Consider the following 54,001-nt stretch of genomic DNA (forward strand, 5'->3'; position numbering starts at 1 on the left):
CCCGCGACCGCCGTCGAAGCGGTACCGGAGTCGCGGTCGGCGGACCGGTGAGGGGCGTGCGCCTCGGGTGCCATCGCGCGGGTTTCAACAGCCTGCCGCGCAGCGGCGCGCGGCGTGACGCGACGGCCCGTGCCGACCCGTGCCACCGCGCGGACACCCGCTGCCGCACGAACCCTGACCACCCGCACCGCCACCTCGGCGGTCACCGTCTGTGCGCTCATGCCGTCCCGCCCATCGGCCGCGACAGAGCCAGCAGGTCGGTGTGGTGGACGATCACGCTCAACTCGCCCGCGTCGCAGGCCTCCAGGCGGTCGCTCAGATAGTCGTCGGCGCGTTCACGCAGTTCGGGGCGTTCCTCGACCGCCGCGCCGACCCACCCGCGCAGCCACTGGGCGGTGAGGTCGGCTTCGTCGGGGCCCAGGCGCCAGGGGCTGGGGTGCAAATGAACCGTCGCGCCGCGGTCGGAGAAGGCCTCGCAGGCGGCGGTGACCGCGTCCGGACCGAGCAGGCCGGAGCGTCGCTGGTGGGCGTTGAACGCCTCGGCGATCTCCGCGTCCAGCGGGTGGGAGGGGGTGAGTTCGACGCGTCCGGCGACGGAGAGCGTGAGCAGGGCCGGGCAGCCCGCGCCGGTGCAGGCGGCGGCGAGGGTGTCGATCTCCTCGCGGGTGAGGACGTCGAGAAGTGCGGACGCGGTGACCAGTGAGGCGCCGGCCAGGGCGTCCGGGGTGAGCCGGGCGACGTCGCCGCGGCGCGACTCCACGGTGACGCGGCTGCCGTCGGCGGCGGAGCGCGGGGAGGCCACGGCGGCGAAGTGCAGGAGGTAGGGGTCGCGGTCGTGCAGGATCCAGTGCTGGGCGCCGTCCAGACGGGGGGCCAGCCAGCGCCCCATCGAGCCGGTGCCGCAGCCCAGGTCGTGCACGACCAGCCCACCGGCCCGCCCCGGCAGATTCGCCAGCCGGATCCGCAACGGATCGAGCAACTCCCCGGCCCGCGCCAGCGCGTCCGCCCCTTCCCGCAACTGAAGCCACTCGGGCGCATACCGCGGCGGCTCGTCGGGCCCGTCCTCCCGCAACCGCACGGTGGGCCGCTCGCCCGGGCGGGAGGCCGTACCGGCGGGACCGGCGCCGGGGATCACCTGGTCCGGCGCCTGGACGACGGCAGCCGCCGACACCGGTTCCGCGGACCGGGCGGCACTGCTCGCCCCGGACTCCATGGAGGGGGCGCCCTGCCTGGCCCCGGCCTCCGCCGCGTGGGCGCCCTGCCTCGCCGCGGCCTCCGCCGATCGTGCCATGTGCCTCACCCCGGGTTCCGCCGTGGCCGAGGCATCCCGCGGACCCGGCTGGGCCGGAATCCCCCCGCCGCGCTGGGTCGTCGCTGTCTTCCTCATGCCGCCCTCCTGGGTTCGTTCGGCAGTCGGCCCAGTACCGCGGCCAGGCTGCGGGCCGTGGTGGCCCAGCCGTCGAGGGCGGCGCGTCGTCCTCGGGCGGCCGCCTTGAGACGGCGTCGTACATCGGCCTCGCCGAACCAGCCGCGCAGTTCGACGGCGAGAGCCAGGGGGTCCTCCGGTGGGACGAGGATGCCGGGCACGCCGCCGTCGGGGGCGCGGCCGACGGCCTCCGGCAGGCCGCCGACGTCCGTCGCCAGCACCGGGATGCCGCGCGCCAGCGCCTCCGTCACCGCCATGCCGTAGGTCTCGGCGTAGGAGGTGAGGACCATCAGGTCGGCGGACGCATAGCTCGCGTCGAGTTCGGCGCCGGCCTGCGGTCCCGCCAGCACGAGCCGGTCCTCCAGGCCGTACCGGGCGATCAGGGACCGCAGTCCGGCCACGTACTCCGGGTCGGAGCCGAGCCCGCCCACGCATACGCAGCTCCACGGCAGGTCGGCCACCGCGGCCAGCGCCTCCACCAGCCGGTGCTGCCCCTTGCGCGGTGTCACCGCGGCGACGCACAGCAGCCGGGAGACGCCGTCCGTGCCGGAGGCGAGGGGGGCGATGTCGGCGCCGGGGGCGGCGACATGGACCCGCTCGGGGGCGAGCCCGTGGTGGGAGACGAGGCGGCGGACCGCCCAGTCGGACGTGGCGATCACCGCCGGGACCGCCCGCAGCACCGTACGTTCCTTGGCGTCCAGCTCCGCGGCCACATCGGGCGCGAGGCCCCGCTCGTCGCCGAGCGGAAGGTGGACGAGGACGGCGAGGCTCAGGCGTTCGGCCTCCGGGACGATGATCTCGGGGACGCCGCACGCGACCAGACCGTCGAGGAGGACGACCGTGTCATCGGGCAACTGCCGCAGGGTGCGGGCGAGTTCCTCGCGCGCCGCCACCCCGGGCCGGGGCCAGCTGCCGTCCACGGTGTGCTTCTCGACCTGCCAGCCGAAGCCCGGCAGGTCCAGACAGACCCGCCGGTCATAGGCGTTGCCGCCGCTCGGCTGGGCCGGGTCGTCGACGCCGCCCGGCATGACGAAGTGCACCGAACGCAGGGACATGGGGATGATCTCCGCGTTCTTCAGGGCGGAGTGCTGCACGGGAACGTATTCGAGCCGCATGGGCTCCAGGGCCCTGCCGGTGGAGGGCTCCATGGTCGTGTCGGTCACAGGGCACGCTCGTAACTCGCCCAGGCGACATGCGACTCGTGCAGCGTGACGGTGAGGCCCGCGAGACCGCGGGCGCCCTCGCCGAGGGCGCCCTTCTCGATCCGCTCGGCGAGCCGGTCGGCGATGACCTTGGCCAGGAACTCCGTGGAGGTGTTGACCCCCGCGAAGTCCGGCTCGTTGTCGAGATTTCTGTAGTTCAGCTCGCTGACTACGGCGCCGAGCTCCTGGGTCGCCAGTCCGATGTCGACGACGATGTTGTCGTCGTCCAGCTGCTCGCGCCGGAAGGTGGCGTCCACGAGGAACGTCGCTCCGTGCAGGCGCTGCGCGGGTCCGAAGACCTCGCCGCGAAAGCTGTGGGCGATCATGATGTGATCGCGGACGGTGATGCTGAACAACGGACGACCCTCCAGGTGCGGCGCGTCTGGTCCCCGGCTGATCGCCGCCGGGGATGCCGTGTAGTACGGCTCTCTGCCATGCCATGTTCAGCGACCTGTTCCCCTTTTTGGGAGGTCAGGCGCGCTTGCCGTCCCGCTTTGAACGATTCGTCAGGTCGGGTCGCTGTATCGGACCCGGTGGCACAGGGCCGGGATCTCGCCCGAGGCCAGCCGTGGCAGCACATCCGGGAGTTCCTCGAAAGCGCTCTCCCCGGTGACGAGGGCGTCGAGCGCCGGGTCCGCGAGCAGGTCCAGGGCGAGGGCGAGCCGGTCGGCGTAGGTGCGGCTGGAACGGCGGGCCGGGGAGACGGTGCCTACCTGGCTGCTGCGGATGACCAGGCGCCGGGAGTGGAAGGCCTCGCCGAGCGGGAGGCTGACCTGCCGGTCGCCGTACCAGCTCAGTTCGAGGACCGTGCCCTCGGCGGTGAGGAGTTCCAGGGAGCGGGCGAGGCCCTGTTCCGTGGCGCTGGCGTGGACGACCAGGTCGCAGTCGCCGAGGGCGTCCGCGGGGGCGGCGAAGCCGACGCCGAGTGCTTCTGCCACCTTGGCCCGCCCCGGGTCGGCGTCGACCAGTTGGACGCGTACGCCGGGGAAGCGCGCCAGCAACGCGGCCACCGAGCAGCCGACCATGCCGCCGCCGACCACGGCGATCCGGTCACCGACCAGGGGCGCCGCGTCCCACAGTGCGTTGACGGCGGTCTCCACCGTCCCGGCGAGCACCGCGCGCGAGGCGGGCACCGACTCCGGAATCACGGTGACGGCGGCGGCCGGAACGACGTACCTCGTCTGATGCGGGTAGAGGCAGAAGACCGTACGGCCGACCAGTGCCGCCGGCCCCTCCTCCACTACGCCGACGTTGAGGTAGCCGTACTTCACCGGGCCGGGGAACTCGCCCTCCTGGAACGGCGCCCGCATCGCCGCGTACTGGCTCTCGGGCACACCGCCACGGAAGACGAGTGTCTCCGTGCCACGGCTCACCCCGGAGAAGAGCGTGCGTACCAGTACTTCGTCTGCGCCGCATTCCGGCAGGTCCACCTCACGTATCTCACCGCGCCCAGGCGAGTTGAGCCAGAACGCGCGTGCGGTGCGGTTCATCGGAATCCTCCTGAACGATCGGGAAGCTGCTCACGTACGGAGAGGTGCACAGGCCGCGCACAACGTAGCGGCGATGATCGACTCTGTCACACGGCCGGAGGATGTTCGGTGGCCCTGAACCACACTTACGACGCGAGGTTCGTCCAGCAGGAGACCGCTGTGGGAGCGGGTGTGCAGATCCTTGTGCTGACCCTGCTCGGCACGGCGATCGGTATGGGGCCCGCGGGCTGGCTGACCGGACTCGCCTTCGCCATCGCCACCTGGGCCGTACTCTCCCGGGCCCTGCACCGCTCCCGGTTGCAGTCGTTCGGACCCGCCAACCGGGTCACCCTCGGCCGCTCCATCCTCGTCGGCGGTGTCACGGCCCTGGTCGCGGACTCCTTCCAGAGCCCGCCGCCCATCACGCTCCTCGTCGGACTGACCGCGGTGGCCCTGATCCTCGACGGAGTCGACGGCAAGGTCGCCCGCCGCACCGGCACCTCGACGGCGCTCGGCGCCCGCTTCGACATGGAGGTCGACGCGTTTCTGATCCTGGTGCTCAGCGTGTACGTGTCGATGTTCCTGGGCCCGTGGGTGCTGCTGATCGGCGCCATGCGCTACGCCTTTGTCGCCGCGGCCCGCGTCTGGCCGTGGCTCAACGCCCCGCTGCCGCCGAGCACGGCCCGCAAGACGGTGGCCGCGCTCCAGGGTGTGTTCCTGCTGGCGGGCGCCTCGAAGCTGCTGCCGTACCCGGCGACGTTCGGCATCGTCGCGCTGGCGCTGGGGCTGCTGGTGTGGTCGTTCGGGCGGGATGTGCTGTGGCTGTGGCGGACGGCGCGGACCGAGGAGGCACCGCGCCAGGAGGCCGCCCTGGAGGTTCGGGAACCCGAGTTCGCAGGCCGGTGACCGGTCAGCCGCGGCGCGGCAGCAGTCCGATCGCCGCGACCGGTACGGCGGCCAGCACCAGCCAGGGCACGGCCGGATGCAGCCCGGTGTCCAGCAGGGAGCCGGTGGCCGAGCTGCCGACCAGCACGATCAGACCGGACACCGACGACAGCGCCCCGGTGTAGAGACCGAGCCGCCCCTCCTCCGCGAGGTCGGGCACCCAGGCCCGGGCGACGGGCGCGACGAGCATCTGGCCGAAGGTGAGCAGCACCACGAAGCCCGCCGCGGGCAGCAGTCCCGCGACGCCGGTCCAGCCGGCGGGCCGGGCGGCGGCCACGACCGCGAACCCGGCGGCGATCAGCAGCAGTCCGGCCGCCATCGACCGGCGCATCTCCAGCCGCTCCCCCACCCAGCGGGTGACCGGCAGCTGGGCCGTCACCACCAGCAACGACGACAGCGCGAACAGCCAGGCCAGCGGCGCATGCGAACCGGCCGCGCGCTCCACCTCCGCGGGCAGGGCCAGATAGAGCTGGTTGTAGGCGAGCAGATAGGCGCCGTATCCACAGCACAGCGCGAGGAAGCGGCGGTTGCGGACCAGCAGCTTCATACCGCCCCGGACTTCGACCCGGGTTCGTCCCGGGATGTGCTGCGGCAGCAGCCACGCGTGCCCGGCGAGGACGAGGACAAAGATTCCGGCTCCGGCCAGGCAGACCGTACGGAAGTCCACCGACAGCAGCAGCCCGCCCAGCAGCGGCCCGACGAACGCACCCGCCTGCCCGGCCACGGTGAACAGCGCCAGCACGCGGGTACGCGGGCCGCCACCCGACTCCTCCCACACCACCGCCTGCCGGGCGACCTCGGATTCCACGGCCGGCGAGAACAGCGCGGCGGCGAACCCGATGAGCAGTACGGCGCCGATGACGGACCAGGTCTCGTGCGCGTACCCGAGCCACGCGAACCCGGCGATCCGCAGCGCACAGCCCGCCAGCACCACGGGCCGGATGCCGTACCGGTCGGCGAGCGCCCCGCCCACCACGAACAGCCCCTGCTGGCTGAAGGTCCTCAAGCCCAGGACGAAGCCGACCAGCCAGCCCGCCAGGCCGATCGCCTGCCCCAGGTGCTCGGCGAGGAAGGGCAGGACGGCGTAGAAGCCGATGTTGAAGGCGAGTTGGGTGAGGATCAGCAGATGCAGCAGCGGCGACAGGCGGGTGCGCGGGCCGAGCGTCCGGGTGGTCATCGTCCGGGTGGTCATGGGGTTTCCGTTCCGGAAGCAGCCAACTCCCTTTGTTTCAACGGCTGTTCGATCACTTTGATACGGGCCGCGGTCACCGCGAGCGCGCCGAGCAGGGCGAGTACGGCGGCGGGGGCGAGGACCGCCCAGGGGGCGCGTTCGGCGTAGGGCTGGTTCTCGGCGAGCAGCAGGCCCCATTCCGGGGACGGCGGCTGGGCGCCGAGGCCGAGGAAGGCGAGCGAGGCGAGGGCCAGGGCGGTGCCGGGCAGGCGCAGCAGGGCGTGCCGGGTGACGGGTGGAAGGACGGCGGGGAGCAGGTCGCGGCGGAGCACGTACCAGCGGTCGGCGCCGAGGGCGCGGGTGGCGGTGATGTGGAGGCCGGCGCGTTCCTGCCGCAGCAGCGCGGAGGTGTGGGCGGCCAGCGGCGCCCAGGCGACGGCGCTCACGGCGAGCGCGGGCGTGAGCGTGCCGCTGTCCGCGACGGCGGTGACGAGGAGTGCGAGGAAGACCGGCGGCACGGCGTTGACGGTGTCGACGAGCGGCCCGGACAGCCGGGGCACCAGTCCGAGGAGTACGCCGGTCAGCAGCGCGGCGGCGCCGATCGCGAGGGCGAGCAGCAGGGTGTCGAGGGCGCCGTGGCCGACCCGGGCGAGTACGTCCCGGCCGAGCGCGTCGGTGCCGAACGGGTGGACCGGCGAGGGCGCTTGGAGACGTTGCCCGGTGTCGAGGGCGAGCGGGTCGCGGGGCAGGCCGAGCGCCACGACGCCGACGAGCAGACCACCGTAGAAGACGGGCAGGATGCCGCGGGTGGGCGGGGCCGGCCGATGCAGGGAGGTCAGGGCGCTGTCGCGCAGGGCGGGGCCGATCAGTCGGCGGGTGAGGAGGCGCGCGGCGCCCCCGGCCACGGCTGCGAGCAGGACGAGGGCGAGCGTGCCGGCCTGGAGGACGGGGAGGTCCTGGGCGAGGGCGGCCTGGAGGGTGGTGCGGCCGAGGCCGGGGATGTCGAAGATCTGCTCCACCGCGACGGAGCCGCCGGTCATACCGACGACGAACAGGCCGGTGTTCGGCAGTAGTCCGGGCAGACAGCGGCGCAGCGCGTGCCGGGCGATCCGCCCTCGGGGTATTCCGCGGGCGTCGGCGGCCTGCGCCCAGGGCTCGGCGAACGCGCCGGGCAGCAGGTCGTCGAGGAGCCGCCCCAGCACGGCCCCGGCGGGCAGACCGAGGGCGAGCCCGGGCAGCACCGTGTACTGAGGGCCGTACCAGCCGAGTGCGGGCAGCCAGCCCAGCTGGACTCCGACGACCGTCGCGAGCACGGACGCGGTGAGGAACTCGGGCAGCGCGGCGAGGACGGCGGAGCCGCTTCCACCCGTGGGCCGCCGAAGCCGACCGCGCCACAGGGTGCGTGCGCAGTTCACCCCGGCGGTGAGGACGGCGACGGCGAGCGACACCGCCATCAGCAGCAGGGACACACCCAGCGCCTGGAGCACATCGGGCATGACCTCGTTGCCCGACAGCCACGACCGCCCCGCGTCCCCGCGCCACAGCCCGCCCAGCCACTGGCCGAGCAGGTGCAACGGGCCCGCTTCCAGGCCGAGTTGGGCGCGGATGTCGGCCAGCACCTCGGGCGTGGGGTCACGGTCGGCCGACCGGGCCTTGAGCACGGTGAGCGCCGGATCGGTCCGCGCCAGCCACGGCAGCAGACCGATCGCGCACACCAGGGCGAGGGCGAGTCCGGCCCGCCACAGAAGCGTGGCCGCGTGCTGCCGCATCCGTCAGCGCCGGGTGCCGGTGCCGACGAGGGTGCGCTCGTACGGGTCGAGGAGCGCACCGCTGACCGAGGTGCCGACGCCGGTGATGATCTGCTGGTGGACCAGCGGAACGACCGCGTCGGTGACGAGGATCGCCGCCTCGGCCGCCATCGCCGCGTCCTGCCGCTCGTCGGTGTCCGCGACGCCCTCGGCCTTCGCCACCGCCGCGTCGACGCGCTTTTCGCACAGCTGGGCCAGGTTGTAGCCGCCGTCGCAGGTGTAGTCGCCGGCGAGTACGGCCACCGGGTCGCCGGTGTCGACGAGCGTGTTGCGGGCGAGCACGACGGCGTCGAACTTCCCGTCCATCGCGTCGCTCTCCAGCCGCGAGTACTCGCGCACCTCCAGCTCGACCTTGAACCCGGCCTTCTCCAGCTGCTGCTTCAACACCTGGGCGGCTTCCGGGAGTTCGGGCCGGTTGTCGTACGTGGCGATGGTGACCTTCGCCCCGCCCGGTGCCGCGGCCTTCGCGCGCCCGGTGGGCCGGATCCGCTTGCCCTCGGCCCAGGTCACGGCAGGTCCGTAGATGCCGGCGCCGGCGTCGGCGTATCCCTCGTAGACGCCGTCGGCGAGCGCGGAGGTGCCGATGGCCGCGCGGGCGGCGGCACGCAGCTTCGGATCCTTGAAGGGGCCGGACGCGGTGTTGAGCTGCAGGCTGGTGGTGCGGGTCGTCGCCGTGGCCTTGCGGGTGACCTCGTCGAGCGTCGCCGCCTGGGCGACCGGGATCGCCTCCGCGAGGTCGGCCTCGCCGGTGCGCAGGGCGCTGGTGCGGGCGGTGCCGTCGGGGATGAACTTCACGTCGACGCCGGAGGCCTGGGCTCGGCCGTTCCAGTAGTCGTCGAAGCGGTCGAGGGTGGCGGCGGTGCTGCCGGTCACCTTGGTGAGCGCGAAGGGTCCGGTGGCGGTGCCCACCGGGTCGACGCGGTCCTCGCCGTCGTAGGCCTTCGGCGAGAGCACGGCCAGGCTGGGACTGGACAGACGCAGCGGCAGTACGGGGTCGGGGTCCTCGGTGGTGATGCGGACGCCGGTGCTGCCCTCGGCCTTCGCGGTGAGCGTGACGCCGGAGAGCGCGGCGGGCTCGGGCTTGGCCTCGGTGGCGTGGGTGAGGGCTTCGGTGACGGCGGACGGGGTGACGTCGGTGCCGTCCTGGAAGGTGGCCTCGCGCAGGGTGAACAGCCAGGTGCGGTCGTTCTCCTGCTTCCAGGAGGCGGCGAGCGCGGGGGCCGCGGAGCCGTTGGCTTCCAGGGCGGTCAGGCTCTCGGTGACACCGAGTCGGCTGAGGATCGTGGCGTCGGCGCCGTACGGCGAGAGGTTCTCCGCGGGCGGGAAGGCGAGGGCGACCCGCAGCCGCGAACCGGACTTCGCGTCGTCGGTGGAGTCGCCGTTGGAGGCGAAGCAGCCGGTGAGGACCGGGACGAGCAGCAGGGCGGCGAGGACACGGCGCACGCGGGTCACCGCCCCATCGGTATCTCGAAGTGCACGATGCCCTGACCGCAGCCGGCGTCCTCACGCTCGTCGTGCACGATCTTCCCCAGCGACCGCCAGAAGCCCTCCGCGCCCGCCACCGCAGGATCCGTGTGCAGATAGACGGCCCGGTACCCACCGTCCGCCACCGCGAACGCCATCAGCTCCCCGACAAGCCGCCGGGCGAGCCCACGCCTGCGGTGCTCGGGGCGGACGTACACCCGACGGACCTGCGCCGTCTCACCGGACGGAAAGCGCTGGGCGACATGGAGCGGGTTGGGCGGGTGAGCCGGGCCCCGTGAATCGAGTGCGGCGGTGGCGACGACCTCGCCCCCGCCGTCGACCCCCACCAGCAGCGTGTGGCGGGCCGGGGCCAGATAGGCGCCGGCCGGGTCGATGATGTCGGCGTGCCAGCGGGGCACGTATCCGCTACCGAAGTCTCGGTACACGGTGTCGAGCATCACGGCTCGCGCACCGTCCAGGTCGTCGGGGCCTGCCGCCCTGATGCAGTAGGCACGCACTTGCACATCATATGCAGTAAGCGCGGATGGTGATCACCGGGCCCCCAGATGATCGATGATCACCGGGCCGATGCGAGAAACTCCGCGACGGCCGCCGCCAACCACTCGCCGTCATCGAGCCACGGAAAGTGCCCGGCCCTCGGCTGTACGACCATCCGTGCATCCGGGAACAGCGCGGCGACCTCCGCCATCACCCGGGGCGGAGCAGCCATGTCGACCTCACCCGCGAGCACGAGGACGGGCGCCCCGACCTCGGCGAGGGCCTTGCGGGTGGCATCCGGCGTGAACGCGCCCTCGGCACCGAACGCGGCCATCACCTCACCGTTGTCCTCCGCGTCCGAGGCGGCCTGGTGAGCGCGGGCGGTCTCGTCCCAGCGGCCGTAGGAGAACGGCGCGATCGCCTGCCAGCTCGCGGCGGTGGGCCTGCCCCCGACGATCTCCTCCAGCGCCGCGTACGCCTCCGGGAACCACGATTCGCCCCTGCGCAGCTCCGCGATCTCCCGTCGGTCCTCACCGGTGATCGGGACACCGACGGCCCGCACGCTCGGCGTGATCAGCACGAGTCTGCTGATCCGCTCGGGATGGCGGGCGGCGTACTGCACCGCGAGGTTGGCACCTCCGCAGTGGGCCAGCAGGTCGACGCGGTCGAGGCCGAGGTGGCCACGGAGTGCCTCGACATCGTCGACCATGCGATCGCAGCGGCAGCCGGCCAGGCCCGACGGGGTCGCCGAGTCGCCGGTGCCGCGAAGGTCCAGCCTGATCAGCTGCCGGTACGCGGAGAGGCCACCCAGATCACCGAGGTAGGCGGACGCGGCCGGGCCGCCGGGCAGGCAGAGCACGGGAGGACCGGCCTCTCCGGACAGGTGGAAGGCGAGCGTGGTTCCGTCGGGTGCGGAGAAGGTCGGCATGTGCGCGAGCCTGTCAGCGGGGTCGGGGCACGGCAAACGAATTGCACCGGGGCCGAGGGAAGCATGGACTCATGTAGCACCACGTACTACACGCAGACGACCGCGCGCGAGTTCGACCAGAACGCGGTGTCCGAGGTCGAGCCGCATCTCTCGACCGCGCTGGCGACCATGCGGCGGTATCCGCAGGGCCGGGTTCCGCACTGGCCCACAGCCGTCGTGTCCTTCACTCAGTGCCCTTCAGTCTCCGCCCGGTCAGGCCGCGCGCCGGACCCCGCCCCGATGCGCCCGGATGATCTCCGCGTACCGGTGACCCGAGCCCTTGATCGTCCGCGCCTGTGTCCGGTAGTCCACATGCACCAGGCCGAACCGCTTGTCGTAGCCGTACGCCCACTCGAAGTTGTCCAGCAGTGACCAGGCGAAGTAGCCCGCCAGCGGGGCGCCTTGGCGGGCGGCGGAGGCGCAGGCGGTGAGGTGGCGGATCAGGTAGTCCTGGCGCTCGGGGTCGTCGACGGTTCCGTCCGCGCGTACGACGTCCGGGTAGGCGGAGCCGTTCTCGGTGACGTACAGCTTGCGGGCGCCGTACTCGTGGGTGAGGCGGAGCAGCAGCGCCTCGATGCCGCTCGCGTCGATCTCCCAGTCCATGCCGGTGCGCGGGACGCCGACACGGCGGACGGAACGGGCGTGCGGGGCCGGGCCGGTGGGGTCGTCGGCCACGGTCGCCGGGAAGTAGTAGTTCAGGCCGAGCCAGTCGAGCGGGGCGGCGATGGTCGCCAAGTCCCCTTCCCTTTCCGGGAATTCGACGCCGTAGACCTCACGCATGTCCGCCGGGAAGCCGCGGCCGTGAACCGGGTCCAGCCACCAGCGGTTGGTGTGGCCGTCCATGCGGCGGGCGGCTTTCAGATCTTCCGGACGGTCCGTGGCGGCGTGCACGGTGGAGAGGTTGTTGACGATACCGACCTGGGCGTCCGGAGCAGCCGCGCGGATGGCCTGCGCGGCCAGACCGTGGCCCAGCAGCAAGTGGTACGAGGCGCGGACGGCCGCCGTCAGGTCGGTCACGCCCGGGGCCATCTTGCCTTCCAGGTGGCCGATCCAGGCCGAGCACAGTGGCTCGTTGAGCGTGGCCCAGTGGGTGACGCGGTCACCGAGGCGTTCGGCGACGATCGAGGCGTACGCGGCGAAGTGCTCGGCGGTCGCGCGTTCGGGCCAGCCGCCGCGGTCCTGGAGGACCTGCGGGAGGTCCCAGTGGTAAAGGGTGACGGACGGGGTGATGCCCGCCTGAAGCAGTCCGTCGATCAACTCGTCGTAGAAGGCGAGGCCCTTGGGGTTCACCGGGCCGTCGCCGCCCGGGACGACGCGCGGCCAGGCGATCGACAAGCGGTAGGCGTTCGTGCCGAGTCGGCGCATCAGCGCGATGTCCTCGCGAAAGCGGTGGTAGTGGTCGCAGGCGACGTCGCCGTGGTCGTTGCCGGCGATCTTGCCGGGGGTGTGCGAGAAGGTGTCCCAGATCGACGGCGAACGGCCGTCCTCCGCCACGGCCCCCTCGATCTGGTACGCCGAGGTGGCCGTGCCCCACAGGAAGTCGTGCGGGAGTGCGGCGAGGTCGATGGTCACGGAAGTCCCTTCGGGATCGGGAGAGTTGGTCACTTGACGGCTCCGGCCGTCAGCCCGGCGACGAGGTAGCGCTGGAGGAGGAGGAAACCGGCGACCACGGGGACGCTCACCACGAGCGAGGCGGCCATGATCTGGTTCCAGTACACGTTGTTGAGGGTGGAATAGCCCTGGAGGCCGACGGCGAGCGTGCGGGTGGTGTCGTTGGTCATCACCGACGCGAACAGCACCTCACCCCAGGCGGTCATGAAGGCATAGACGGCGACCGCGACGATCCCGGGGATCGCGCCCGGCACGACGACCCGGAACAGCGCGCCCAGCGGTCCGCAACCGTCCACCAGCGCCGCCTCGTCCAGGTCGCGCGGCACCGAGTCGAAATACCCGATCAGCATCCAGATCGAGAACGGGAGGGAGAAGGTGAGATACGTCAGGATCAGGCCGCCGCGCGAGCCGAACAGGGCGATACCGGTGGCGTTGCCGATATTGACGTAGATCAGGAACAGCGGCAGCAGGAAGAGGATGCCCGGGAACATCTGCGTCGACAGCACGGTCACCGTGAAGACCCGCTTGCCACGGAAGCTGTAGCGGCTGACGGCGTATGCGGAGAACACCGCGATGACCACCGAGCAGACGGTCGCCGCGCCCGCCACGAGCACCGAGTTCAGGAAGTACCGCGCAAGCGGGATCGTCGACCAGATGTCGATGTACGGGCGGATGGTCAGCCCGCTCGGCAGCCAGCGGAACTTCCCCTGCACGTCCGGCAACGGCTTCAGCGAGCTGGAGACCATGACGAACACCGGCACCAGCACGAACCCGGTGAGCAGCGTGAGAAAGATCCGCCGCGACCAGAGGAAGGAGCGGGGCGGAGCCATCGGGGATCTAGGCATCGGCCGTCTTCCTTCCTCGGGAGGTCCGGGAGGTCAGCGCCAGATAGACGCCCGTCACGATGAGCAGGAAGAGCAGCAGCAGGACCGACATGGCGGATCCGGTGCCGAAGTTCCAGGTGACGAAGCTGGCTTGGTAGATGTGCACCGAGATGAGGTCCGCGGCCTCGGGAGCGGTCTTGCCGAACAGGACGTACGGCGTGTTGAAGTCGTTGAACGTCCACAGGAACAGCACCAGGACAAGGACCTGGTTGACGGGGCGGAGTGACGGCAGCGTGATGCGGCGGATCTGCTGCCACATGCCCGCGCCGTCGAGCGCGGCGGCCTCGTACAGCTCCTTCGGGATGTTCTGCAGTCCGGCCATGACGATGAGGAAGGCGAACGGCCAGCCCTTCCACACCGACACCGTCAGCAGCGCGAAGAAGCTGTTGTCGCCGATGAGCCAGAAGGACGGCTTGTCGGTGAGGCCGAGCTGGTCGTGCAGGACGTGGTTCACCAGGCCGTTGTCGTGCTGGAACATGAACACCCAGGTGATGACGGCCGCGTAGACCGGCAGGGCGTACGGCACCAGGAACAGCGCCCGCAGCAGGCCCCGGCCCCGGAAGGTGTCCTGCATGCAGACCGCGGCGGCCGTGCCGATCAGCCAGCACAGGCCCACCGACAGCAGGGTGAAACCGAGGGTGACCAGGAAGGAGTGGAGCAGCGCCTCGCCGACGGGCGCGTCGAAGTCCACCGACATCTCGTAGTTGTCGAGGCCGGACCAGGGCGCGGTGCCCCAGTCGCGGATGTAGAACTGCGTCAGCTCCTTGAAGCTCATCACGATGCCGATCACCATCGGCACCAGGTGGACGAGGAGTTCGAGGAGCAGGGCGGGCAGGAGCAGCAGGTACGGCAGTCCGATACGGCGGAGCCGCCCGGTGCGGCGGCGGGGGCCGTCCGCCGCACCGGGGGAACTGTGCCGCACGGGCGCCTCGGCGGTCACGGTCACGAGGCGCCCGGCATCTGCTGCTGGGCCTTCTCCAGCGCGGCCTTCACCGACTCCGCGGTCACCGTCCGTCCGGCGGCCGCGTCGGCGAACAGCTCCTTGATCGCCGTACCGACCGCCGTCTCGAACTGTGACTCGTCGGCGACCTGCGGCAGCGCTACCGCGCTCTTGGCGAGGGTGTCCTTGAGGACGGCGTTGGCCGCGGTGTTGAACGCGGCGTCCGCCTGGGCGGATTTGACCGGCGGGATCGAGCTGTACGCCGTGTTGAGGATCTTCTGCTCGGCGTCGCTGGTCATGAACTTCACGAACTCGGTGGCGCCGTCGAGGTTGTCGGTGTTCTTGAAGACGGCCAGATTGATGCCCGCGACCATCGAGTTGACGTGGGTGCCGTTGCCGGGGGTGCCGGACTGCACGGGCACGGGGGCGATGCCGTAGTCGTCCTCGCTCATGCCCTGCGACGTCAGGTTCGCGGACGCCGACTGCCACAGCAGCATCGCTGTCTTGCCCTTGGCGAAGTCGCTGACGGACTGGTTCTGCGCGTACTCGGCGTTGCCCGGCGCGATGACCTTGTCCTTGGCCATCAGGTCGACGTACTGCTTGACCGCGGTGACCGCTCCGTCGGAGGCGAAGTCGGGCTTGCCGTCCGCGGTGAAGAAGTCGGCGCCGTGCTGCTTGGCGAAGACGAAGGCGTGGTGGATGTTCTCCGCCGGGTTCGAACCCTCGGTGCCCAGGCCCCACTTGCCGTCCTTCGACAGCTTCTTGCCGTCGGCCACCAGCTCGTCCCAGGTGGTCGGAGGCTTGGCGATGCCGGCGTCGGCGAACATCTTCTTGTTGTAGTAGAGGGCGTACGCCATCGAGTACAGCGGCACCGCGGCCGGATCCTGGCCCTCGGCTCCGGTCGAGCCGAGGGCAGAGTCGACGAAGCGGTCCTTGCCGCCGATCTTCTCGAAGTTCTGCGCATCCCACGGCAGCAGGGCGCCGGTCGCCTGCAGCGATGCCGACCAGGTGTTGCCGATGTTGAGGACGTCGGGGCCCTGCCCGGAGGTGGCGGCCGTGAGGATCCGGTTCAGCAGGTCCGACCAGGGCACGACCTCCAACTCGACCTTGATGCCCGTCTGTTTCTCGAACTTGTCGAGTTCCGGCTGGAGGACCTTCTTGTCGACCTCGACACTCGCGCCCTGGTTGGAGGCCCAGTACGTGAGCGTCTTCGGCGAGTCGTTGGACCCGCCGTTCGTCGTCGAACCGCCTCCGCAGGCCGAGACGGCCAGAGCGAGAGACAAGGTGACGGCGCCTGCGGCCGCGGCTCGGTTGCTGCGCATGGCTCCTGGTGTCCCTTCAGGGAATGCATGCCCTCATGGCTTAATTTAGGACGTGAGTTAAACCGTCGAAGGAGTGCGCGTCAAGGGGTTGAACAGCAGTGGCGTGCGCGTCCGCGAGGAATCGCGTCCTTGCGTGCCCTCGCCAGGACAAAGCGCCGGTAGAGGGCTTGAATGGGGAGCATGGGTGCTGCGCACAGGATCACCCACCACGCCGGGAGACCGCGGGCCGCGACCGCACTGGCCGTACTCCTCGTGATCGGCTGCGCCACCGGCACCGCCTCCGCGGCCGATCCCCCGCCCCAGCCGCCGCCCCAGCTCACCCAGGCCGATGTGGACGACGCCGTCGCCGCACTGGACGACAGCGTCCGCCGCGGCATGGACGAGACAGGCGTACCGGGTGCCGCGGTCGCCGTCGTGTACAAGGACCGGGTCGTCCACCTGGAGGGCTTCGGCGTACGGCAGGTCGGTCAGTCCGCGAAGGTCGGCCCGGACACGGTGTTCGAGCTGGCGTCCCTCTCGAAGCCGCTGGCCTCGACCGTGGTCGCCGGGGCCGTCGGCGACAAGACCATCGGCTGGGACGACCCCGTGGCCGGGCAGCTGCCCGGGTTCGCCCTCAAGGACCCGTGGGTCACCGAGCACGTCACCGTCGCCGACCTGTTCTCGCACCGCAGCGGACTGCCGGACCACGCCGGGGATCTCCTGGAGGATCTCGGCTACGACCGGACGTACATCCTCAAGCACCTCCGTCTGGAGCCGCTGACACCGTTCCGCGCGAGCTACGCCTACACCAACTTCGGCCTCACGGCCGCCGGTCAGGCCGTCGCCGACGCCGCCGGCACGAACTGGGAGAAGCTCTCCGAGGACACCCTCTACAAGCCGGCCGGCATGGACTCCACCAGTTCCCGCTTCAGCGACTACGAAAGCGCGGAGGACAAGGCCGTCAATCACGTCCGCAACGCCGACGGCACCTGGGAGGCGAAGCATGTGCGCGACGCCGACGCCCAGTCGCCCGCGGGCGGGGTGAGTTCCACGGCCCGCGACATGTCGGCCTGGCTGCGGCTGCAACTGGCGAACGGCAAGCTGGACGGCGAGCAGATCATCGCCGCCGACCCGCTCGAAGAGACCCATGTGCCGCACATCGTCTCCGGGCCACCACCCGCCCCGGCCGGCCGTTCGAGCTTCTACGGCCTGGGCTGGAACGTCAGTTACGACGACCAGGGCCGTCTGCGGCTCAGCCACTCCGGCGCCTTCGCCCTGGGCGCGCACACCAACGTGACCATGCTGCCCGGCGAGCAGCTCGGCATCGTCGTGCTCACCAACGGCGAGCCGAAGGGCCTCGCCGACGCCGTCGCCCTCGACTTCTTCGACACCGCCCAGCACGGCAAGCCCACCGCCGACTGGCTGGAGCTGGCCGGCCAGATCTACGAGCAGCAGGAGCAGGCGGCCCGCTCGGACACCGACTACGGCAAGCCGCCGAAGGACGCGACGGACGCCCGCGCCGACTCCGCGTACACGGGCACGTACCGCAACGACTACTACGGACCGCTCACCGTCACCGCCGCCGACGGTGAACTGACCATGCGGCTCGGCCCGAAGCCGATGACGTTCCGCCTGACCCACTACGACGGCGACGTCTTCAGCTTCGAGACCGTCGGCGAGAACGCGACCGGCCCGTCCGGTGTCACCTTCAGCGGCGACACGGACGGCAAGGCGAACCGGGTGACCATCGAGGCCTTCGACAAGACGGGGCTGGGGACGTTCACCCGCGACTAGGCGCTCCGCTGGAAGTCCGGTGCGGCGCCTGCCGGTGCGTCGTGGCTGGTCGCGCAGTTCCCCGCGCCCCTTTGGGGCGCTGCAGAACCGCACCGGACTTCGCCGGACCCGCTTGGACGTGCTGTCCCGGCCCAGTGATCACCCCAAGCGGAACCCCCGGCGTGTAGACACAGCAGGAACTCGCGTGCGGGCTGTGGGAGACGGACGACACGGCGGCGAAACTGCTGGCGCTGCTGCTCTGCCGCCCGAAGGCCTTCGAGCGGGACGAGTTGGACACCATGCTGCGCGATGCGCGCACACCCAAGGTGCACGACTGGCTCGTGAACTACGTGGTGAAGAAGAACCCGCACTCCGAAGAGCTGCGGCTGGCCTGGTCCGCCGACGCCGATCCGGTCGTCGCGAGTGTCGGCTGGGCGCTGACCGTCGAACGCGTGGCGAAGAAGCACGAGGGCCTCGACCTCGCAGGACTGCTCGACGTCATCGAGGCGGAGATGAAAGACGCCCCGGAGCGCCTGCAGTGGGCGATGAACCACTGCCTGGCCCAGATCGGCATCGAGCACCCCGAACACCGCGCCCGCGCACTCGACATCGGTGAGCGCCTGGAGGTGCTCAAGGCACCACTAGACGGTGCCCGGGTGAATCACGGCCACCGTATTTCTCCGCAACTGCGCCCCCGCACTTCGCTTGCAACGCTCCGTGCCCCGGTCGAAACGCTGTCGTGAAAGGGATGCGAAAGCACAAAAGGTGCCGAGGAGTCCGCACGAGGCTGGTGATGCACGACCAAGGACCACAGCCCGCGATGGATTCCAAGGGGGAGCCATGCGACGCGCATTAGGGTTCATAGCCGCCGCGGCAGCCGCAGTACTGACGCTGCCTTTGAGCCCGCCTTCGGCGGCGGCCGAGACACCGGACACCGAGGCAACCACGCAACCCACGCCCACAGCAGCAGCCGCCCTGCCGGAGGAGCCGGACGCGAACTTCGTCGAGCAGTGCCAGAACGACCCCGAGTCGAACAGCGAACAGGGCCGGGTCTGGAACCGTGGCGTGTGGTGCCAGCACACCACCAGCTACGGCGAGATCGTCACCAACGGTTCCGTCAGCAGAGCCGACATCACCTACACCGCACTGGCCTACGCCGACCCCGCGGACCGCAAGGTGCGGGTCTTCTTCCAGGTCGACGACTTCAATACCAGCGGCGGCGTCATCAACTCGTTCACCGACATGCGCATCAGCCTCGGCTGCCAGGCCGCCTGCGACGTCACCGGCAACGACGCCGGCGACAAGAACAACTGGCTGCTCACCTGGCGCGATCTGACCGGGTTCGTGTCCTGGGACATCACCTCGCAGGACCAGGGCCTCGGAGCGGAACGGGTCGCCCGCCACCGCTGGAACTTCTCCGGGCAGCTCGTCACCACCTCGGGCCAGGCGACCATCCCGGGTGTCGGCCTGGACCACCACATCCGCTGCGACTCCGCCGGGACCGCCCCCGGTTACGGCGGCTGGACGCCCCGCGCCTGCGTCAACGACGACGTGATGCCGTACATCACCTACAGCAAGTCCGGCCCGGCGGCCGGGGTCGCCCAGCACCTGGAGACCGCGCTGAACCGGCCCGCCGAGACCTATCCCAACCAGGGCACGCCGAAGACCATCCCGGGCAGGTACACCGGCGTCTGGGGCGATCCGGGCCTGCACCGGGTGGCCGTCGGCTCACCCGAGTACGTGGCGAACCGCGCCGAGCAGCGGAAGATCAGGGACCGCAACGCCCCGTACAACGGCCCGGACGACCTGCCGCCCAAGCCGTCACCCGACGTCCAGGCCGACGAGTTCCCCTTCGCCTCCACCCGAGAGGGGCTCGGTGCCAAGGACGCCCAGGGCAACATCATCGGCAACGGCTCCGTGGCCTGGGTCAACGCGCAGCAGAACATCGCCGCCGGCAACCAGCTGAAAGACTTCTACAAGAACGACCGCATCCTGATGGGCGACCAGGACGAGTTCTACGTCAACATCGTCCCGTGACCGCCATCCGCATCCCATGACAGCCGCCCTCACCCCCTGAAGGTCACCACCGCCTCATGAGCACCGAACAGCCGGCCGACGGCACCGAAGCGGAAGTCGTCATCGACGAGGGCCGTCTGACGGTGGAGGACCTGGACGGCGGCGGCAGCGCCGTCGCCGCCCAGGCCGCCACCGGGGCCCCCTGGCTGCTGGCCGCGGACAACATCGTGATCCTGGTCAGCGCCTCGGACGCGCTCCTGCACTACCCGTCCGTCCGCGTCGAGTCGTGGGACCACCCCGCACCGAGGCCACCGGACAGCGCATGGACCGACACGGGGCAGACGTCGCTCCACCTCTCCGGCGGAACCGTGGCGATCCTGCCCTTCAGCGGCGGCGCCGTCGCCGGCGATCCGCTGGCGGTGGGCCCGCCCGGCCACTACGCCGTACGGGCCCACAGGACCGGTGGCGACACACTCGACGCCCTCCTGACCGACGATCCGGACGCCGTCCCGCACGGCATCGAACGGTTCCTGCTCCAGTTCTGGCCCCTGCGGCAGTGAGCACCGCTTAACAACCGCTGGTGCCATCAGCCGAAGTCATTTGCCCTGTGCTCCACGAACCTGGCGAGATCCGAGACCACGGAAGCGGCCGGGTGCAATGCCGTACTCACGGCGGAAAGCGGCTCCGAAAGCGAATTCCGTCGAGTAGCCGACCTGACGGGCGATCGTCGCCAGCGGCGCATTGGTTTCCCGGAGCAGTCGGGCCGCATAACGCAGACGCCACCCGGTCACGTACGTCATGGGCGGTTTTCCCACCAGCGCGGTAAATCGTTTGGTGAAGGCTGTCCGCGACATTCCCACCGTCTGGCCGAGCTGCTGTACCGTCCACGGCTTGTGCGGGCTCGTGTGGATCTCACGCAGCGCGACAGAGATGGCGGGATCGCCGATCTCCGGTCGGTCCGCGGCACGATTCCACTCCAGCCATTGGCGCAGGACGTGGGTCAGCAGAAGGTCCAGTAGCGCGGGGCGGATCACCCCGCTGCCCGGTTGAGTACCGGACACGGCCACACCCAGCAGATCGGCCAGCGACCACAGACGTGAGGCGCGTTCATAGTCCGGCGACACCACGAGGACCTCGGGTAACGCTCCGAGACAGGGGTGCACTTGCCCATGGTCGAGCCAGTACGCGCCAGAGAGGAACTCGACGTCGGCCGGACCGGGACCGTGCGGGTGCTCGCTCATGACCGCTGGGGGCAAGTCCTTGAGCAGGCACGGTTCGTGGCTGAGTCCGTGCTCGGCGCCGAACGGGGCGAGAACGACATCGCCCGTCTTGAGCGCACGTGGCCGGCCGGTGGCCGTGATCAGCCAGGCGCTGCCCCGCAGGAGGATGTGGAACCCGCTGTCCGCGAAGGCGGGGAATCGCATGCCCCAGGAGCCCGACTCCTTGACCCGGCAGGCCTCGGCACGCCCGATCCGCACGCTGTCGATCACCTCGTTGAGTGTGTCCATACCGGCGGGTGCTGTCTCAGCGCCAGTTTCGACCGCGAGGCTGGAGTTCTCTTGGATCACGAGTTTCTTGTCTTTCGTGTGCGTCGGGACCCGGTACGGCCACGGCCCGGGTCTACCTCTGCCGCCATAGCCTATGAAGGCCGGTGCGGCACGCGCTTGAACCTCAGCGTCATCCGGGCGGAACCTCAACGCCACAAGTCAGCGTCGGAACAAGGAAAGCAAGGAGTACGAGAGGGATCGGCCGGCGATGAACAGCACGGGAGCGGAAGCCGACGGGGCGCGCGGGGCGTTCGCCGTGGACTCCACCAGCCCGGGCGCCGCACCGCGGGGATTCGACGCCTTCCGGCGCGGGTGGCGAACACAGCTCGGCGATGGCTGGCCGATGCCGACCTTCAGCCCGGCCACGACCGGTGACTTCCGGGTCAGAAGCCGCGTCGCCAAGGTGCGCGACGCGGGAATCCTCGATCTCTACGGTGCGTCGGCCATCCGGACCGCGGGCGGCCGGCACAACCACAGGGATCACGTACGGATGTACGTGGTGCGGCGCGGCGCATGGACGGTGGGCAGCCCACCCGATCGCGACGAACAGACCGTATCGGCCGGGCAGTTCCTCATCCGGCGCTTCGAGCGGCCCTCATCCTTCGAGGCGCCGCCGCACACCACGGCGAAGATCCTCACTCTGCTCTCCGGTGCGCTCACACCACTGCTCGGGGACCGGGGCATCACCGGGCCGGCGGACTCGGCCGAGGTGCGCCTGCTGGTGGCCCACACGAACATGGTCCACGCCACCATCGCCGACCTCAGTCCAGCCGGTGTGCACACCGCTCACAGCACTCTGATCGAGCTGGCCAAGGCGGTGGCGTTACGCCGGTTCGACGACGTGGAACCGAGGCTGGCTCCCGCGCTCGCCCAGGCCGCGAAGGACCTCGCGGACCGCCATCTCGCCGAGCCCGAGCTGTCCGCGGCGATGCTGGCACATGAACTCAACGTCTCCGTACGCACCCTGCAGCGGGCGTTCGCCGCGGCGGGAGACTCGGTGAGCGCCTACGTCCGTCACCGGCGGCTGGAAGAAGCCCGGCTCGCGCTCACCGCGCCGTCCGACCGACCGAGCATCTCGGAGCTCGCCGCCCACTGGCACTTCGCTGACAGCAGCCACTTCACCCGCGCCTTCAAGAAGCACTACGGCCAGACACCCACCGAGTACGCCCGCTCGACCGGACGTGGGCCGGCAGGTCCCGGCCGCTGACACGAACCGACCGTGTACGCACGCGTATGGATCCGCATCACTGGAGTATGTGCAACGCGGCCGGACCGCTGGTTGAGTCGACGATGCACTCTGGACAAAACTCGGATCAAGCCCCGGATGACATCGCTCGACGACTGGCTGCAAACGCACCGGACCAGCCTCCGGCCACTATGCGCTCCGCTAAGCTCAGCCCCGTTCAAAGTTCAAGCGAACGACGACCGGCGTGTGACCGAATCGCCGGGAAGGAAATGTGAGAGCGCGTGATATCGGGAGATGGCGATCCTCAGGCGGCGACACATTCGCAACGCGGCTCAGGACGGCTGATCGCCGGTCGATATCTGCTCCACGACATCCTGGGCAGAGGCGGTATGGGCACGGTCTGGCGGGCCCACGACCAGTTGCTGGATCGCCCGGTCGCCGCCAAGGAACTCCACATCCTCACCCACGGCGACGAGGAGCACCGCATACGGGTGCGCCGCGCGATCCGGGAGGCTCGCGCGGTCGCCCGGGTGCCGCACCCGCATGTGGTGGGCATCCACGACCTGGTCGAGGCCGAGGACCGGCTGTGGATCGTCATGGAACTCGTCGAAGGACCGTCACTCGCCCACCAGATCGCCGAGACCGGACCGCTCACACCACAGCACGCAGCCGCCCTCGGTCTGCAACTGCTCGACGCGCTCACGGCCGTACACGCGGCCGGCACCCTGCATCGCGACGTGAAACCCGCCAACGTCCTGCTGCGCCGCGACGGCAACGCCGTCCTCACAGACTTCGGCATCGCGGCCCTGGACGACGGGGAGTTGCTGACGACCACCGGCGAACTGGTCGGCTCCCTCGAGTTCATGGCGCCCGAGCGGGTGATGGGATGGGAGGTCGGCCCGGCCTCCGACCTGTGGTCACTGGGCGCGACCCTCGCCACGGTCTGCGGCGAGCAGTCCCCGTTCCGCCGGCCGGCGCGGCCCGCGACACTGCACGCGGTGGCGTACGAGGAGCCCGTCCTGTCGGAGCGGCTCGGCCCGTTGCGCCCGGTCGTCGAGGCGCTGCTGCGCAAGTCCCCGGACGAGCGTCTTTCGGCGGCGGGTGCGCGTCCCGCGCTGTGGCGTGTCGCGGCGGGAGAGGCGGACGCCGGTCCACTGCCGACGCCGACCGTGCGCGTACTCCGTCCCTCGGCTCCGTTGACCGACGCGGACACCGTGACCAGTGGCCAGGAGCGCCTCGTCCCAGCCGGGGAGACAGCGCCGACGGCGCTGCACACGACGTCACTCAGACCCCAGCACCAGCAGCCGTCCCGATCGAGGAGCCCCAAGCGGCTTTTATGGGCCATGGCCGGTACGGCGGTGCTGGCGGCCGGCGTTGGCGGCGGGCTCTTCCTCACCGGGGTGCTACCGCTCAAGGAAGACCCACAGACGAAGACCACCAGCCAGGTCGTCCAGTCCACCACCGGCTGGCAGGGGGTGTCCGATGTGTCCGTCCAGCGGGGAGACCGGGTCACCGTGCGATTCGCCTCGGGAGAGTGGACGGTCGACTTCCGGAACATCCCCGTGACCGGGCCGGCCGGTTACAACGCCGAGATCGACAGGTCGCTGGACGGGGCGAAGGACTGCAAGATCAAGCCCACGGCGCCGTTCGGCACCCTGCTGGCGCGCCTCACCGGTGGGCAGGGCTCTCCCGTCCACGTCGTCGGACAGAGGCTGACCTTCCAGGCGGCCAGGAACGGCACCCTGCAACTGGCGATCAACGACGGCGAGGGCTGCCTCCAGGACAACAGGGGCGCGCTGACCGTGCGGGTGAGCGTCACGCACCAACCTTGAAACGGCGACGTCAGTCGCAGCGCAGGTGCCGTGGGGCCTGATAGGGCTCCAGGTCCTTGAGCTGGGCGTTGGTGCGCCGGGTCCGTCGGAGGCGCTCGGTCAGCGGTGTGCGGGCATCGGGAAGCATGCGCTGGGCGTGGAACAGGGTCCTGAGGAACAGGCGAACGAATCGCTCGCGGCCAGGGCTGATCCAGCCGATCCGATGCAGACGGCAGACACGCTCTCCGGCGAGGTAGCGGGTCAGATCACGACCGAAGGCACGGAACGGAGCCGGGAACCAGCGCTCGGCGAAGAAGCACATCATCGCGGTGGCAACACGGTGGCCGGACTCGGTCGGTTCGAACGGCCGGGAGTCGAATTTCCGGGCGAACTCCTCCATCGCGTTCCAGTCCTCGGGGAAGGCCTCCCCGGCCAGGGGGCCGGATTCGCGTTCCAGGAGGCGGAAGACGGCCTGCGCCCAGTGGTGCCAGGCGCGTTTCATGTGCTCGGGCATGCCGGGCAGGCCCAACGAGATCTGGAGCCGGTGGGCGAAGGTGGCCAGCAGGACCAACGCGTAGACGAAGTCGTCGACGTCGTCGAAGTTGCCGGGCAAGTGCGGGGTCCTTCTGGCGATGGCCATATGAATGCGATTCAGCCGCTCGGCGGCTCTGCGGCCCACCTCGCTGGACACGCCATCGACCATCCAGGCCAAGAGGAAGTCGTTGCCGTCCTGAAAACGCCGGTGCGGCTTCGTCTCCAGCTTGCCTGTGTGGTCCAGCGTGGCCGCCCCGACGGCTGGCTGCATCATGTGCATGGTGCCCGGATAGATCATCATCGCCAGGGCGAACTCGGGAACCCGGTGGTTGACGTAGAGCGAGATCATCCGCTCCCACTCGGTCTCCGGATCCATCCGGGCCAGTTCGCGGTCCACCCACTTGTACCCACGGCGCAACGTCAGTTCCTCCCAGGGGCACGGCCTTCGGGGCGTGGCGCTCACCCTAGGTCGATCGACGCGGCGCACCCTTGTACCGCGGCGCCATCCCGACGGAACATCGGCGCCAGTGCCGACCGCCTTCCAACTTCCGGCTCGCGCAGCACTCTTGACGCGTCCACGCCCGCCGGTATGGTCTAGTCCAAGTAGCGCGCCCCCTCCGGACGGGCGTACCCCGTCACGTCCGCACACGGGATTCGCGCTGCCGCCCTTCGCACTCCTGGTCCCCCACCCACGAGGAGCCGACCCGCCGTACCGGGTTCCCCACAACCCGGCACATCCGCGGGACGGCCTCCAGTGAAGGAGAGAACATGCACGCAAGGAAGAAGACGGCCATGCTCGTCGGCGCGGCACTCGCCCCGGTGATCGCCGTGAGCCTGCCCGCGTCGTCCGCGAGCGCACACGGCTACATCTCCAACCCGCCCAGCAGGCAGGCACAGTGTGCCGCCGGGACGGTCAGTTGCGGCGACATCAAGTACGAGCCGCAGAGCGTCGAGGGCCCGAAGGGGCTGACCAGCTGCAGCGGCGGCAACTCCCGCTTCGCCGAGCTCGACGACGACGGCAAGGGCTGGAAGGTCACTCCGGTGAGCAGCACCACCGAGTTCCAGTGGACCCTGACAGCCCGTCACTCCACCAGCACCTGGCAGTACTTCGCCGGCGGACAGAAGATCGCCGAGTTCAACGACAACGGCGCCCAACCCGGCGCGACGGTCACTCACCAGGTGAACTTCGGCGGCCTCAGCGGCCAGCAGAAGGTGCTCGCCGTCTGGAACATCGCAGACACCTCCAACGCCTTCTACGCCTGCATCGACGTCAACGTCGGCAGCTGAAGCGGCAGTTCACCCGCCCTCTCGCACCCTGATCCATGGAGTGATTCCCCATGCGTCGACGTACGCTCGGGCTGCTGACCGCGGCCGGTGCGGCAACCCTGCTCTCCTTTGCGACCCTCGCCCCACAGGCCCTGGCGCAGAAGACGACAGCAGCCGCCGATTTCGTCGTCAGTGAAAGCCAGTTCAACCAGATGTTCCCGAACCGGAACTCCTTCTACACGTACAGCGGGCTCACGGCCGCGCTGAGCGCCTACCCCGGTTTCACCACGACCGGCAGCGACACCGTGCGCAAGCAAGAGGCCGCCGCCTTCCTGGCGAACGTCAGCCATGAGACGGGCGGCCTGGTCCACATCGTGGAGCAGAACACGGACAACTACCCGCACTACTGCGACACCAGCCAGCCGTACGGCTGCCCCGCGGGCCACGACAAGTACTACGGCCGGGGTCCGATCCAGCTGAGCTGGAACTTCAACTACAAGGCGGCGGGCGACGCCCTGGGCATCGATCTGCTCAACAACCCCGACCTGGTGCAGAACGACTCCGCCGTGTCCTGGAAGACCGGGCTCTGGTACTGGAACACGCAGACCGGGCCTGGGACCATGACACCGCACAACGCCATGGTCAACAGCGCGGGATTCGGCGAGACCATCCGCAGCATCAACGGCAGCCTGGAGTGCAACGGCGGAAATCCGTCGCAGGTACAGAGCCGTATCGACAAGTACCAGCAGTTCACGCAGATCCTGGGCGTGGACCCGGGCGGCAACCTCAGCTGCTGACGCCCGCCCCCCTTGGGGAATCGCGCCCCGCCTCGCGGGCGGGGCGCGGTCCCTCAGCCCTTCACCGCACCGGCGGTGAGTCCCTGGACGATGTGGCGGCTGGCGAAGGCGAACAGCACCATCGTGGGCAGGATGGTGAGGACCGCCGCCGCGGACATCGAGCCCCAGTCGATGTTGAAGCTGGAGATGAACCCGTTCAGGGCCGTGGGGACGGTCTTGTTGCTGTCGCTGTTCATCAGCGTCACCGACAGGAACAGCTCGTTCCAGCAGTTGACGAAGTTGAAGATGAACGCGGCCACGATCCCGGGACGCATCACCGGCAGCAGCACCCGGAACAGCGCCCCGAACCGGGACAGGCCGTCGATCATGGCGGCCTCCTCCAGCGCGTCCGGGATGTTCTCGAAGAAGCCGCGGAGCATCACCGTGCAGAACGGGATGCAGACGGCGATGTAGACGAGGATGAGCCCGAGCCGGTTGTCGACCAGCTTGAGGTCGGTCATCAGCAGGTACAGCGGCCCCAGCGCGATGAAGGTCGGGATCATCTGGGTGACCAGGGCGGCCATCAACAGCGCGGACTTCGTACGGAACTCGAAGCGGGCCAGCACGTACGCCGACAGTATCGAGATCACCGTGGCCACCGCGCCCGCGACGGTCGCGACGACGAGGCTGTTGGTGAGGTAGACGCCGAAGTCGGCCTTGCCGAACAGCCCGTTGTAGTTCTCCAGCGAGAAGTGTTCGGGCCAGTAGGCGATCGGGAAGGCGAAGATGTCGCCGGGCGCCTTCAGCGACGTAATAGTGATCCAGTAGAGCGGGAAGACGGTGAAGACCAGCCACAACCCCAGGAAGGTGAACTTGGTGGCACGGCCGGCCGTGGACTCCTTGCCGATCACGGCTTCACCTCTCGCTTGTCGTTCCGCTTCTCGCGCGTGGCCAGGAGGAAGAAGACCGCGAACACCAGCAGCGTGGCGACCACGATGAGGCCGAGCGCGGAGGCCCTGCCGTAGTCGCCCTGCTGGGTGATCTTGATCATCCAGGTGGTCACGATGTGCGTCTCGTTGTTGGGTCCGCCTCCGGTCATCCCGAAGATCAGGTCGGGGAAGTTGAAGATCCAGATGACCCGCAGCAGCACGGTCAGCGCGAGCGTCACCCTGATGTACGGGATCGTGATCTGGAACAGCGTGCGCACCTTGCCGGCGCCGTCGAGCGCCGCCGCCTCGTACAGCTCCTCGGGGATGGACTGCAGCGCGGCCAGGATCATGATCGTGAAGAAGGTGACCCCGTACCAGACGTTGGCGACCACGACGGCGAACATCGCCGTCTCCGGATCGGCCAGCCAGGCGACCGGCTCGTCGATCAGTCCCGCCTTCTGCAGCAGGTCGTTGACGACGCCGAACTCGCTGTTGAACAGCCAGCGGAACAGGATTCCGATGAGGAACCCGGAGATCGCCCAGGGGAAGAAGACCAGCGCCTGGTAGAGGCCACGGAAGCGGAACTTCCTGCGCAGCCACAGGGCGAGGGCGAAGCCGATCACCAGTTGGGGCACGATCGAGCCGAACACCCAGACACCGGTGTTGCCGAGCACGGTGCCCCAGGCGGGGTCGGCGAAGACGTCGCGGAAGTTCTTCAGGCCCACCCAGGAGGTGTCGGACAGATCCGTCAGATTCCAGTGGCGGAAGGCCATCTGACTGCCGGCGATCATGGGGTAGTACGTGAAGACCGCCACGAAGATCGCGGCCGGGGCCATGAAAGCGGCGATGAGCAGGCCGCGGCGGGAGGTGAACTCCGGCTTGCGGCGACCCTGTTCCGCGCCGCGGGCGGGCGGCGCGCCCCCCTTCCCGTTCCGGGAGGAGCGCGCCGACGCCGATTTCGTCGTTTCCGTGGTACTCGTCGCTTCGGACGCGGTGGGCATGCCTACTGCTCCTGCTGCCGCTTCTCGGTCCAGTACGCGTCCCAGCCGGCCAGCAGTTCCTTGGGCGTCGTCTTGCCGAGCACCATCTTCTGCACGTCGGCATCGGCCTTCTGCTGCCACTCGGTCCACCAGGCGACGCCACGCGGCTGACTGACGTTGAGGTACTTCTCCGGGTGCTCCGTCATGGTGACGTAGCTGGACCAGGGGCCGGTCTTGTAGAACGGGTCCTCGGTCGCCGACTTGAGGATCGGCACCAGGCTGTTCTTCTTGGTGAAGGTCGTCGACGCCTCACCCTCGGAGAGGAACTCGACCAGCTTGACGGCCTCGGCCTTGTTCTTGCTGCCGTCCGCGACACCCCATCCGGCGGTGGCCAGCGGCTGGACGGTCTTGCCGCTGGGGCCCGCCACCAGCGGGGCGGTGTCCCACTGATCCTTCGCGATCGCCTTGGACTCCGAGACCGTGGCGATCACTTCGGGATCCTGGAGGAGGAAGGCCGTGGAGCCGTTGGAGAAGCCCTCGACCATCTCCGGGTAGCCCCAGGACACCGACGACTTCGGGGACGCCTGCTTGAAGAGCTTGAGATAGGTCTCCATCGCGTCGAGGGCCTCGGGCGCGGAGAAGATCGTGCTCCCGTCCTTGAGCTTGAAGCCGTCGGCGGGGTCGATCTCGTCGGCGACGTACGCCTCGATGACGGCCGTGGCGTTGCCGTTGGCGTTGGCCCCGCCGCGGAAGGCGTATCCGTACCGGCGCTTCGCCGGGTCATGAATGGCGGAGGCCTGCGTCAGCAGTTCCTCCCAGGTGGCCGGCGGCTTGCTGAAGCCGGCCTCCTTGATCAGGTCGGTGCGGTAGAAGACGCTCAGGCCGTAGAAGCCGTACGGGACGAAGTACGTCTTGCCGTCGGCGTTCTCGGAAGCCTTGACTGCGTTCTCCGTCATGGCCTGCCAGCCCTTCCAGGGCCCCAGGTCCTTCTTCATGTCGTAGAGCCAGCCGTTGTTCGACCACGGGCCCACGGTGGTGTCCCGCACCTCGAGGGTGTCCACGCCGCTGCCGGATTGGAGCATCTGCTGGATCTTCTGGTCGGCCTGCTCGGTGGGCGGGGAGATCAGATTGACCTTGATCTTGGGGTTCTGCTGTTCGAAGTCCGCTATCAGGTCCTTCAGCAGGTCCGTGCGGGCGGGGTTCGTCAGGCTCTCGACCATGTTGAGGGTGACGGTTCCGCCGCCCCCACCACCACTCATGGCGGAGCAGCCGGACAGGACCAACGCGCCGGCTGTGCCGAGGGCGAGAGCTGCCGTCCTTCTTCTCATCGTGCCGACCTCTTCCTTGGATACGGCCGCGCTGGCAGCGGCTTCGGGGACGGGGGGTGGGGGGTCGCGCCGCCTACGACGCGCCGGGCTGTTCGCGGGCCGCGCGGGCCCACTCGCCGAGGACGGGGACGCAGGCCTCGGCGAAGTACTCGTAGTCGGCTGCGGTGTTGTACACGTGGGCGGACAGCCGCAGGTAGCCGACGCCGCCGAAGCTGGTGAAGGCCGTCTCCACCCCCAGCTCCCGGGCCGCCCGGTCGCGCAGCGCGTCGGCCTCGACGCGGCTGCCGGCCAGCCCCGCGGGCAGCCGCACCAGCCGCATACCGGGAATCGGCATGCCCACGTCGACGGCGCTGGAGACGCCGGTCAGCTCGGCGAAGGCGGCCCCGACGACGCGCTCGCCGTAGCCGGCCAGGTCGTCCATGTACCGGCGGGCGGTACTCCAGCCCCAGGTGCGCTCGATGAAGTCCAGTGCCGTCGGCGCCGCCAGACAGCCGGTGACGTCGACCGTGCCCTGCTGGTCGAAGCGGTCGGGATACGGATCGGCGGCGCCCCACGAGTCGATCAGGGGGTAGAGCTGTTCGCGTAGCGCTCCGCGGGCGACCAGCGCGGCGGTGCCGCGCGGTGCGCAGCCCCACTTGTGCAGGTTGCCGACCCAGAAGTCGCACGTCACCCCGTCGAGGGGGGCGGCGATCAGGCCGGGGACGTGCGCGCCGTCCACGAGCAGCGGGATGCCGAGCCGCCGGGCCTCCGCGCCGATCCGTTCCACCGGCATCCGGCGTGCGGTCGCCGAGGTGATGTGGTCGAGGACGATGAGGTCGGTGGCCTCGCCCATCTCGGCGGCGATGGCTTCGTACGCCTGCTCCTCGTCCGCGTCCAGCGGCACCCGAGCGGTGCGGACCCGGCCGCCCCAGCGGCGGGCCAGCCGTTCGGCACCCATGGTCACGGCCCCGTAGCCGTGATCGGTGACGATGATCTCGCCACCGCGGCGGCGGGAGAGACCGGCGTACACGACGCTGACACCGGCACTCGCGTTGGGCACCAGGGCGAGGTCGTCGGGAGCGACCCGCAGGAAGGCGGCGAGCTCGACCCGGGTGGCGGCGATCCGCTGCGGCAACGCCGGGAACCACACCACCGGGGAGCGGTCCATCTCCGCACGCAGCCGGCTCTGGCGCTCCTGCGCCACGAGGGGGACCGCCCCGAACGAGCCGTGGTTCAGGTGCTTCATCGCGGGGTCCAGCGACCAGGCCCCGGCGGCGGGCCGGCCGTCGGCCAGCAGCAGCGGGCGCGGGGCTGTGGTGACCTCGGTCTCGCTCACATGACTCCACATCTGCCGGACGGGCACCCTGGCAGGACATCGGACACCCGCCAGGACACATTTGATGACTCGGCATCCTGGCAGGCGATTTTCGCGCAATCAAGGGGTCGAACAGCGAAAGTCATCAGATGACTCAGGGTCGATACGCACAAGACATCTGATGACTCACGCTCCGGCGACTCGGTACAGTTCCCGGAGGGTCCGGATGCCGCCGCCGACCCGTCAGGGTCACGGGAGGAGTCGGATGTCCGCAGTCGACAAGGCGTTCCACGGCCTACGGCACATGATCGCCACGGGGCGCCTCGGCGCGGGCGAGCGCATGCCGCCCGAAGGGGAGCTCTGCGAGGAACTCGGCGTCTCCCGGGGGTCGTTGCGCGAGGCCGTACGGATGCTCGCGGCCCTGGGAGTGCTCGAACCGCGGCACGGCTCCGGCACCTACGTCTCCCAGCTCAGGCCGGAGGACGTCATCGGCAGCCTCTCGCTGACCCTCGAACTCCTGCCGTTGACCGGCCTGTTGGAGGTGTACGAGATCCGGCGGGTACTGGAGGCCCACGTCGCGGCCCAGGCAGCGGCGCGCTGCACACCGGAGTCCGTGGAGGCGCTCTTCTCCCTCATCGAGGCCATGGAGGCCACCACCGACCCCACCAAGGCCTCCGAACTCGACCACCGCTTCCACGCCGAGATCGCCCGGATCGGCGGCAATCCCACCCTGGCGTCCCTGCTGTCCGTCTTCCGGGCCCGCTCCCGCAAGTACCAGGTCTTCACCCTCCCCGAGGGCCCGGAGCTGCGCCGCAAGAGCGACGCCGACCACCGCAACCTGGCCACCGCCATCGCCGACCGCGACCCCGTCGCCGCGGCCGGCGCCGCACAGGCCCACGTCGCACAGACGGAGCGGTGGCTGCGGGCCTTCATGCCTCCCGTCGAGGAAGTTTGATTCAGCGCTTTCGGGAACGGGGGTGAGCGTGCGGGTGCGGGATGTGGTGCGGTTCGTGGACGTACCAGTAGCGGCCGACGAGGGCGCCACCGAAGACGACGAAGCCGACACCGACGAGCCAGGACGTCACGATCAGGACGGTGCCGACCGAACCGTACGAGTCCGCGTTGCTCACGATGAGCGGGGAGAAGACCAGAGAAGAGAACAGACGCAAGCCGCCCAGGCCCACCATCGTGGCAATGGCGCCCGGCAGGAGGGCGCGCCAGGGGATCCGGCCGCCCAGCAGGAAGCGCTGCCCCCACCAGAAGAAGAGCACGCCGAGCAGCGTGCTCAGCGCGATCCGCGCCCATGACCGCAGGGTTCCCGGCCCCAGGGCGGCCCCGCTCTGCGCTTCGGCGAAGAGGTAGGCCGTCAGAACGACAAGCCACACCACGCGTCGCCATACGGTGTGCCAGCGCCCGGCCGCCAGGTCCCACACCTTTTCGTAGCCGGTCTGGACACTGCCCGCGAACGGCACGCCGAAGAGCGCGAGCAACACCACGCTCAGAACGCTGATCGTGCTCAGGACCTTGCGGGGTGCGGCGAAGAGGTCCTGCACGGCGTCGGCGGAGCGCCCGGACAGCCCCATGCCGTCGACGACCCACAGGGCGAAGCCTCGTTCCTGGATCGGGGCCGCTGCCGCGACCACGATCAGCAGCGGGGCGATCGTCACCAGTCCGAGGGCCGCGAAGCCCATGGCCCGGTGCATCAGCTCCACTTCCCTGCCTCGCCGCCATACGCGCGAACCTCTGACGTGGAAGAAGCGGCCCACGTCCCTCGACCGGTGGCCGCGGGTGCGGGTGCCGGTGTGCGGGTGATTCCCGTTCGTGTCGGGCCCGTCGTGGGCCGGGGAACCCGGAGGCTCAGGATGTGCGGGTCCGTCGGACGGTTCATGTCCGCCGCCGCTCCGCCCCTGGCCGAGCGAGCCGCGACAAGCCTGCTGGAGTGGCGACACCACCGCGTGGCGCATGCGTGGTCACCTCGTCCTGTTCCCGTGCACCGGCGTACTCGTCCCGCACCGGGCGGGCCCGTGCATCGCGAGCGGCTGCTTCCAGCGTGCTCCCCCGGCTCCGGATGTGCGACCGACTCAGCGGCTCGGCGAGCGGCTCATCTCCTCCGGGGACGTCACAACCGGTCGGCTGCATCGCTTCCGCACCGATGACCTAGCAGCGAAGGAGCGGCACGACTACTGGCAGCCCAAGCATCGTGAGCTCCTCGGCGCGATCAGCGCCGGCGTCGTGTACGCCGCCCACGGCCAGGTACCGGGTGCGGGCGAGGTCCACCGCCCCCCCCGCTCATCCGCCGCGTGGCGGCGGACACGTACGACCTCAAACTGCTTCTGTCCACCGGCCAGGGTCGCCGGGCTGACCGGCGTACGGCTGTCGGGGCAGGAGGGCTCCGGCGCCCTGGTGTCGGCGCTGCTGTCCCGCATGGCACGCGACCTGGACGCCTACGGCCCCACCGAAGCGGCCCGGATCTCCACCGCCCTGGTCGACCTCGTCGCCGCGGCCTGCCGATCCGGCGCTGGTCGGCCGGCCGGTGAGCGCGATCGCCGCTCGCTGGGGGTTCGCCGACGCGGCCCACTTCAACCGCCTCTCGACCTCCCCGTCGGCGCCATTCGACCGAAGTCGCCGTCCACTTGCCTTATGGGATGCCTCGCCCACAGATGGGCGCATTGGGCTTCAATTTCAGAATTGATGATGATATAGGCCCGTCCAACGTTCCGCGCTCGAACGGAGAGCACCTCACATGCGCATCCGCAAGCTCCTGACCGTAACCGCCATGACTGCCGCAGCAGTCCTCGGCAGCATTGGCCCAGCCACCGCCGAGGACGAAGAGAACAGCGGCAGCATCGTTCAATCCGCTTCCGGGAATGACCAGCCAGAGCATGCCGGACAGGAAATGCCGAGCTCGCTGCCTGAGCACGGCGTGAATCGAATCGGGGGCATTTCCGACCAACGCGAGATTCCGGCGGCAGAGAGCCCTGAGCAAGATGCAGGCTCAGGCCTGCTCAGCAGGCTGTTCGGCTGAGCGAATGGCGCGGTGCTCTGACCGGCCGATGCGTCGTCAGATGCCAACCACGGCCAACTGGCCGTTGTCTGTCCGTTCACGCGGTCGCTCTGGGCCCTAGCTTCGGGAACGCGGCCGACCGGCCAGAGCGCCGCGGCAACACAGCCGGCACCATTCATGTGCGTAAAGGAAGTGTCCGAGGGGGGACTTGAACCCCCACGCCCGATAAAGGGCACTAGCACCTCAAGCTAGCGCGTCTGCCATTCCGCCACCCGGACTAGGTGTCTGCCGCCTTGACGGGGGTGTTCCCCGCGGCGACACGGACAACAATACCAAGGTTTCGCAGTGCCCTTCACCTGCATATCCGCGGTGTGAGACCCGGCCGGAGGGCGAGCGCGCACCCCCTGCCGGGCCTTTCACCATGGGTGGTCGATCGGTTACGGCATGAGCTGGTACTCCGGGAAGTTCCCGGGCAGCCGCTCCCCCGTCGGCCCCCGCGTCACCGCCCGCACCAGCAGCTCGCCACCGACGAACGCGCCCCGCCAGGACGCGCCGAAGCCGCCGAAGAGCTCGTCGCGGTCGCCGCGGGAGCGGGGTTTGCCGTGGCCGACCTTGAAGGCGCGGATCTGGGGGGCGAGCCGGTCGAAGGTCGCCCGGTCGTCCGTGGACAGCGTGGCCACCAGCGCGCCGTTCGAGGCGTTCATCGCGGCCAGCAGCTCCGCCTCCGTGTCGACCAGGACGATGGTGTCGACCGGGCCGAACGGTTCCGCGTGGTGCAACGGGGAGGAGGGGGGCGGGTTGAGGAGCGTGACCGGATGGACATACGCAGCCGTGTCCTGGCCGGGCAGGAAGCGTGCGTCGGACAGCTGGCCGCGGTGCAGTGGTACGGCGCCGCGGTCGATGGCCTCGGCGACCTGGTCCTGGAGGTCCTTGGCCTTCGCCGCGTTGATCAACGGCCCGAAGTCCAGCTGCGGGTACGGGTCGTCCCGCTGCTCGACCGCGAGCGGGTGGCCGATCCGCAGCGTACGGACCGCCGGGAGGTACGCCGCCAGGAACTCGTCGAACAGCTCGCGCTGGACGACGAAGCGCGGGTACGCCGTGCAGCGCTGTTTGCCGTAGTCGAAGAGCTTGGGGACGGCGGCCGTGAGTGCGTCCCAGTCCGTGTAGTTCCAGATGCCCCAGGTGTTGAGTCCTTCCTGTTCGAGTACGTGTCGCTTACCGAGGTCGGCGACGGCGGTGGCCACCGCGGCGCCGGTGTCCCGGCCGCCGACGAAGGAGACGCAGCCGACCTCGGGCGCCCGCACCAGCGCCTCCGACAGCTCGCCCCCGCTGCCGCTGACGAGGGTGACGGGAATCCCTTCGCGGGCGGCCAGCGCGCAGGCCAGGGTCAGACAGGCGACACCGCCGTCGGTCGGGGTCTTGGCGATGACCGCGTTGCCTGCCAGTGCCTGTACCAGTACCGCGTGAACGAGCACGCTCATCGGGTAGTTCCAGCTCGCGATGTTGGACACCGGGCCGTCCAGCGGGGCCCGGCCCTCGACCATCGGCTCGATGCCGTCCACGTACCAGCGCACCCCGTCGATCGCCCGGTCGACGTCCGCCTGCGCGAGCCGCCAGGGCTTGCCGATCTCCCAGACGAGCAGAAGCGCGAGCAGTTCGCGGTGGGCGGTGAGGGCGTCGAGGGTGGCGGCGACGCGGGCGCGCCGCTCGTCCAGGGGGATGTGGCGCCAGGCACGGTGCTGGTCGAGTGAGGCGCGTACGGCCTGGTGGGCGGTGGTGCGGTCCAGGCGTGGCGGGCCGGCGATCGGGCTGCCGTCGACGGGGCTGGTGGCGGGCAGGGCCCGGCCGTCCGCCTGCCAGGCGGAGTTCCAGAGGTTGAGGACGCGGTCGTCCCGGAAGGCCTCGGGAGCCACGGTCAGGCAGCGTTGCCAGGCGTCGGTCCAGGAGGTGCCTGATTTGAGGGTGAGGGTGGTTGCCATGGATTGCTCCGCTCTCGGTGCACAGTCGGGGGCGGTAGGTGAATGGCTACGGTGGACGCCAGTGAGGCGCGAAGACTGCTGAAAGTCACCCGTTGTCAACTATGAGTGACGTCACCTCGGCTCGCCCAGTACGGCGAGTACCAGTTGCGCCGTCTCGGTCGGCGTGCTTCCCACCCCGACGCCCGCCGCCTCCAGTGCCTCCCTCTTCGCCGCCGCCGTACCCGACGACCCGGACACGATCGCGCCCGCGTGCCCCATGGTCTTGCCCTCGGGTGCCGTGAAGCCGGCGATGTAGCCGACGACCGGCTTGGTGACGTGCTCGCGGATGTACGCGGCCGCGCGTTCCTCCGCGTCGCCGCCGATCTCCCCGATGAGGACGATCACTTCGGTGTCGGGGTCGTCCTCGAAGGCGGCGAGGCAGTCGATGTGGGTCGTCCCGATCACCGGGTCGCCGCCGATGCCCACGCAGGTCGAGAAGCCGATGTCGCGGAGTTCGTACATGAGTTGGTAGGTGAGCGTGCCGGACTTGGAGACCAGGCCGATGCGGCCCGGTTTGGTGATGTCGGCCGGGATGATGCCCGCGTTGGACTGGCCGGGGGTGATCAGGCCCGGGCAGTTGGGGCCGACGATGCGTGTGCCGCGTGCCTTCGCGTACGCGGTGAAGGCGACAGCGTCGTGGACGGGGATGCCTTCGGTGATGACGACGGCGAGGCCGATCCCGGCGTCGGCGGCCTCGATGACGGCCGCCTTGGCGAACGCGGGCGGCACGAAGACGACGGTGACGTCGGCGCCGGTCGCGTCCATGCCCTCGCGCACCGAGCCGTAAACGGGGACGGCCCGGTCGTCGAAGTCGACGGTGCGGCCCGCCTTGCGCGGGTTGACGCCGCCGACGACATCGGTGCCGGCCGCGAGCATGCGCCGGGTGTGCTTCATGCCCTCGGCGCCCGTCATGCCCTGGACGAGGACCTTGCTCTCCTTGGTGAGGTAGATCGCCATGTCCCGTCTCCTTAGGCTGCGTGGGCGAGTTCGGCGGCCTTGGCTGCGGCGCCGTCCATGGTGGTGGCCTGCTGGACCAGGGGGTGCGCGCGCTCGTCGAGGATCGCGCGCCCGCGGACGGCGTTGTTGCCGTCGAGCCGGACGACCAGCGGCTTGGTCAACTGCACGGTGTCCAGGGCCTGCACGATGCCGTCGGCCACCGCGTCGCAGGCGGTGATCCCGCCGAAGACGTTGACGAAGACCGACTTCACGGCCGGGTCGGAGAGGATCACGGACAGACCGTCGGCCATGATCTGGGCGGATGCTCCGCCGCCGATGTCGAGGAAGTTGGCGGGGCGGGCTCCGCAGCCGGCGACCACGTCGAGCGTCGACATGACCAGGCCGGCGCCGTTGCCGATGATGCCGACCTCGCCGTCCAGCTTGACGTAGTTGAGGCCCTTGGCGGCGGCCGCGGCTTCCAGGGGATCGTCGTGCGCGGCGTGCTGGTCGCCCCAACGTGCCTGCCGGAAGCGGGCGTTGTCGTCGAGGGTGACCTTGCCGTCGAGCGCCAGGATCTGGCCCTGTTCGGTGCGCACTAGGGGGTTGACCTCGACGAGGACCGCGTCCTCCCTGACCAGCACCTGCCACAGTCGTACGAGAACGTCGACGGTCTGCGGCGGCAGTCCGGCCGCCTCGGCGATCTGCGCGGCCTTCGCCGAGGTGACGCCCTCGGCCGGGTCGATATGGACACGCGCCACGGCCTCGGGCCGGGTGGCGGCGACCTCCTCGATCTCCATGCCGCCCTCGGCGGAAGCGATCGCGAGGAAGCGGCCCGCCGCGCGGTCGAGGACGTAGGAGACGTAGAACTCGGTCTCGATGTCCACGGGCTGGGCCAGCATCACCGTGCCGACCGTGTGGCCCTTGATGTCCATGCCGAGGATCTGGCGTGCCGTGATCTCGGCGGCGGCCGGGTCCGCGGCGAGCTTGACGCCTCCGGCCTTGCCGCGCCCGCCCGTCTTCACCTGCGCCTTGACGACGACCCGGCCGCCGAGCCTGCGGGCGATCTCGCGCGCCTCCTTGGACGAGGCGGTGACCTCGGCCCGGGGCACCAAGATGCCGTGCTCCTTGAAGAGTTCCCTTGCCTGGTGCTCGTACAGGTCCATTCCGGCTCCTGACTCAAAAGTGCCGCACGCCCCCTGGACACCACCCACCGGATGCGGGATAACAAGCTTCATACAGTATTCGTCGACTGTATGCAATGTACCGCGAGAGTGCTCCAACCCCCTATGAAGGGACAGGACTTCGCCATGCCCGACGACACTCAGGACGTGATCTCCGGCGGTCACCTCGTCGCCAAAGCCCTGAAGGCCGAGGGGGTCGACCGCATCTACACCTTGTGCGGCGGCCACATCATCGACATCTACGACGGCTGCGTCGACGAGGGCGTCGAGGTCGTCGACGTCCGCCACGAGCAGGTCGCCGCCCACGCCGCCGACGGCTACGCACGCATCACCGGCAAGCCCGGCTGCGCGGTGGTCACCGCCGGTCCCGGAACGACCGACGCCGTCACCGGTGTCGCCAACGCCTTCCGCGCGGAGTCCCCGATGCTGCTGATCGGCGGCCAGGGGGCCCTCACCCAGCACAAGATGGGGTCCCTCCAGGACCTGCCGCACGTCGACATGATGACGCCGATCACCAAGTTCGCGGCGGCCGTGCCGGACACCGCACGGGCGGCGGACATGGTCTCCATGGCCTTCCGCGAGTGCTACCACGGTGCGCCCGGCCCCTCCTTCCTGGAGATCCCGCGCGACGTACTCGACGCCAAGGTGCCCGTGGAGAAGGCCCGCGTCCCGAAGCCCGGGGCGTACCGCGCCTCCACCCGCTCGGCCGGCGACCCCGAGGCGATCGAGAAGCTCGCCGACCTGCTGGTGCACGCCGAGAAGCCGGCCATCCTGCTCGGCAGCCAGGTGTGGACGACCCGCGGCACCGAAGCGGCCATCGAGCTGGTCCGCACGCTGAACATCCCGGCGTACATGAACGGCGCCGGCCGCGGCACCCTGCCACCCGGCGACCCGCACCACTTCCAGCTCTCCCGCCGGTACGCCTTCTCTGGCGCCGACGTCATCGTCATCGTCGGCACGCCCTTCGACTTCCGCATGGGCTACGGCAAGCGGCTGTCACCGGACGCGACCGTCGTGCAGATCGACCTCGACTACCGGACCGTCGGCAAGAACCGCGACATCGACCTCGGGATCGTCGGCGACGCCGGGCTGGTCCTGAAGTCGGTGACCGAGGCGGCTTCCGGGCGCGTCAACGGGGGCGCGTCGAAGCGCAAGGAGTGGCTCGACGAGCTGCGCGCCGCCGAGCAGACGGCCCTCGAGAAGCGGCTGCCGAACCTGAAGTCGGACGCCTCGCCGATCCACCCGTACCGGCTGGTCAGCGAGATCAATGACTTCCTCACCGAGGACTCGATCTACATCGGCGACGGCGGCGACATCGTCACCTTCTCCGGGCAGGTCGTGCAGCCCAAGTCACCCGGGCACTGGATGGACCCGGGCCCCCTGGGCACGCTCGGCGTCGGTGTCCCCTTCGTGCTCGCCGCCAAGCAGGCGCGGCCCGACAAGGAAGTGGTGGCCCTCTTCGGTGACGGCGCCTTCTCCCTCACCGGCTGGGACTTCGAGACCCTCGTCCGCTACGACCTCCCCTTCGTCGGCATCGTCGGCAACAACTCCTCCATGAACCAGATCCGTTACGGCCAGAAGGCCAAGTACGGCGAGGCACGTGAGCGGGTCGGCAACACCCTCGGCGACGTCCACTACGACAAGTTCGCGCAGATGCTGGGCGGTTACGGCGAGGAGGTCCGCGACCCCGCCGACATCGGCCCCGCCCTGAGGCGCGCCCGCGAGTCGGGCAAGCCGTCGCTGATCAACGTCTGGGTCGACCCGGACGCGTACGCCCCCGGAACCATGAACCAGACGATGTACAAGTGAGGTGACCTCGGCATGACCAAGGCTCTCGAAGGCATCCGCGTCCTCGACATGACGCACGTCCAGTCCGGGCCCTCCGCCACCCAGCTGCTCGCCTGGCTCGGTGCGGACGTGGTCAAACTGGAGGCGCCGACCGGTGACATCACGCGCAAGCAGCTGCGCGACCTCCCGGACGTCGACTCCCTCTACTTCACGATGCTCAACTGCAACAAGCGGAGCATCACCCTCAACACCAAGACCGAACGCGGCAAGGAGATCCTCACCGAGCTGATCCGGCGCTCGGACGTCATGGTCGAGAACTTCGGGCCGGGCGCGGTCGACCGTATGGGCTTCACCTGGGACCGCATCCAGGAGATCAATCCGCGGATCGTCTATGCCTCCATCAAGGGGTTCGGGGACGGGCCGTACACCAACTTCAAGGCCTACGAGGTCGTCGCGCAGGCCATGGGCGGGTCGATGTCGACCACCGGTTTCGAGGACGGGCCGCCGCTGGCGACGGGGGCCCAGATCGGGGACTCGGGGACGGGCGTGCACGCCGTGGCGGGGATTCTCGCGGCGCTGTTCCAGCGGGAGAACACCGGGCGCGGTCAGCGGGTCAACGTGGCCATGCAGCACGCTGTACTCAATCTGTGCCGGGTGAAGCTGCGGGATCAGCAACGCCTGACACATGGGCCCCTCGCTGAATATCCCAACGACGACTTCGGCGACGAGGTTCCCAGGTCCGGAAACGCGTCCGGCGGCGGTCAGCCCGGATGGGCCGTCAAGTGCGCGCCGGGCGGACCGAACGACTACGTGTACGTGATCGTTCAGCCCGTCGGATGGAAGCCGATCACCGAGCTCATCGGCCGGCCCGAACTGGCCGACGACCCCGAGTGGTCGAGCCCCGAGGCCCGGCTGCCCAAGCTCAACAAGATGTTCCAGCTGATCGAGGAGTGGTCCTCGACGCTTCCCAAGTGGGAGGTGCTGGAGAAGCTCAACGCGCACAACATCCCGTGCGGGCCGATCCTGTCCACCAAGGAGATCATCGAGGACCGGTCGCTGGTCGCCAACGAGATGGTCGTGACGGTGCCGCACCCCGAGCGGGGCGAGTTCGTCACCGTCGGCAGCCCGCTCAAGCTCTCCGACTCGCCCGTCGAGGTGAGCAGTTCACCGCTGCTCGGCGAGCACAACGAACAGGTCTACATCGGCGAGCTCGGCCTCGGCGACGAGGAACTGCGCCTGCTCAAGTCGAACGGAGTGATCTGACGTGATGGCCGAAGACCGCCTCCTGAGGGTGCGCACGCTCCTCGACGCCGTGCGGGCCGAGGGACGCACCGCGCTGACCGCACCCGAGGGCAAGGTGATCGCCGACGCGTACGGGATCGCCGTACCCGGCGAGGAGTTGGCGACGGACGTCGAGGAGGCGGTGTCGTACGCGGCACGCTTCGGCGGGCCCGTCGTGATGAAGATCGTCTCCCCGGACATCCTGCACAAGACCGATGCCGGCGGTGTGATCGTCGGCGTCGAGGGCGCCGGCGACGTACGGGCCGCGTTCCACAAGATCATCGAGAACGCGCGCGCCTACTACGCCGATGCGCGCATCGAGGGCGTACAGGTCCAGGAACTCCTCCCCCAGGGTCAGGAAGTCATCGTCGGCGCGGTGACCGACCCGACCTTCGGGAAGGTGGTCGCCTTCGGGCTCGGCGGTGTCCTCGTCGAGGTCCTCAAGGACGTCACCTTCCGCCTCGCGCCCGTCGACGCGGACGAGGCGCTGTCCATGCTGGACTCGATCCGGGCGGCCGAGATCCTGCGCGGTGTGCGTGGGGCGCCGGCCGTGGACCGGTGGGCGGTCGCCGAGCAGATCCGCCGGGTGTCCCAACTGGTCGCGGACTTCCCCGAGATCGCCGAGGTGGACCTCAACCCGGTGATCGCCACCCCCGAGGGCGCGGTCGCGGCGGACATCCGGGTCATCCTCGCCGAGTCGCAGCCGACGCCCCGGCGGACGTACACGCGCGACGAGATCCTCACCTCCATGCGCCGCCTGATGCAGCCCTCCTCGGTCGCCGTGATCGGCGCCTCCAACGAGCAGGGCAAGATCGGCAACTCGGTGATGCGCAACCTCATCGACGGCGGCTTCTCCGGGGAGATCCATCCGGTGAATCCCAAGGCCGATGACATTCTGGGCCGCAAGGCGTACAAGAGTGTCACGGACGTTCCCGGTGAGGTGGATGTGGCGGTCTTCGCGATTCCCGCCAAGTTCGTGGCCTCGGCGCTGGAGGAGGTGGGACGCAAGAAGATCCCCAACGCCGTCCTCATCCCCTCCGGGTTCGCGGAGACCGGCGAGCACGCACTCCAGGCCGAGATCGTGGCGATCGCCGAACGGCACGGCGTCCGGCTGCTCGGGCCGAACATCTACGGCTACTACTCGACCTGGCAGGACCTGTGCGCCACGTTCTGCACGCCGTACGACGTCAAGGGCGGGGTGGCGCTGACCTCGCAGTCCGGCGGCATCGGCATGGCCATCCTGGGGTTCGCGCGCACCACGAAGACGGGTGTGTCGGCGATCGTCGGCCTCGGCAACAAGTCGGACCTGGACGAGGACGACCTGCTGACGTGGTTCGGCGAGGATCCGCACACCGAGTGCATCGCGATGCACCTGGAGGACCTCAAGGACGGGCGCGCCTTCGTGCAGGCCGCGCGGGCGACCGTACCGAAGAAGCCGGTCGTGGTCCTCAAGGCGGGGCGTACGGCGGCGGGCGCGAAGGCGGCCGGTTCGCACACCGGGGCGCTCGCGGGCGACGACGCCGTGTACGACGACATCCTGAAGCAGGCCGGTGTCATCCGGGCGCCCGGGCTGAACGAAATGCTGGAGTACGCGCGCGCGTTGCCGGTGCTTCCCGCTCCCCAGGGGGACAACATCGTGATCATCACCGGGGCCGGCGGCAGCGGTGTGCTGCTGTCGGACGCGGTGACCGACAACGGGCTGTCCCTGATGGAGATCCCGCCGGACCTGGACGAGGCCTTCCGGAAGTTCATCCCGCCCTTCGGGGCAGCGGGCAACCCGGTGGACATCACCGGCGGCGAGCCGCCGTCGACGTACGAGGCGACGATCCGGCTCGGGCTGGAGGATCCGCGCATCCACGCGCTGGTCCTGGGCTACTGGCACACGATCGTCACTCCCCCGATGGTCTTCGCCGAGCTCACCGCGCGCGTGGTGGCCGAGTTCCGGGAGCGCGGCATTCAGAAGCCCGTCGTCGCGTCGCTCGCGGGTGACGTCGAGGTCGAGGAGGCCTGCCAGTACCTGTACGAGCGGGGGGTCGTGGCGTACCCGTACACGACCGAGAAGCCGGTGGCCGTGCTCGGCGCGAAGTACCGGTGGGCGCGTGCGGCTGGGCTGTTGGGGGGCGGTTCATGAGGTGAGGGAGCAGGGGCCGGCCGACGGTGCGCGTCGGCCGGCCCCGGGACCCGCGCGCGCACGAAAGGCATTGGACAGGGGGCGCTGGCCAGAACTTTCGACGCTAGGGGTGCAACCAACTGTGACTACCACCGACGTTTCATCGGTCACCGCCTACCGGGAGGTGACCGACAAGAACGGACGCGTCTACCGCATCGGCGAGTCCGACATCGACATCATGGGTCGCAAGCGCAAGTGGATGGTGATCCTGCCCTGGATCGGCATGATGGGCATCTCCTCCGCCGAGTACGCGTTCGCGTCCGCCGAGGACACCCTGCACACCGCGCACCATTGGAACAGCATGCACATCTTCTGGATGATGACCGTCTGGGTCTTCTTCCAGGCCGCGGTGGCCTTCCCTGCGGGAAAACTGCGTGAGAGCGGAAAACTGCCGGCCCGCTGGGCGATGATGCTCGGCGCGACGGGCACGTTGATGGGTTACCTGTCACTGGCCTTCGCGCCGCACGTGGTCGTCGCCTATATCGGCTTCAGCATGTTCAGCGGTATGGGCGCGGGCATGGTGTACGCCACCTGCGTCAACATGGTGGGCAAGTGGTACCCGGAACGGAAGGGCGGCAAGACCGGCTTCGTCAACGGCGGTTTCGCCTACGGCTCGGTGCCCTTCGTCTTCATCTTCAACGGCTACATGGACCTGACCAACTTCCGCTGGGTGCTGGTCTCGGTGGGTGTGTTCCTGGCCGGGATGGTCGCGTGCTCCGGCTACTTCTTCAAGGACCCGCCGAAGAACTGGTGGCCCGCGACGATCGACCCGCTCAACCCGCCGAAGGACCCGCGCGCGGCCCGCTCGCTGCGCATGAACCCGCCGGCGGTCAAGCAGTACTCCCCCAAGGAGGCGTGGAAGACCGGCCGGGTGGCGCTGATGTGGTTCTGTCTGGCGTGCACGTCCGGCGTGAACATCTTCGGTATCGCCTTCCAGGTGGACATCGGTGAGGAAGCCGGATTCGCGGGCGGGATCGTGGCCACGGCCATGTCCCTGAAGGCGATCGTCAACGGTACCGGTCGCGGCGTCATCGGCTGGCTGTCCGACCTGTACGGCCGCAAGCGGTGCCTGCTCGCCGTGTGCGTCATCCTCGGTCTGTCCCAGTACGGCATCCTCTGGTCGGCCGACATGAAGAACCTTCCGCTGTTCCTGGTCTTCTCCTCGATCTCCGGCTTCGGCGGCGGTGCCATCTTCCCGATGTTCGCCGCGCTCACCGCCGACTACTTCGGCGAGAACAACAACGCGTCCAACTACGGCATGGTCTACAGCGCCAAGCTCGTGTCCGGTCTGGGCGCCGGCATGGGTGCCGTGGTCGTCAGTGCCTGGGGACACTCCGGTGCCTTCATCCTGGCCGGCTCCATCTCGCTCTTCGCCGGCTGCGTGGCACTGTTCCTGAGCCCACCGGGACGCGACAAGAAGGGCCGCATCACTCCCAACCCGCACCCGCTCGGCGAGGAGATGGCGTGACATGACGGCTGACCCCGTCGCATCGAACAACCCCGCACGACCCGGCGCCGCGAACCGTCCCTACCGTGAAGTGATCGACGCGCACGGCCGCGTCTACCGTGTCGGCGAGACCGACCGGGACATCCTGGGTCACTCCCGCAAGCTCATGGTGTATCTGCCGTGGATCGCCATGATGGCCATCAGCGTCTTCGAGTACGCGTACGGCTCGGCGGAGGACACCCTGTCCCACGCCCACGGCTGGACGCAGAGCAACACCTTCTGGATCCTCAGCGTGTGGGTGTTCTTCCAGGCCGGCATCGCCTTCCCGGCGGGCTGGCTGCGGGAGAAGGGCATCCTCACGGCCCGCAGGGCGATGTACATCGGCTCCTTCATGTGCCTCGCCGGTTTCCTCGCCCTGTCCCATCTGGGCAACGTCTGGCTCGCGATTCTCGGCTTCGGTGTCGTCGGCGGCGTCGGCGCCGGGCTGGTCTACGCGACCTGCATCAACATGGTCGGCAAGTGGTTCCCCGAGCGACGGGGCGCAAGGACCGGCTTCGTCAACGGCGGGTTCGCGTACGGGTCGCTGCCGTTCATCTTCATCTTCAACTACGGCTTCGACACGGCGAACTACCACCGGGTGCTCGACCTCATCGGCTGCTACATCGTGGTCGTGGTGTTCGGGTGCGCGTTCTTCTTCAAGGACCCGCCGAAGAACTGGTGGCCCGCGGACGTGGACCCGCTGGCGTTCTCCGGCGACCGGAAGAACGCCGCCGGGCTCGCCAAGAACCCTCCCGCGGTGAAGCAGTACACACCTAAGGAGGCGATCAGGACGGGGATGCTGCCCCTGATGTGGATCTCCGTCGTGATGACCGCGGGCGTGTCGATCTTCGGCATCTCCTTCCAGGTCGACTTCGCCAAGGAGGTCGGCTTCGGGCCGCTGGTCGCCGCGTCCTCCATGGGGGTCATGGCAGTCATCAACGGCGTCGGCCGCGGCGTGGTGGGCTGGCTGTCGGACAGATGGGGCCGCAAGTCCACCCTGGTGTTCGTCATCGTCGTCCTGGGCCTGGCCCAGTTCGGCGTGATCTGGGCCGGTGATGTGCGGAGCGAGGCGCTGTTCCTGTTCTTCGCCTTCCTCTCCGGCTTCGGCGGCGGCGCCTTCTATCCTCTGTTCGCGGCGCTCACCCCGGACTACTTCGGGGAGAACTACAACGCCACCAACTACGGCCTGGTGTACAGCGGCAAGCTGGTCAGCGGCCTGTTCGGCGGCGGCCTCGGCTCCATGGTGGTGGCGGCCTGGGGCTACAACGGCGCGTACGCCCTCGCCGGCGGCGTGTCGATGGTGGCGGCGGCGCTCGCGCTGCTGCTGCGGCAGCCGGGCAGGGACGGCCCGGCTGCGACCGCGCACTGAAGGCGGCGCGCGAACGAGGAGGCCCCTCCCCCGGACCTCGGGAGGGGCCTCCTCGTGTGTGAGTGTGCCGGTCAGCACTTCTCACGCAGTGAGTGCAGGTGCGCGCTGGACCGGCGGGCGAACGTGAAGGACTCGGTCGGGTTGTCGTGTTCGGCCTGCCAGTGGTGGGCCAGGCGGTGGCCGCGCAGACGGGTCACGGCGGAGATGAACCGCTGGTAGTCGATGTCGCCGTCACCGACGTCGGTCATGCGGTAGCCGTAGGTGTTCGACGGGTCGCTCTCGCCGTCCTTCACATGGAACAGCGGGTAGCGGTCCGGCTGCCTGAGTACGTAGTCGAGGGGCTCGAAGGGGGCGGGTGTGCCGTCGGGCCGCTTGGAGAAGCGGAACTGGCCCGAGTACGCCCAGAAGATGTCCATCTCCAGGAACACGAGGTCCGGGTCGGTCTCCGCGAGCAGCACGTCGTAGAGGCGGACCTTCGGGTTGTCGGTGGCGAAGGAGAACTCCTCGGAGTGGTTGTGCTGGTAGAACTTCATGCCGCGTGCCTTAGCGGCGGCCCCGTAGGTGTTGAACTCCTCGGCGGCGCGCTTCCAGGCGTCGACGGTCGAGCCGTAGCGGAACGGGCCGGAGGCGGTGCCGATGTGCTTGAGACCGAGGGCCTGGGCGTCGTCGAGGACCTTGGTGAGGTTCTGCGCGAAGGTGTAGGCGTTCGGGTCGCTGGAGTAGTAGCCGACGTGGCTGCCGATCGGGTTCAGACCGTAGTTCCTCGCCAGCCGCTTGAGCTGGGCGAGCGTGATCGGGCCCGCCGAACCCTGGGTGTATCCGGCGAACTCGACCTCGTCGTAGCCGTACTTCGCCAGTTCGGCGAAGACGGCGGCGAAGCCGAGGGTGGAGACCTTGTCGCGGAGGCTGTAGAGCTGGATGCCCAGGCGGCCGGGGGGCAGGACGGGACGGCCGCGGCCCTGGGCGCCGGCTGTCGCGTCGGTCGCGGCGACGGCAGGAGTGGCGGCCGCGCCGAGCAGGGCGGCGGCGGTGGCGCCGGCGGCCACGCCGAGCATGCCTCGTCTGCTGAGGCGGTGGGCCAGCTCGGGGTCGTTCGCCTTGCTGGATCTGGCGGTGCGAGGTGTGCGGCTCATGCGGAACTCCTCGTGATGGGAGGGCGTTGTCAGTGGTGAGTGCTTCACTTGTGACCAGTCGGACCTGAGGGGTTCACCCCTCAGGAGAGACCGGCGAGTTGGAGCAGCAGTGACTTCACATCGGTGGCCGCGACGCGGTCGCCGACAGCGCGGGGGGTGGAGCAGATGAGGAGCGGACCGTCGTCGTCGCTCGCCGGGAGGCGGCCGTGGCTGCCGCGAATAGGTGAGGGATCCAGGGGCACGACCGCCATGCGGTAGCGCATGCCGATCTTCTTGCGGGCCAGGGCGGTGGCCGCCTTGACCTTCACATAGGGGTCGAGCGGATCCATGAAGAGTTCGACCGGGTCGTAGCCGGGTTTGCGGTGGATCTCGACGAGCTGCGCGAAGTCGGGCGCGCGGTCGTCGTCGAGCCAGTAGTAGTACGTGAACCAGGCATCCGGCTCCGCCACGGCGACCAGCTCGCCGGAGCGCGGATGGTCGAGATGGTGGGCCTTCTTGCCCTCGTCGTCCAGGAGTTGCTCGATGCCGGGCAGATCGTGCAGCGCCTGCCGGACGGCCTCCAGGTCTTCGGGTCGGCGTACGTAGACGTGGGCGATCTGGTGGTCCGCGACCGCGAAGGCGCGTGAGGCCATGGGGTCGAGGTACTCCATGCCGTCCTGCGTGTGGACTTCGAGCAGGCCGGCGCGGCGCAGTGCGCGGTTGATGTCGACCGGGCGGCTCACGCGGGTGATGCCGTACTCGGACAGGGCGACGACGGTCCGGCCTTCGGCGCGAGCGTCGGCCAGGAGCGGGGCCAGGGCCGCGTCCAGGTCGCCGGCCGCCTTGCGGGCGCGTGGGTCGTCGGGGCCGAAGCGCTGCAGGTCGTAGTCGAGGTGAGGGAGGTAGCAGAGCGTCAGGTCGGGGTGCCTGGTGCGCATGATGTGGCGGGTCGCGTCGATGATCCACCGGCTGGAGACCAGGTCCGCGCCGGGTCCCCAGAAGTGGAAGAGGGGGAAGGTGCCGAGTTTCTCGGTGAGTTCGTCGTGCAGGGCCGGGGGCCGGGTGTAGCAGTCGGGTTCCTTGCGGCCGTCGGCGTAGTAGACCGGACGGGGGGTGACGGTGAAGTCGGTGTCGGCGCCCATGGCGTACCACCAGCAGATATTGGCGACCGTGTAGCCGGGGTGCGCGCGGCGGGCGGCGTCCCAGAGTTTGTCCCCGGCGACCAGGCCGTTGTGCTGCCGCCACAGCAGGACGTCGCCGAGTTCCCGGAAGTACCAGCCGTTGCCGACGATGCCGTGCTCCGACGGGTGGGTGCCGGTGAGGAACGTGGACTGGGCGGCGCAGGTGACGGCCGGCAGGACGGTACCGAGCGGCGCGCGGGAGCCGGACTGGGCGAGCGTCTTGAGGTGGGGCATGTGGTCCAGCAGACGGGGGGTGAGACCGACGACGTCGAGGACGAGGAGAGGAGTGGGCCCTTCGGATCGGGTCATGGCAGTTCCTTCAGGCCGAGGTCCGTCAACAGGTCGCGGGCGAGGGTGAGTTCGGCGGCGATGCCGTCGGCGAGCTGGGCCCGGCCGCGGGGCCGCAGCTCGGGCGGGAGGGCCTGCCAGGTGTACGTCTCGACCTCGAGGTGGCTGGTGAGCGGGTGCGGGCCGCCCACCAGGCGGGTCAGCACGGACTTGAGCACGGAGAGCGTGGAGGTCAGGGGCGCGGCGGGGGCCGCGTGCAGCGGGACGTGGAAGTGGGCGCGCCAGGGGGCGGCGTCGGGGAGGGAGTCGCCCTTGAGGGCTTCGCCGAGGTCGTCGGTGCCGCGCAGGCCGGCGGCGGTGGCCGTGCGGGTCTGGTGCAGGAAGCGGGGTTCGTCGAAGGCGGCGAGGGCCGTGCGGACCTCGGGGAGATGGGGGTGTTCGGCGTGCAGGGCGGCGGAGAGCTGGGACTTGACGACGGGGACGCGGGCTTCGGTGAGTGCGTCCAGGGCGGTGTGCGGGTCTTCGAAGGAGGTGGCGAGGTGGCAGGTGTCGACGCAGATGCCGATGCGGTCGTGCGCGATCGCGGTCAGCGGGGCGAGGGCGTCGGCGGTGGTCTCGACGACGCAGCCGGGTTCCGGTTCCAGGCCGACGCGGATGGAGCGGCCGGTCAACTCGTGCAGGGCGTCGAGGCGTTCGGCGAGCGTGCGCAGGGCGGTGCGGGCTGTCGCGGTGCGCTCCTCGGTGGCGGCGGTGCGCCAGGCCAGGGGCAGCGTGGAGATGGTGCCCTCGGTGACGTCGTCCGGGAGCAGCGCGGCAAGGACGCGGGCCAGGGCAGAGGTGTGGTCGAGACGTTCCGGGTCGGCCCAGTCCGGCTTGTAGACGCGGTACTTGACCTCTTCGGCGCCGAATCCTTCATAGGGGAAGCCGTTGAGGGTGACGACTTCGAGGCCGCGGCGGTCGAGTTCGGTGCGCAGTCCCCGCAGGGCGGACGGGTCGGTGACGAGGGCGTGGGCGGCGTCCTTGGCGAGCCAGAGGCCGATGCCGAGGCGGTCGCGGTGGAGGCGCCGGCGCACGGGTTCGCAGTGGTCGCGGAGTTGCGCGAGGACTCCGTCGAGGGTTTCGGCGGGGTGGACGTTGGTGCAGTAGGCGAGGTGGACGGTGGAGCCGTCGGGGTGGCGGAAGCGCATCGCTCACTCCCCGCCGCGCAGGATGGAGTTGCCCTCGTGGGTGGCGTCCGTCGCGGCGACGTCGAGGACGAGTCGTCCGCTGAGGCCGTAGAAGGCGACGGGGTTGCGCCACAGCACCCGGTCGACGTCGTCCTCCGTGAAGCCCTCGGCCAGCATCAGGTCGGCGACCCTGCGGGTCTTCAGGGGGTCGCTGCGGCCCCAGTCGGCGGCGGAGTTCACCAGCACCTGCTCGGGGCCGTACTGCTGGAGGATCGCCACCATCCGCTGCTCGTCCATCTTGGTCTCGGGATAGACGGAGAAGCCCAGCCAGCAGCCGCTGTCCTTGGCCTCCTTGACGGTGGTCTCGTTGAGGTGGTCGATCAGGACGCGCTCCAGGGGCAGCGCGGACTCCCGGACGACGTCGAGGGTGCGGCGCAGGCCGGCGAGCTTGTCGCGGTGGGGGGTGTGCACCAGCGCGGGCAGTTCGTGGTCGGCGGCGAGCTGGAGCTGGGCGGCGAGCGCGGTGTCCTCGGCGGGGGTCATGGAGTCGTAGCCGATCTCACCGACGGCGACGACCTGGTCCTTGACGAGATAGCGGGGCAGTTCGTCGAGGACGGGGAGGCAGCGGGGGTCGTTCGCCTCCTTGGGGTTGAGGGCGAGCGTGCAGTGGTGGGCGATGCCGTACTGGGCCGCGCGGAAGGGCTCCCAGCCGAGGAGCGAGTCGAAGTAATCGAGGAAGGTGGCAGGAGAGGTGCGGGGCTGGCCGAGCCAGAAGGACGGCTCGACGACGGCGCGGACACCGGCCGCGTGCATGGCCTGGTAGTCGTCGGTGGTCCGTGACGTCATGTGGATGTGGGGGTCGAAGATGCGCATCAGGACTCCTTGCCGTGGGGGTCGGCCGCTGAGTGCCGTGGGGGTCCGGGCTCGGTCAGCGCCAGGACGCGGTGCAGGTCCTCCGGTACGGGACGGCCCGCGGCGCCGCGTTCGGCCGCGTAGTCGCCGAGCATGCGGGCGAGTTCGGCGTCGGCGTGGGCGCGGCGTTCCAGGTCGGCCACCTCGGCGACCGGCACGCCGGTGAACAGGCACTTCAGGACGGCGTGGCGCCAGTGGTGGGGGGTGAGGTGCCGGGCGGCGTACGGGCCGACGGCCGCGGCGAGGAGGCTGGTGTCGTTGGTGCGCAGGGCGTCCTCGACGAGCGGGAGGGCGTCCGGGCCCGGCACGAGGTGGGGCAGGGCGTGCAGGACGGCTCGGCGTTCGGCGGCGGTGCCCTGGGAGTAGACCCGGGTGAGGGCGTCGGTGTCGGCGTGGGCCGCGTGCAGGATCAGGACGCGGGCGGCGTCGGCGTGGTCGGTTCCGCAGCGGCGGCCGGCCTCGGCGAGGCGCAGCTCCCACACGGAGATGGGGCCGTGTGTGCCGGGATGGGCGGCGGCCTCGTCGAGAGCCTGGTCCAGCCAGGCCCGGGCGGCACCGGCGAGTCGGGTCGTGAGGTGGCGGTGCAGCTCGTCCAGCGGGGTGAGGGCGAGTGCGGTGCCGCCTGGGGTGCCGGCCTCGGAGGGCTCTGGCGCGGCGTGCGGTTGCGTCATGAGGTGCTCCCTTCAGGGGTGGCGGAGGGCTCGCCGTGGGGTGGTGCGACGGGCGGGGTGTGCTGGGCGGCGGCGTGCTGGAGGAAGGGAAGGGAGAGTTCGGCGTGGTGCGGGCCCGCGTGGGAGTGGCGGGGCAGTTCGACGACGGTCAGGCCCTGGTAGCCGGTGGCGGCGAGGGCGGCGAGTACCGGCGGGAAGTCGATGTCGCCGTCTCCGAAAGGGAGGTGTTCATGGATGCCGCGGCGCATGTCCTCGATCTGGACGTGGCGCAGCCAGGGGGCGGCGGCGCGTACGCAGTCGGCGGGCGGCAGGGGTTCCAGGCACTGGCAGTGGCCGATGTCGAGGGTCAGGCCCAGGTGCTCGGCGTCACCGAAGGTCTCCCGGAGGCGGTGGAAGTCGGCGAGGGTGGCGAGGAGGTGACCCGGTTCGGGTTCGACGGCGAGCGGGACGTCGTTGTCGGTGGCGGCGTCCAGAACCGGTTCGAGCGACTCGGCCAGCCGCTTCCATGCCGTGTCCGTGTCCGTTCCGGCCGGGGTGATGCCGCTGAAGCAGTGGACCGCGTGCGCGCCCAGGTCCGCGGCGACCCGGACGGCCCGGATCAGCAGGTCGACCCGGCGCGCCCGATCCGCCGGATCGGCGTCCAGCAGAGAAGGGCCGTGCTTGCGGCGCGGGTCGAGCACATAGCGGGCCCCGGTCTCCACGGTGACGTCCAGCCCGAGCGCGTCCAGCCGCTGCGCGACCCGGCGGGTGCGGGCGGCGAGGTCGGGCGTCATCGGGTCGAGGTGCATGTGGTCGAGGGTCAGCCCGACTCCGTCGTAGCCGAGGTCGGCGAGCAGGGCGAGGGCGTCGTCGAGACGGAGGTCGGCGAGGCCGTTGGTTCCGTAGCCGAAACGGAGGGGGCTGGGGTCGCGGTCCGGGGTGGTCGCTGGAGCGGCTTGTGCGAGGCCTGGCTTGTCGTCACCCCAGGTGGGGGCGGCCGATGCTCGGGTGTTCTCGGGAAGGCGGGAATCCGGGGTCATGTGATGGTCACCTTCCTTGCGAACCTGCGGGCGAGTGGGGCCAGGGCGGCGGTCAGCAGGGCGGTGACGGGGGCGCCGGAGCGGGCGGCGAGGGTGGCCTGGAGGGGGATCATCGCGCGGATGCCGCCGGAGACGGCGCGTTGGGTGAGCGGAGGTGACGGGTTGAGCGTGGCGTGGAAGTAGGGGCGGGCCGCGGTTGCCGCGTAGGCCGTGGCGAGGGCTGTGGGAAGGGGGTTCGGGGTGGCCGGGGGCGGTATGGCACGGCTCGACTTCGCGGCCTGGGGCGTGGTGGCCGGCAGGTCGAGGACAGCTGGGGTCACTTGACCTGACGGGGGCTGTGGGAAGGGGGTGCGGCTGGTGCGGGCTGAGGACTCCGCCGACGGCCCCGCGGAGGCGTGGCTCGTGCTGGGGCGGGTCAGCAGCCGTGACAGCACCGCGGTTGTGGCCAGCGCCGCCAAGGGGGCCAAGGGTGAACCGCCCCGCGTCTCCTGGCGGGAGACGGTCGTGACCGCGAGGGTGTGAGCGCCGAGGACGGCGGCGGACGGGAGGGCCTCGCGGGTGCGGCCGACGGTCGCCGCGGCGCCGAGAAGGACGTCCAGGCCGCGGGCCAGGGCCATGGCGGGCGGGCCCGCGGGGGTGTGCTTCGCGGCGAGGTCGTAGGTCCAGACGGTCGCCGCGAGAGGCACCGCGACCGCGAGGGCGGGGCGGCCGGCGCGGGCGGCCAGGGCGAGCCCCCCGGCCGTGAAAGCGCAGGCTGCTGTGAGGGCCGCGGTGGGGTGGATGCGGCCGGAGGGGAGGGGGCGGTGCGGGCGTTCCACGGCGTCCTCGTCCCTGTCCGCCCAGTCGTTGAGGGCCATGCCGGCCTCGTAGAGAAGGAGGGAGGAGCCGATGGCGAGCAGAGTGCGGCGGTTGGGGTGCACCCCGGTCGCGGCGGCGCCTGCCAGGGCATCGCCGGGCACCGTGAACAGGGCCGGAAGACGCAGAAGTTCGGCCCACGCGCGCGCCCGGCTCGGGGCGGGGATCCGAGCATGGACCTGGCCCAGCGTCAGGTCGATTTCGGCACCAACCCGGCGCGCGGCCTCACCAGTACCGGCATCGCCCCGGCCCACGGCCTCGACACCACCGGCGTCGACACGGCCCGGACCGTCCCCCTGGGCTCCTCGATCCCCCATCCCCCCGTCACCCACGACACGCAGCCAAGCCCTCGCCCCCTCACGGCCCCCACTCACCGCTCCTCCCCGGCCCCGGCCATCGAACCGTCCCTCGGCTCCCCCGCTGTCGCAGCCCCCGAAC

The 54,001-nt window shown here is 70.1% G+C and carries 46 protein-coding genes, 1 tRNA gene and 2 pseudogenes; 17 read left to right on the plus strand and 32 right to left on the minus strand.

The genetic code is table 11. The features are described from left to right. The 5 genes from ACTWQO_RS41065 to ACTWQO_RS41085 form a co-directional block, all read right to left on the minus strand. Nucleotides 1-221, minus strand: a 221-nt coding sequence (locus ACTWQO_RS41065) for a hypothetical protein (RefSeq protein ID WP_443242482.1), incomplete at its 3' end; no start/stop codon positions are given. Continuing rightward, nucleotides 218-1,291 (minus strand): class I SAM-dependent methyltransferase, encoded by a 1,074-nt coding sequence (locus tag ACTWQO_RS41070; RefSeq protein WP_443242483.1) that lies wholly within the window; start codon nt 1,289-1,291, stop codon nt 218-220. The genes ACTWQO_RS41065 and ACTWQO_RS41070, both read right to left, overlap by 4 nt. 92 nt (nt 1,292-1,383) lie before the next feature. Then, on the minus strand, nt 1,384-2,574 hold the full coding sequence (locus tag ACTWQO_RS41075) for a glycosyltransferase family 4 protein (protein WP_443242523.1): 1,191 nt from the start codon (nt 2,572-2,574) through the stop codon (nt 1,384-1,386). Nucleotides 2,575-2,585: 11 nt separating this feature from the next. After that, complete coding sequence (locus ACTWQO_RS41080) at nt 2,586-2,984, minus strand: 6-pyruvoyl trahydropterin synthase family protein (RefSeq protein ID WP_210575166.1); 399 nt, start codon at nt 2,982-2,984, stop codon at nt 2,586-2,588. Nucleotides 2,985-3,134: 150 nt separating this feature from the next. Continuing rightward, on the minus strand, nt 3,135-4,118 hold the full coding sequence (locus tag ACTWQO_RS41085) for a zinc-dependent alcohol dehydrogenase (protein ID WP_443242484.1): 984 nt from the start codon (nt 4,116-4,118) through the stop codon (nt 3,135-3,137). Nucleotides 4,119-4,226: 108 nt separating this feature from the next. Here ACTWQO_RS41085 and ACTWQO_RS41090 point away from each other — a divergent pair, with 108 nt between their 5' ends. Beyond that, nucleotides 4,227-5,003 carry a CDP-alcohol phosphatidyltransferase family protein gene (locus tag ACTWQO_RS41090; RefSeq protein WP_443242485.1) on the plus strand — a complete coding sequence of 259 codons (777 nt, stop codon included), beginning with the start codon at nt 4,227-4,229 and terminating at the stop codon, nt 5,001-5,003. A gap of 4 nt (nt 5,004-5,007) precedes the next feature. Here the strand turns inward: ACTWQO_RS41090 and ACTWQO_RS41095 are convergent, their stop codons facing one another. The 9 genes from ACTWQO_RS41095 to ACTWQO_RS41135 form a co-directional block, all read right to left on the minus strand. Further along, nucleotides 5,008-6,234 (minus strand): MDR family MFS transporter, encoded by a 1,227-nt coding sequence (locus tag ACTWQO_RS41095; protein WP_443242486.1) that lies wholly within the window; start codon nt 6,232-6,234, stop codon nt 5,008-5,010. Then, nucleotides 6,231-7,982, minus strand: coding sequence for an ABC transporter permease subunit (locus tag ACTWQO_RS41100; protein ID WP_443242487.1), 1,752 nt, complete (start codon nt 7,980-7,982; stop codon nt 6,231-6,233). The genes ACTWQO_RS41095 and ACTWQO_RS41100 overlap by 4 nt, the downstream gene beginning before the upstream one ends. A 3-nt stretch (nt 7,983-7,985) precedes the next feature. After that, complete coding sequence (locus ACTWQO_RS41105; protein ID WP_443242488.1) at nt 7,986-9,473, minus strand: ABC transporter substrate-binding protein; 1,488 nt, start codon at nt 9,471-9,473, stop codon at nt 7,986-7,988. After that, the gene (locus tag ACTWQO_RS41110; RefSeq protein ID WP_443242489.1) at nt 9,470-10,003 is read right to left on the minus strand and encodes a GNAT family N-acetyltransferase; all 534 of its coding nucleotides are present in this window, start codon (nt 10,001-10,003) and stop codon (nt 9,470-9,472) included. Before ACTWQO_RS41110 ends, ACTWQO_RS41105 begins: the two co-directional genes overlap by 4 nt. A gap of 59 nt (nt 10,004-10,062) precedes the next feature. After that, on the minus strand, nt 10,063-10,911 hold the full coding sequence (locus ACTWQO_RS41115) for an alpha/beta fold hydrolase (RefSeq protein ID WP_443242490.1): 849 nt from the start codon (nt 10,909-10,911) through the stop codon (nt 10,063-10,065). Between the two features lie 252 nt (nt 10,912-11,163). After that, a complete protein-coding gene (locus tag ACTWQO_RS41120) occupies nt 11,164-12,522 on the minus strand; it encodes a GH1 family beta-glucosidase (RefSeq protein ID WP_443242491.1) in 1,359 nt (452 codons plus the stop codon). Nucleotides 12,523-12,551: 29 nt separating this feature from the next. Next, the gene (locus tag ACTWQO_RS41125) at nt 12,552-13,391 is read right to left on the minus strand and encodes a carbohydrate ABC transporter permease (RefSeq protein ID WP_443242524.1); all 840 of its coding nucleotides are present in this window, start codon (nt 13,389-13,391) and stop codon (nt 12,552-12,554) included. A 7-nt stretch (nt 13,392-13,398) separates the two neighbouring features. Then, nucleotides 13,399-14,391 (minus strand): carbohydrate ABC transporter permease, encoded by a 993-nt coding sequence (locus ACTWQO_RS41130; RefSeq protein WP_443242492.1) that lies wholly within the window; start codon nt 14,389-14,391, stop codon nt 13,399-13,401. Then, nucleotides 14,388-15,707 (minus strand): ABC transporter substrate-binding protein, encoded by a 1,320-nt coding sequence (locus ACTWQO_RS41135; protein ID WP_443242493.1) that lies wholly within the window; start codon nt 15,705-15,707, stop codon nt 14,388-14,390. The genes ACTWQO_RS41130 and ACTWQO_RS41135 overlap by 4 nt, the downstream gene beginning before the upstream one ends. Nucleotides 15,708-15,887: 180 nt before the next feature. Here ACTWQO_RS41135 and ACTWQO_RS41140 point away from each other — a divergent pair, with 180 nt between their 5' ends. The 4 genes and pseudogenes from ACTWQO_RS41140 to ACTWQO_RS41155 all read left to right on the plus strand — a co-directional run bounded on the left by ACTWQO_RS41140 (nt 15,888) and on the right by ACTWQO_RS41155 (nt 20,035). After that, on the plus strand, nt 15,888-17,480 hold the full coding sequence (locus ACTWQO_RS41140) for a serine hydrolase (RefSeq protein ID WP_443242494.1): 1,593 nt from the start codon (nt 15,888-15,890) through the stop codon (nt 17,478-17,480). Nucleotides 17,481-17,647: 167 nt separating this feature from the next. After that, nucleotides 17,648-18,094, plus strand: a pseudogene (locus ACTWQO_RS41145) (DNA alkylation repair protein); the annotation flags it as partial. 205 nt (nt 18,095-18,299) lie between these two features. Next, nucleotides 18,300-19,496, plus strand: a complete 1,197-nt coding sequence (locus tag ACTWQO_RS41150) for a NucA/NucB deoxyribonuclease domain-containing protein (protein WP_443242495.1) — start codon at nt 18,300-18,302, stop codon at nt 19,494-19,496. A gap of 56 nt (nt 19,497-19,552) precedes the next feature. After that, nucleotides 19,553-20,035, plus strand: a complete 483-nt coding sequence (locus tag ACTWQO_RS41155) for a hypothetical protein (protein ID WP_443242496.1) — start codon at nt 19,553-19,555, stop codon at nt 20,033-20,035. A 36-nt stretch (nt 20,036-20,071) separates the two neighbouring features. Here ACTWQO_RS41155 and ACTWQO_RS41160 read toward each other — a convergent pair whose 3' ends face one another. Continuing rightward, nucleotides 20,072-20,983, minus strand: coding sequence for an AraC family transcriptional regulator (locus ACTWQO_RS41160; protein WP_443242497.1), 912 nt, complete (start codon nt 20,981-20,983; stop codon nt 20,072-20,074). Between the two features lie 247 nt (nt 20,984-21,230). On the opposite strand from ACTWQO_RS41160, the gene ACTWQO_RS41165 reads away from it, so the two are divergent. Then, entirely contained in the window at nt 21,231-22,229 is a 999-nt protein-coding gene (locus ACTWQO_RS41165) for a helix-turn-helix domain-containing protein (RefSeq protein ID WP_443242498.1), read from the plus strand. A gap of 260 nt (nt 22,230-22,489) precedes the next feature. Next, complete coding sequence (locus tag ACTWQO_RS41170) at nt 22,490-24,040, plus strand: serine/threonine-protein kinase (protein WP_443242499.1); 1,551 nt, start codon at nt 22,490-22,492, stop codon at nt 24,038-24,040. A 10-nt stretch (nt 24,041-24,050) separates the two neighbouring features. Here ACTWQO_RS41170 and ACTWQO_RS41175 read toward each other — a convergent pair whose 3' ends face one another. Next, entirely contained in the window at nt 24,051-24,971 is a 921-nt protein-coding gene (locus tag ACTWQO_RS41175) for an oxygenase MpaB family protein (protein ID WP_443242500.1), read from the minus strand. A 350-nt stretch (nt 24,972-25,321) separates the two neighbouring features. On the opposite strand from ACTWQO_RS41175, the gene ACTWQO_RS41180 reads away from it, so the two are divergent. Further along, the gene (locus ACTWQO_RS41180) at nt 25,322-25,840 is read left to right on the plus strand and encodes a lytic polysaccharide monooxygenase auxiliary activity family 9 protein (protein ID WP_443242501.1); all 519 of its coding nucleotides are present in this window, start codon (nt 25,322-25,324) and stop codon (nt 25,838-25,840) included. 50 nt (nt 25,841-25,890) lie between these two features. Next, nucleotides 25,891-26,616, plus strand: coding sequence for a chitinase (locus ACTWQO_RS41185; protein ID WP_443242502.1), 726 nt, complete (start codon nt 25,891-25,893; stop codon nt 26,614-26,616). 53 nt (nt 26,617-26,669) lie between these two features. Here the strand turns inward: ACTWQO_RS41185 and ACTWQO_RS41190 are convergent, their stop codons facing one another. The 4 genes from ACTWQO_RS41190 to ACTWQO_RS41205 all read right to left on the minus strand — a co-directional run bounded on the left by ACTWQO_RS41190 (nt 26,670) and on the right by ACTWQO_RS41205 (nt 31,147). Beyond that, nucleotides 26,670-27,506 carry a carbohydrate ABC transporter permease gene (locus ACTWQO_RS41190; RefSeq protein ID WP_443242503.1) on the minus strand — a complete coding sequence of 279 codons (837 nt, stop codon included), beginning with the start codon at nt 27,504-27,506 and terminating at the stop codon, nt 26,670-26,672. Beyond that, entirely contained in the window at nt 27,503-28,525 is a 1,023-nt protein-coding gene (locus ACTWQO_RS41195) for a carbohydrate ABC transporter permease (protein WP_443242504.1), read from the minus strand. Before ACTWQO_RS41195 ends, ACTWQO_RS41190 begins: the two co-directional genes overlap by 4 nt. A 2-nt stretch (nt 28,526-28,527) precedes the next feature. Beyond that, nucleotides 28,528-29,832, minus strand: a complete 1,305-nt coding sequence (locus ACTWQO_RS41200; RefSeq protein ID WP_443242505.1) for an ABC transporter substrate-binding protein — start codon at nt 29,830-29,832, stop codon at nt 28,528-28,530. Between the two features lie 73 nt (nt 29,833-29,905). After that, nucleotides 29,906-31,147 carry an aminotransferase class V-fold PLP-dependent enzyme gene (locus ACTWQO_RS41205; RefSeq protein ID WP_443242506.1) on the minus strand — a complete coding sequence of 414 codons (1,242 nt, stop codon included), beginning with the start codon at nt 31,145-31,147 and terminating at the stop codon, nt 29,906-29,908. A gap of 244 nt (nt 31,148-31,391) precedes the next feature. Between ACTWQO_RS41205 and ACTWQO_RS41210 the strand changes: the two genes are divergently transcribed. Beyond that, nucleotides 31,392-32,081: a FadR/GntR family transcriptional regulator gene (locus tag ACTWQO_RS41210; protein ID WP_443242507.1), complete on the plus strand. Its 690-nt coding sequence runs from the start codon at nt 31,392-31,394 to the stop codon at nt 32,079-32,081. Nucleotide 32,082: 1 nt separating this feature from the next. Here ACTWQO_RS41210 and ACTWQO_RS41215 read toward each other — a convergent pair whose 3' ends face one another. Further along, a complete protein-coding gene (locus ACTWQO_RS41215) occupies nt 32,083-32,892 on the minus strand; it encodes a YhjD/YihY/BrkB family envelope integrity protein (RefSeq protein ID WP_443242525.1) in 810 nt (269 codons plus the stop codon). 977 nt (nt 32,893-33,869) lie between these two features. On the opposite strand from ACTWQO_RS41215, the gene ACTWQO_RS41220 reads away from it, so the two are divergent. Continuing rightward, a complete protein-coding gene (locus tag ACTWQO_RS41220; RefSeq protein WP_443242508.1) occupies nt 33,870-34,151 on the plus strand; it encodes a hypothetical protein in 282 nt (93 codons plus the stop codon). Between the two features lie 172 nt (nt 34,152-34,323). Here the strand turns inward: ACTWQO_RS41220 and ACTWQO_RS41225 are convergent. The 4 genes from ACTWQO_RS41225 to sucC all read right to left on the minus strand — a co-directional run bounded on the left by ACTWQO_RS41225 (nt 34,324) and on the right by sucC (nt 38,247). After that, nucleotides 34,324-34,408: transfer RNA gene (locus ACTWQO_RS41225), tRNA-Leu, on the minus strand. A 159-nt stretch (nt 34,409-34,567) separates the two neighbouring features. Continuing rightward, nucleotides 34,568-36,109 carry an aldehyde dehydrogenase family protein gene (locus ACTWQO_RS41230; RefSeq protein ID WP_443242509.1) on the minus strand — a complete coding sequence of 514 codons (1,542 nt, stop codon included), beginning with the start codon at nt 36,107-36,109 and terminating at the stop codon, nt 34,568-34,570. A 111-nt stretch (nt 36,110-36,220) separates the two neighbouring features. Next, nucleotides 36,221-37,105, minus strand: coding sequence for a succinate--CoA ligase subunit alpha (gene sucD / locus ACTWQO_RS41235; protein WP_443242510.1), 885 nt, complete (start codon nt 37,103-37,105; stop codon nt 36,221-36,223). Between the two features lie 11 nt (nt 37,106-37,116). Next, a complete protein-coding gene (gene sucC / locus ACTWQO_RS41240; RefSeq protein ID WP_443242511.1) occupies nt 37,117-38,247 on the minus strand; it encodes an ADP-forming succinate--CoA ligase subunit beta in 1,131 nt (376 codons plus the stop codon). A gap of 144 nt (nt 38,248-38,391) precedes the next feature. Between sucC and ACTWQO_RS41245 the strand changes: the two genes are divergently transcribed. From ACTWQO_RS41245 to ACTWQO_RS41265, 5 genes are all read left to right on the plus strand, one after another. Continuing rightward, nucleotides 38,392-40,074, plus strand: a complete 1,683-nt coding sequence (locus ACTWQO_RS41245) for a thiamine pyrophosphate-binding protein (protein WP_443242512.1) — start codon at nt 38,392-38,394, stop codon at nt 40,072-40,074. A gap of 12 nt (nt 40,075-40,086) precedes the next feature. Next, a complete protein-coding gene (gene frc / locus ACTWQO_RS41250; protein ID WP_443242513.1) occupies nt 40,087-41,316 on the plus strand; it encodes a formyl-CoA transferase in 1,230 nt (409 codons plus the stop codon). 4 nt (nt 41,317-41,320) lie between these two features. Then, nucleotides 41,321-43,465, plus strand: a complete 2,145-nt coding sequence (locus ACTWQO_RS41255) for an acetate--CoA ligase family protein (RefSeq protein ID WP_443242514.1) — start codon at nt 41,321-41,323, stop codon at nt 43,463-43,465. 121 nt (nt 43,466-43,586) lie between these two features. Next, on the plus strand, nt 43,587-44,972 hold the full coding sequence (locus tag ACTWQO_RS41260) for an OFA family MFS transporter (protein WP_443242515.1): 1,386 nt from the start codon (nt 43,587-43,589) through the stop codon (nt 44,970-44,972). 1 nt (nt 44,973) lies between these two features. Further along, a complete protein-coding gene (locus ACTWQO_RS41265) occupies nt 44,974-46,359 on the plus strand; it encodes an OFA family MFS transporter (protein WP_443242516.1) in 1,386 nt (461 codons plus the stop codon). 71 nt (nt 46,360-46,430) lie between these two features. Here the strand turns inward: ACTWQO_RS41265 and ACTWQO_RS41270 are convergent, their stop codons facing one another. The 7 genes from ACTWQO_RS41270 to ACTWQO_RS41300 form a co-directional block, all read right to left on the minus strand. Further along, nucleotides 46,431-47,492 carry a sugar phosphate isomerase/epimerase family protein gene (locus tag ACTWQO_RS41270; RefSeq protein WP_443242517.1) on the minus strand — a complete coding sequence of 354 codons (1,062 nt, stop codon included), beginning with the start codon at nt 47,490-47,492 and terminating at the stop codon, nt 46,431-46,433. An 80-nt stretch (nt 47,493-47,572) separates the two neighbouring features. Beyond that, nucleotides 47,573-48,961 (minus strand): nucleotide pyrophosphatase/phosphodiesterase family protein, encoded by a 1,389-nt coding sequence (locus ACTWQO_RS41275; RefSeq protein WP_443242518.1) that lies wholly within the window; start codon nt 48,959-48,961, stop codon nt 47,573-47,575. Continuing rightward, complete coding sequence (eboE, locus tag ACTWQO_RS41280) at nt 48,958-50,127, minus strand: metabolite traffic protein EboE (protein ID WP_443242519.1); 1,170 nt, start codon at nt 50,125-50,127, stop codon at nt 48,958-48,960. Before eboE ends, ACTWQO_RS41275 begins: the two co-directional genes overlap by 4 nt. A gap of 3 nt (nt 50,128-50,130) precedes the next feature. Then, entirely contained in the window at nt 50,131-50,979 is an 849-nt protein-coding gene (locus ACTWQO_RS41285; RefSeq protein ID WP_443242520.1) for a TatD family hydrolase, read from the minus strand. Continuing rightward, a complete protein-coding gene (locus ACTWQO_RS41290) occupies nt 50,979-51,689 on the minus strand; it encodes an EboA domain-containing protein (RefSeq protein ID WP_443242521.1) in 711 nt (236 codons plus the stop codon). Before ACTWQO_RS41290 ends, ACTWQO_RS41285 begins: the two co-directional genes overlap by 1 nt. Further along, entirely contained in the window at nt 51,686-52,708 is a 1,023-nt protein-coding gene (locus tag ACTWQO_RS41295; protein WP_443242522.1) for a sugar phosphate isomerase/epimerase family protein, read from the minus strand. Before ACTWQO_RS41295 ends, ACTWQO_RS41290 begins: the two co-directional genes overlap by 4 nt. Further along, nucleotides 52,705-53,817 (minus strand): SCO3242 family prenyltransferase, encoded by a 1,113-nt coding sequence (locus ACTWQO_RS41300; protein WP_443242526.1) that lies wholly within the window; start codon nt 53,815-53,817, stop codon nt 52,705-52,707. Before ACTWQO_RS41300 ends, ACTWQO_RS41295 begins: the two co-directional genes overlap by 4 nt. Between ACTWQO_RS41300 and ACTWQO_RS41305 the strand changes: the two are divergent. After that, nucleotides 53,737-54,001: pseudogene (locus ACTWQO_RS41305) on the plus strand (hypothetical protein); the annotation flags it as partial. The gene ACTWQO_RS41300 and the pseudogene ACTWQO_RS41305 overlap by 81 nt on opposite strands.

It is taken from the genome of Streptomyces sp. 4N124, from assembly GCF_052245395.1.
GTDB lineage: Bacteria > Actinomycetota > Actinomycetes > Streptomycetales > Streptomycetaceae > Streptomyces.

Bases quoted from the DNA above. Each gene is read 5' to 3' on its own strand.
- ACTWQO_RS41070 (WP_443242483.1), bottom strand. From the start codon at position 1,291: ATGGCACGATCGGCGGAGGCCGCGGCGAGGCAGGGCGCCCACGCGGCG.
- ACTWQO_RS41075 (WP_443242523.1), bottom strand. From the start codon at position 2,574: ATGGAGCCCTCCACCGGCAGGGCCCTGGAGCCCATGCGGCTCGAATAC.
- ACTWQO_RS41085 (WP_443242484.1), bottom strand. From the start codon at position 4,118: ATGAACCGCACCGCACGCGCGTTCTGGCTCAACTCGCCTGGGCGCGGT.
- ACTWQO_RS41095 (WP_443242486.1), bottom strand. From the start codon at position 6,234: ATGACCACCCGGACGATGACCACCCGGACGCTCGGCCCGCGCACCCGC.
- ACTWQO_RS41100 (WP_443242487.1), bottom strand. From the start codon at position 7,982: ATGCGGCAGCACGCGGCCACGCTTCTGTGGCGGGCCGGACTCGCCCTC.
- ACTWQO_RS41115 (WP_443242490.1), bottom strand. From the start codon at position 10,911: ATGCCGACCTTCTCCGCACCCGACGGAACCACGCTCGCCTTCCACCTG.
- ACTWQO_RS41125 (WP_443242524.1), bottom strand. From the start codon at position 13,391: ATGGCTCCGCCCCGCTCCTTCCTCTGGTCGCGGCGGATCTTTCTCACG.
- ACTWQO_RS41135 (WP_443242493.1), bottom strand. From the start codon at position 15,707: ATGCGCAGCAACCGAGCCGCGGCCGCAGGCGCCGTCACCTTGTCTCTC.
- ACTWQO_RS41140 (WP_443242494.1), top strand. From the start codon at position 15,888: ATGGGTGCTGCGCACAGGATCACCCACCACGCCGGGAGACCGCGGGCC.
- ACTWQO_RS41150 (WP_443242495.1), top strand. From the start codon at position 18,300: ATGCGACGCGCATTAGGGTTCATAGCCGCCGCGGCAGCCGCAGTACTG.
- ACTWQO_RS41155 (WP_443242496.1), top strand. From the start codon at position 19,553: ATGAGCACCGAACAGCCGGCCGACGGCACCGAAGCGGAAGTCGTCATC.
- ACTWQO_RS41160 (WP_443242497.1), bottom strand. From the start codon at position 20,983: ATGGACACACTCAACGAGGTGATCGACAGCGTGCGGATCGGGCGTGCC.
- ACTWQO_RS41165 (WP_443242498.1), top strand. From the start codon at position 21,231: ATGAACAGCACGGGAGCGGAAGCCGACGGGGCGCGCGGGGCGTTCGCC.
- ACTWQO_RS41180 (WP_443242501.1), top strand. From the start codon at position 25,322: ATGCACGCAAGGAAGAAGACGGCCATGCTCGTCGGCGCGGCACTCGCC.
- ACTWQO_RS41185 (WP_443242502.1), top strand. From the start codon at position 25,891: ATGCGTCGACGTACGCTCGGGCTGCTGACCGCGGCCGGTGCGGCAACC.
- ACTWQO_RS41195 (WP_443242504.1), bottom strand. From the start codon at position 28,525: ATGCCCACCGCGTCCGAAGCGACGAGTACCACGGAAACGACGAAATCG.
- ACTWQO_RS41200 (WP_443242505.1), bottom strand. From the start codon at position 29,832: ATGAGAAGAAGGACGGCAGCTCTCGCCCTCGGCACAGCCGGCGCGTTG.
- ACTWQO_RS41210 (WP_443242507.1), top strand. From the start codon at position 31,392: ATGTCCGCAGTCGACAAGGCGTTCCACGGCCTACGGCACATGATCGCC.
- ACTWQO_RS41220 (WP_443242508.1), top strand. From the start codon at position 33,870: ATGCGCATCCGCAAGCTCCTGACCGTAACCGCCATGACTGCCGCAGCA.
- ACTWQO_RS41230 (WP_443242509.1), bottom strand. From the start codon at position 36,109: ATGGCAACCACCCTCACCCTCAAATCAGGCACCTCCTGGACCGACGCC.
- sucD (WP_443242510.1), bottom strand. From the start codon at position 37,105: ATGGCGATCTACCTCACCAAGGAGAGCAAGGTCCTCGTCCAGGGCATG.
- sucC (WP_443242511.1), bottom strand. From the start codon at position 38,247: ATGGACCTGTACGAGCACCAGGCAAGGGAACTCTTCAAGGAGCACGGC.
- ACTWQO_RS41245 (WP_443242512.1), top strand. From the start codon at position 38,392: ATGCCCGACGACACTCAGGACGTGATCTCCGGCGGTCACCTCGTCGCC.
- frc (WP_443242513.1), top strand. From the start codon at position 40,087: ATGACCAAGGCTCTCGAAGGCATCCGCGTCCTCGACATGACGCACGTC.
- ACTWQO_RS41255 (WP_443242514.1), top strand. From the start codon at position 41,321: ATGGCCGAAGACCGCCTCCTGAGGGTGCGCACGCTCCTCGACGCCGTG.
- ACTWQO_RS41265 (WP_443242516.1), top strand. From the start codon at position 44,974: ATGACGGCTGACCCCGTCGCATCGAACAACCCCGCACGACCCGGCGCC.
- ACTWQO_RS41270 (WP_443242517.1), bottom strand. From the start codon at position 47,492: ATGAGCCGCACACCTCGCACCGCCAGATCCAGCAAGGCGAACGACCCC.
- ACTWQO_RS41275 (WP_443242518.1), bottom strand. From the start codon at position 48,961: ATGACCCGATCCGAAGGGCCCACTCCTCTCCTCGTCCTCGACGTCGTC.
- eboE (WP_443242519.1), bottom strand. From the start codon at position 50,127: ATGCGCTTCCGCCACCCCGACGGCTCCACCGTCCACCTCGCCTACTGC.
- ACTWQO_RS41285 (WP_443242520.1), bottom strand. From the start codon at position 50,979: ATGCGCATCTTCGACCCCCACATCCACATGACGTCACGGACCACCGAC.
- ACTWQO_RS41290 (WP_443242521.1), bottom strand. From the start codon at position 51,689: ATGACGCAACCGCACGCCGCGCCAGAGCCCTCCGAGGCCGGCACCCCA.
- ACTWQO_RS41295 (WP_443242522.1), bottom strand. From the start codon at position 52,708: ATGACCCCGGATTCCCGCCTTCCCGAGAACACCCGAGCATCGGCCGCC.